Below are 56100 nucleotides of genomic sequence, written 5' to 3'. Positions count from 1 at the left end.
TGCTGGAAAAGATCGCCGACCAGATCCCGAGCATCGAGCGCTACGTTGTGCTCACCGACGCGGAACACATGCCGCAGACCACGCTGAAGAACGCGGTGGCCTATGAAGAGTGGCTGAAGGAAGCCGACGGCGACTTCGCGTGGAAGACCTTCGACGAGAACACCGCGGCGGCGATGTGCTACACGTCTGGTACAACCGGCGATCCGAAGGGGGTGTTGTATTCGCATCGCTCCAACGTGCTGCACGCGCTGATGGCCAACAATCCGGACGCGCTCGGCACTCGCGCCGCCGACACCATGCTGCCGGTCGTGCCTTTGTTCCATGCCAACTCATGGGGCATCGCATTCTCGGCGCCGTCGATGGGCACCAAGCTGGTGATGCCCGGCGCCAAGCTCGACGGCGCCTCCGTCTATGAGCTGCTGTCGACCGAGAAGGTGACGCACACGGCGGGTGTTCCCACGGTGTGGCTGATGCTGCTGCAGCACATGCAGAAGGAGAAGCTGACGCTGCCGGACCTGAAGATGGTGATCTGCGGCGGCTCGGCGATGCCGCGCTCGATGATCAAGGCGTTCGTCGACATGGGCGCCGAGGCGCGCCACGCCTGGGGCATGACCGAGATGAGCCCGCTCGGCACGCTCGCCACGCTGAAGCCGCCGTTCGACAAGACCACCGGCGACGCACGGCTCGACGTGCTGGCGACGCAAGGCTATCCGCCGTTCGGCGTGCAGATGAAGATCACCGACGACGCCGGCAAGGACGTGCCGTGGGACGGCAAGACGTTCGGCCGGCTCAAGGTGTCGGGCCCGGCGATCGCCAAGGCGTATTACCGCGTCGACAAGGAGATCCTCGACGATGCCGGCTTCTTCGACACCGGCGACGTCGCGACCATCGACCAGGACGGCTACATGCGGATCACCGACCGCTCCAAGGACGTGATCAAGTCCGGCGGCGAGTGGATCTCCTCGATCGATCTGGAAAACCTCGCGGTCGGCCATCCCAAGGTGGCGGAAGCCGCGGTGATCGGCGTGTATCACCCGAAATGGGACGAGCGCCCGCTGCTGATCTGCCAGCTCAAGCCCGACGTCACCTGCACCCGCGACGAGATCCTGCAATACATGGACGGCAAGATCGCCAAGTGGTGGATGCCCGACGACATCGTCTTCGTCGACGCCATCCCGCACACGGCCACGGGGAAGATCCTGAAGACGGCCCTGCGCGATCAGTTCAAAACCTACACGCTGCCGGGGGCGGCGGCGTAAGAGCTATCGGCGGGCTCACTGCCTGGGGCACCCTCACCCCACCCCTCTCCCGCAAGCGGGAGAGGGAGCGCGCTGTGCTCTGCTCCCCTCCCCCTTGCGGGGAGGGGTCGGGGGTGGGGGTCCCCAAGCACCGAGCCCGGTGCGCCCTCACCCCCCCCTCTCCCGCAGGCGGGAGAGGGAGCGCGCTGTGCGCGGGGAGAGGTAGTGCGACTATCAGCCCAACACCGGCAACGTCCGTACCTCGTAGCAGCTGCTGATGCTGCGGTTCAGGATCGGGTCGCTGAGTTCGTAGTCGAAGCGGGTGGCGGGGCGGATGCCGCCTTTGGCGGCGAAGGTGCCGCCGAATAGCGCGGCGCCTTCCGGCAGGCCCGACGCGCCGAATTCGCGTTCGATCAGCTCGGCGGGCGGCAGCATGCCGGACAGGGTGCCTTCCTGATACAGCACGCGCTCGCCGCCGATCGTCGCGAAGGAGCGCAGCACGAGCTGGTCCCAATGCGCCGCGACGTCATCGACGGCCCACAGCTCGGGCGCCACCGGCTTGTCGCACATCTGCTTGGAGACGGTGATGTTGTAGGTTTCGACCTTGCGGTCGGTGTGGTCCGAGCCGACGCCGACATAGAGCTTGCCGCCGGAGTTGATCAGCACGAACTCGACCTCGCCGCTGGAATTCTCGTCGCTGACCTCGATCGCGGTGCGCGTCGTCAGCCGGGCGGCGGCGACGCGGTAGTAGATCGGGGTCGAAGCCGGCGGCGCAATGCCGAGTTCTTCGAGTTCCTTGATGTGCTTGTCGCGCGCCACCGGATCGCGGCCGGTCCAGCCGGCGACGATCAGGTCGCCGATCTGGACGGAGCGCGTGGTCTTGCGACCCTGTTCGTGGACGACGAAATCGATGGCAGCGGCATACATGAGCGGGTCTCGCAGGATTGACGGCTGAAGGAGCAGCGTGCGGGGACGCGGAACCGCATCCTCGCACGCTCAGGATGATTGAACTACTCGCCCTTGCGGGTGTCGAGCAACGTCCAGTGCTGATCCTTGGCTTCGATCACGTAGATCGGCTTGATCGCATCGTGATCGCCGCCGAACGAGATCGCCCCTTCGAGCGCCGGGAAATCCTTCAGCTTGCCGAGCGCGTCGCGGATGCCGGTGCGTTCCGCCGCGACCTTGTCGGCGTCGCCGGTGACCGACGCGGTCTTGATCGCTTCGGCCAGCAGATAGACGATGTCGTAGGCCGAGGCGTCCTGCTGGTTTGGTTCCTGCCGGGTCATGCCGGCCGCCGAGGTGCACTTGGCGAACTCCTTGGCGAACGCCTTGGTCCGGTCGTTGAGGTCGGCGAAGAACGTCGTGCCGATGGTCATCAGATTGCCGGCGCCCGCCATGCGCTTCGGCAGGTCGGGATCGGCCACGGTGGTGCCCGCGATCAGCCGCGCCTCGACGCCCTGGCGCTTCAGCTCCTTGGCGAGATTGATGGCGGCTTCCGGCGGCGCGCCGAGGCCGATGATGTCCGGCTTCATCTGGGCGAGCTGCGAGACCTGCGGCGACAGATCGAAGGCGTTGTACTGGAAGTCGACAGCGCCCTTGTTCTCGACGCCGTATTTGGTGAACAGAACCGGCACCACGCCGGTGCCGATCGACTTCGACACGGTGTCGTCGGTGGCGAACGCAGCGGCGCCGGTCTTCATCGGCAGCTTCTTGTCGCGCAGCGTCGCCAGCACCTCGTCGATCACGGTCTTCTCGTCGCGGGTGTTGCGGAACGCGTAGCTGAAGCCCTTGGTGAGGCCGGGCGCCGAGGACGACATCGACATCTGCACGATGCCGAGACGCTCGCCGGCCGGGAACGCGACGCGGACTTCACCGGACGAGAACGGGCCGATCACCGCCAGCGCCTTGTTGTCCTCGGCGAACTGGCGCACCGCGAGCGCGGCCTGCTTGGGGTCACCGCCGGTGTCGAACTTCACCAGCTTGATCTTGTTGCCGCCGACCCCGCCCTTGGCGTTGATCTCATCGACCGCTATATCGACCGCGACCTCGTTGGTGTTGGCGAGGCTGACATAGGGGCCGGTCTTGGCCATCGAGAAGCCGAGTACCAGATCGGCGGCCTGCGCGCCGCCTGCGATGCCGCCGATCAGTCCGAGGGCGACACCGGCCGCCGCAACGCTATACGCTTTCATCAATCCCCTGCTCCTTCTACTCTAGTGAGTGCCCGCCTGCATCAACCGGGATGGTTCGGAAGTCTCCTCGCTGCCGCCGCCGAGATAAGCGTCGAGCAGCCGGCGATCGTTGCGCAGCGCCTCGCACGGACCGGCCACCGCGACCTTGCCGAGTTCGAGCACCGTGGCGCTGTGCGCCACCGACAGCGCCTTGCCGGTGTTCTGCTCGACGAGCACGATCGTCAGCCCTCCGCGGTTCATCTCCTGGATCAGCTCGAACACCTTGGAGACGAACAGCGGCGACAGGCCGAGCGACGGCTCGTCGAGCATCAGCACCTGCGGCCGGGCCACCATCGCGCGGCCGATCGCCACCATCTGCTGCTCGCCACCCGACAGGGTCGCCGCCGCGACGTGACGGCGCTGGCCCAGATTGGGGAACCGCTCGTAGATCGCGTCGATCTCGCTGCGCACCGCGGCGCGGTCGCGGCGCAGATGCGCGCCGAGCAGCAGGTTTTCTTCGACCGTTAGCGACACCAGCACCTGGCGGCCTTCGGGGACCAGCACTAGGCCGCTCGCCAGCCGCGTGTGCGGGCGGGCGCGGGACAGATCGGTGTCGCGGAATTGGATGCGGCCGCGGGCGGCGGGCACGGCGCCCATGATGCCGAGCAGCAGCGTGGTCTTGCCGGCGCCGTTGGCGCCGAGCACGGTGACGATCTCGCCCTCCTCGACGGTGAGCGAAACGCCGTCGAGCGCGGTGACGCCGCCGTAGGCGACGGTGAGATCGGAGACGGAGAGGATCGCGCTCATGCCGCCTGCTCCGCGCCGAGATAGGCGGTGCGCACCACCGAATCGTGCTGCACCACCGACAGCGGGCCCTCGGCGATCTTGCTGCCGAAATTCAGCACCACGACGTGGTCGCAGATGGTGCCGACGAAATGCATGTCGTGCTCGACGATCAGCAGCGTGATGCCTCGCGCCTTCAGCGCTTCGAGATGCGCGGTGAGGGCCTGGGTCTCGACCGGGTTGAGGCCGGCGGCCGGCTCGTCCAGCATCAGCAACGAGGCGCCGGCGAGCGTGGCGCGGACGAGATCGATGCGCTTGCGGATGCCGTAAGGCAGCTCGCTGACCATCGCGTCGGCGTAGGCGCCAAGTCCCATCTCGTCGAGCGCCGCGACGACTTCGCGCCGCCAGCGATGGTTGGGGATCAGCCGGAACGGCGTCAGCAGATTGAGCAGGCCCGCGGCGCGGACATGCTGGCCGACCAGCAGGTTTTCCCACACGGTGAGATGCTGCATCAGCCGGACGTTCTGGAAGCTGCGGGCGATGCCGAGCTTGATGCGGCGACGCGACGCCATATTGGTGATGTCGCGGCCGTCGAACGACACCGTGCCTTGGTCGGGGATGAACACGCCGCTGACCATGTTGAACGCGGTGGTCTTGCCGGCGCCGTTCGGGCCGATCAGTCCGACGGTCTGGCCGCGCGCGACCGAGAAGCTCAGGTCCCGGATGACGTGGAGGCCGCCGAACGATTTCGACACGTTCTGCAGCGCGAGCAGCGGAGCTTCTGCAGTCATGGCTGCACTCCCGCTGGTTTACGCCTGAATAATCGGCCAAGGCGGCGCAGCGACGCCGGCGTCACCAGGCCCTGCGGCCGCACCGCCATGAAGCCGACGATCAGCACCGCGAACAGCACGTAGCGCCACGCCTCACCGGCGCGCAGCAGTTCCGGCACCAGGCTGAAGAACAGAGCGCCGACCAGCGGGCCCCACACCGTCTGGGTGCCGCCGAGCAGCACGTACAGCACCGTGTAGATGCTCAGCTGCACGCTGAAATGCTGCGCCTCGATGAAGCTGAAATGATGCGCATAGAGCCCGCCGCCGATGCCGGCGATCGCCGCGCCGAGCGTGAACGCCGCGACCTGCAGACCCCAGACCTTGAGGCCGAGCAGATCGGCGACCAGGCGGTCGTTCTTGATCGCGGTGAGATACAGCGTAAAGCGGGTCTGCGACAGACCGACCACGAACAGCACGATCGCGGCCGTCACCGAGAACACCGCGACCGGCGACGCATAGGTCGCGACCGGATAGCCGGCGGCGGCGCCGACCACTTCGAGATTGAGGAAGACGGCGGAGATCACCTGGCCGAGCGCGAAGGTGGCGAGCGCGAGATAGATGCCGTGGGTGCGCAGGATCGGCACCGCGACCAACAACGCCAGTCCGCCGGCAGCGAGGCCGCCGGTCGGGATCGCCGCGATCAGCGACCAGCCCATTTCGTTGGTCAGATACGCCGCCGTGTAGGCGCCGATCGCCATGAAGCCGGCGATGCAGAGATTGAGCTGGCCGGCGACCAGCGGCAGATATACCGCATAGGCCGCCATGACGTTGAAGCACAGAATGATCAGGACGCCGGTCTGATAGCCGCTCATCACAGCTTCTCCCGGATCGCCGGCTTGCCGAACAGCCCGTGCGGCCGCAGGATCAGCAGCACCAGCAGCGAGCCGTACACGGCGATGTTGACGGTGTCGGCGCCGAACGCCGAGATCGAGCCGACCTCGATCAGGCCGATGATCAGCCCGCCGATCACCGCGCCCCAGACGCTGCCCATGCCGCCGATGATCATCGCGGCGACGCCCTTGAAGCCGACGCCCTCGCCCATGAACGGCGACACCTGCAGATAGCTCAGCGCGAACATCACGCCGCCGAGCGCGGTGAACAGTGCGGTCAGCACGAAGATCTTCGGTACCAGCCGGCCGACGTCGACGCCGAGCAGCACCGCCGTCGAGCGGCTCTCGGCGATCGCGCGGATCTGCCGGCCGAGATTGGTCTTGCCGAGCATGAACGACAGCCCGACCACCAGCGCGAAGGTGAGCACCAGGCTGATCGCCTGCGCGGCGCCGATGACGAGACCGCCGACACGGAAGTTGAAATCGCCGAGCAGCGACGGAAAGGTCTGCTGATCGGAGCCGACGCCGACCAGCACGAGATTCTCCAGCAGCACCAGGAAGCCGAGCGACGACACCAGCGGCACTTCCGGATCGGCGCCGCGGGTGCGCCGATAGGACAGCTGCTCGACCGCGAGCGACACCAGCGCGGCGGCAGCGAGCGCACCGGCGATGGCGAACGCCCAGTGCCAACCTTGCGTCAGCAGCACCCAGCTCACCATGCCGCCGATCATGAATAGGCCAGGGATGGAGAAGTTGAGGAAGTTGAGGATACCGATCGCCAGCGTGAACGACACCCCCACCAGCACGTAGATCGAGCCGAGCATCAGGCCGTTGATCAACTGCTGCGCGATCATGCCCGATCTCCGCACGCCGCCGCGTGCCGGGCCGCGGCGGCCCGAACGCTGCGGCGATGGCCGCCCAAAGTGCTGATGGTGACGTCCGTCATCGCGCGCCTTAGACCGGGTCGAAGTAGTGCAGTTCGAACAGCACGCAGCCGGTCTCGGACTTGAACGGACCGTGGAATGCGCCCGGCGGACGGCAGGCGTAGGTGAACGGCTTGAAGCTTTCGCCGCCATTGCCGTTCTCGTCGTTGCCGACGGTGAGATCGCCGGAGACGAGGAACACTTCTTCCCAATACTCGTGCACGAACGGCTTGGTGGTGAACTCGCCCGGCTCGAACCGCAGCAGGCGGCTGCGCGAGCCGCGGCGGTTCTCTTCGTCGAGGCCGCCCGACAGGATCTTCTGCTGGATGCCCTTGGGATAGCCGGCCGGGACTTCCCAGCCCGTGCTCATGTCGACGGCACGGAATTCGTCGTGGATTTTGTTGACAGGCATAGTGCGTTCCTTGGTTCAGGCGGCTTGCGAGGTCTTCAGCTCGTCGGCGAGCTCGTAGCTGGACAGCATGTTGCTGACGAGGCCGCCGGCGCTATCCCAATCGTAAGTGCGGAACGAGTGGTTCTTGGTGACGAAGGTCGCGCCCGCGTAGAACATCTCGTATTGCTGATGCCGCGAGGCGAATTCCGAGCCGACCGCGTCCCAGGCCAGCTTGTAGAACTTGACCTTGTCGAGCGCGCCGGCCGCCGGCGACTGCTGGGTCTTCTCGACCAGCGTGGCGATCTCCGGATTGGCGAGATCCTGCACCGAGGACGGCAACATGATCATGCCGCCGCCGGCGAGTTCGCGCAGCGTATTGAGGATCTTGGCGTAGAGCTGCTGGGTCAGCGTCTGTGCCGCGTACAGCGTGTGACGATCCGGCACGTAGTAGCGGCCGTATTTGGTGCCCTTGACTTCCATCGCGGCCACGAAGGCATCGACCATGCCGCCTTCGGCGGCGAGCTGACCGAGCGTCTCGCGGACCTGCGGGAAGCCGAGCACGCCGTTGGTCTCGGCGATCCGCCGCGCCATCCCGATCAGGAAACGGACCTTCACCGAGAGGCGGACCATCGCCTGATAGTTCTGATAGACATGCGCCGGCGTCGCGTGGAACTGCTTCTGGCACATCTCCAGGTTCTTGTAGACGAAGATGCGGTCCCACGGCACCTTGACGTCGTCGAAATACAGCACGGCGTCGTTCTCGTCGAAGCGGCTCGACAGCGGATTGTCGAACACCGATTGCGACGACGCCTCGTAGGACTTGCGCGACAGGATCTGCAAGCCCTTGCTGTTCATCGGGATCGCGAACGACAGCGCGTAGGGCTCGTCGCCCGGCTGCAGCGGCTGAATGCAGGTGACGAACACCTCGTCCGCCATGATGCCGCCGGTCGCCAGCATCTTGGCGCCGCGAACGGTGATGCCCTGGGCGTCCTGATCGACCACGCCGGTGGTGAGGAACGCGTCTTTCTGCTGGGCGGCGCTCTTGGAGCGGTCGGCCTGGGGGTTGATGATGACGTAGGTCAGATACAGATCGCGGTCGCGCGCGTAAGCATAGTAGTCGGCGAGCGCCTTGGCGCGGTCCTTGTCGTAGGCCTCGAACTGATCGAGCCCCATATACATGCCGGCGATGCAGGAGGCGACGTGATCGGGCGCGCGGCCGAGGAAGCCGCCATGCAGCCCGCCCCAGGCTTCGAGCGCGGTGCGGCGCTGGCGCAGTTCGTCGAAGCTCTCCGGCAGTTGCCAGATCCGGTTGGCGCGGCCGCCGGTCGGCGTCGCGAAAGTCATCAGCTCGCGATTGGCGTCGTCCGCGGCAAAGTCGAACAGCTTGCCGACCGACTGGATGGCGTTGCGGAACGCCGGATGCCGCGTGGTGTCGTCGACGCGCTTGCCGTCGATGAACACAGCGCGTCCGTCGCGCAGGCCGGCGATATGTTGTTGTCCTGTCTTCATCGTCACACGCTTCCTTGTGCTGTGCTCGTCCGGGTCAGTAGTGGATCGGCAGCGGCCACATCGGCTCGCTGCCGCCCTGCCGGCTCAGGCTCTGATACTTGCCGCGGAAGAACACCAACGGCTCCTCGTCGTCCCGCGCGCCGAAACGCACCACGCGACCGACGAAAATCACGTGATCGCCGCCGTCGTACTGCGCGTAGGGCGCGCATTCGAAATGCGCGAGCGCGCCCGCCAGCAGCGGCGCTTCGGCATGGCCCAGCGAATGCGCGACGTCGCTCCATTTGTCGGTCGCAGCCTTGGCGAACTGGTTCGACAGCGCCTCCTGGCTGCGGCTCAGGATGTTGACCGCGTAGCCCTCGGCCGCCTGCATCGCTGGCAGGCTGAGCGCGCGGCGATCGACGCTGAACAGCACCAGCGGCGGATCGAGCGACACCGAATTAAACGAACTCATCGTCATGCCGATCGGTACGCCCGCCTCGCCACGCGCCGTGATCACGGCGACGCCGGTCGCGAATTGCGACAACGCCGATCGAAACTCCCGCACACCCTGCGACATCAACTCTCCGCTCGAATTACCTTTGATCCAAAGCTATTATAAAAAGCTAGTCAAGCGCGAATGCGAGGCACTCGCTGAGAAAAGATGCGGCAATGCGGCATGAATTTGGGCACGCCACGGCGCCGCCAACGCCGGAAACGCGGGCTTAACTCAAATGGAAAGAAGCGGAGAAAGGACTGGCGCTCAGCGCCGCCGCGACACTTTGCGCGTGGCCTCCGCCGCCATTGTCGATGGCGCGGTGAGAAAGCTCATCAGCGTCACGGCCTTGTCGCCGCACGCCACCAGCCGCGCCATCATCGAGGCGAGCTGGCGGAATTCCGACGCGCTGAGGCAATCGAACAGCGCGTCGTTGACCGGCGCCTGGATCTCGACGAGCTGCTCGAGCAGCTTGCGTCCTTTCGGCGTCACGGTGAGCAGCACGCGGCGGCGGTCTTCCTGATTGGCGCGCTTGTGGATCAGCCCGGCCTTGACCAGCTTGGAGACTTCGATGGTGACGAAGGCGCCGGACAGATGCAGATGCTCGGCGATGCGGCTGACGCCGACACCCTCCTCGCCCTGCAGATGCGCCACTGAAATTAGCGTCGTATAGGCGATGCCCGAAATCCCGAGGCGATCACCGAAACCGGCGCGGCACTGATCGACACGAGCGCTGAACGCGAGGAAGTCGTGGATGAAGGTGCGGAAAACCTCGTCGTCGCCCCCGGGCATCAGTTCCGACTTCGATACGGTTGCGCGGCGCAAACTCTCGCTCCCCTGGACTCGCGGCGCATCGGCCGGACGATGCTACTTGTCATACAGAAGAGGCTGTTTGTACAGGTTCGTGTCGCGGGACCGCTCCCTGCGCTGAGCGCGGAGCGGACGGCGCGAGCATGAAGCGAGGTCGGGCCCGCGTCTCACCACACGCCGGGCAGCAGACGGAAGCGTGTCGTCGACGCGTAGTCGGCGTAGCCGGGCAATTCCCGGTGCAAGGCTTCGTCTTCGCGCGCAGTGCGCCACACGAACAGCGCGGCAATCAGCAGAGCCGGCAGCAATGCCCAGCCGGAGCCGAGCATCAGCGCGGCGCCAGACATCCCGATCAGCGTGCCCAGATACATCGGGTGGCGCACGACACGATACGGCCCGCTCCGCACCACCGCGTGATCGCGGTCGCTCTGGATCCGGACGGTGCTCTCGGCATGCGTGTTGACCAGGAGCGTTGCGGTGGACAGCGCCGTGCCTGCGACCGACACGACAACGAACACCGCCGCATAGAGCCAGCCGCGCCCCCAATCGAGCCGACCGGCGCCGACGAAGGCCAGCGCCGCGTAGACGGCCGAGCCCGGTGCCGTCCGGGCCAGCCGGCGCGAAGCGCTGGGTGGTGGTGAGGATGGGTCGGTCGACATCGGCGCCTCCGGCGCGAGCACGGCAAGCCGGAGCGCTTGCCCACCCGGCAACGACCGTCGGCGCACCATGAGACAGGCGAGGCGCACGGTCATTGATCGGCGTCGTATCGTGCGGGACTCAGCTGTGCGGCACCCACGCGCCGATGCGGTGCCGGAGCAGTCAAGGCGCCATTCCGACCTTGAAATTCGCGGGCCGCCATGATCTCAACAGAGGCATCGTTCGGGCCCTGATGGAATCAGGCTTGGGCGTTGGATTGTGTTTCGACGCGTATTGTTCACGCGAGCCGATCGTCCGGTCGCTCGACGACGCTCTCGCTCGCGGCGCGGCGTGCTGGTTGCCGCAGCGGTCTCACACCGGCAGAACGGAAGCGATGGCGCGCAGATTTTCCGCTCCCTACCAGATGGAGCCCGTCTCCGGTCTCGCCACCTGGGCGCGCCGGCTCGCGGTGTTCGCCGCAGTGGCCGCCGTGGTCTCGACCCTGGTGGTAAGGTTCGACTTTCTCGAAGTGCGCCCGGCGATGGCGACGTTCTTCGGCGCGCTGGGACTCGCTGGCCTCTCGATCCTGCTGGCGCTGGCCGGCTTCGCGGCGATCTGGCAAACCGGCGCGCGCGGCATGGCGCGCATCCTGCTGGCGCTGTTGATCGACGTTCTGATCCTCGCCTATCCGGCCTATCTCGGCTGGCAATATCGCAGCCTGCCGAAGATCCACGACATCACCACCGACGCGATCGACCCGCCGAAATTCGAAACGCTGGCGCGGCTGCGGGTCGGCGACGACGTCAACACCGCGGTCTATGCCGGTCTGTATTCGGCCGAGCTGCAGCGCTCGGCCTATCCGTCGATCGAGACCGTACAGGTCGATCTGCCGGTGCAGCGCGCCTATGACCTGACGCTGACGATCGTCAATCGCCGCAAATGGCGGGTGGTGGATTCGCGTCCGCCGCAGCCGCCGCGCCGCGAAGGCCATATCGAGGCGGTGGCGCGCACCGCGGTGATGGGCCTGCCGGAAGACCTGGCGATCCGTATCCTGCCGGACGGCGACGGCGCCCGGATCGATATCCGCTCCGCCTCGCGCTACTTCGAAAGCGACCTCGGTAGCAACGCCGCCCGCGTCGCCAAGCTCAGCGAAGACATCAGCAGCGCCGCGGAGAACGCCCCGACGCCGAAACCGGAGCCCGCACCGAAGCAGCCGGCGAAGGGCAAGACGGCGCCGAAGAAGTAAGCGGCGCGCGCGTCGTGATTTGGTCGCCACCTTGCCCCGAGCACAGCGCGCTCCCTCTCCCGCTTGCGGGAGAGGGCTGGGGTGAGGGCGCCCCAGGCAGTGACTCAGCGACTCGCGGAGAGGAGTACCCTCACCCGCCGCGCTACGCGCGTCGACCTCTCCCGCAAGCGGGAGAGGTTGCGCTGTGCCGGCTGCACGGCAGTCCATGACAAATCGCCGTAGTACAGGCTCAGTTACTTCGCCAACCGGTACCTGCCGCCGATCAGCGGATCACCATCGGTGGCGACCACGCCGCGGGTCACGAGGTCTTCGAGGTGGGCGAGGACGGAGTAGCCGGCGGCGCTCATCAGGCGGGGGTCGATGCCGATATAGATGGCGCGGACCATCGTGGGGATGTCTGTCTCGCCCTTGCCCAGCCGGTGCAGGATCGAGGCTTCGCGGGCGACGCGGTGGCGTTTCAGGAAGCGCGAGTAGCGCGGGCCTTCGAGGATCTCGGCGCCGTGGCCGGACAGATACAGTTGCTCGTCGCGCGCGATCAGGCGATCGAGCGAATTCATGTAGTCGACCATCGAGCCGTCCGGTGGCGCCACGATCGAAGTCGACCAGCCCATGATGTGATCGCCGACCAGGATCGCGTCGCGCTCTGTCCACGCAAACGCCATGTGGTTGGCAGTGTGGCCCGGCGTCGCCACCGCTTCGACCGCCCAGCCGTCGCCCTCGATCACGTCGCCGTCGCTAATCGTCACGTCGGGTCTGAAATTGCGGTCGGCGCCGGATTCGGTCGACACCGTCTCGCTCTCGAAATACGGCCGCGAGGCGCGGTGCGGGCCTTCGGCATAGACCGTGGCGCCGGTCGCGGCCTTCAGTCGCGGCGTGCCAGGCGAATGGTCTTTGTGCGTATGGGTGACGAGAATGTGGGTGACGGTCTCGCCCTTCACCGCATCGATCAGCGCCTGCGCGTGCGCCTCGTTGTCCGGACCAGGATCGACGATCGCGACCTTGCCGGTGCCGATGATGTAGCTGACCGTGCCGGTGAAGGTGAAAGGCGACGGATTGTTGCACAACACCCGGCGCAGCCCGGGGCGAATTTCCTCGACGACGCCGGCTTTCAGCGGGAAGTCGCGATTGAACGGAACGTCGTCCGAAGTGTCGCTGGCGTCGCTCATGCGTTTCCCGGTGATGATGTTGTTATTATTTAGAGGAGAGGCTCTCCACCGCAAAGACCTCATACTGAGGAGGCCCGAAGGGCCGTCTCGAAGCATGGGCCGCGGGTGCTTGGAGCCCATCCTTCGAAACGCCTGCCTGACGGCAGGCTCCTCAGGATGAGGAGTGCGCGCGGCGATGCCGCGCACCCGCCTTACGCGAAGGCCTGCAATCCCGTGATGGCACGGCCCAAAATCAACGCGTGGACGTCGTGGGTGCCCTCGTAGGTGTTGACCGTCTCGAGGTTCTGGGCGTGGCGCATCACGTGGTACTCGATCTGGATGCCGTTGCCGCCGTGCATGTCGCGGGCGACGCGGGCGATGTCGAGGGCCTTGCCGCAATTGTTGCGCTTGACCAGCGAGATCATCTCGGGCGCGAACCGGCCCTCGTCCATCAGCCGGCCGACGCGCAGGCTGGCCTGCAGGCCGAGCGAAATCTCAGTCTCCATGTCGGCGAGCTTCTTCTGCACCAGCTGGGTGGCGGCGAGCGGGCGGTTGAACTGCTTGCGGTCGAGCGTGTACTGCCGGGCGCGGTGCATGCAGTCTTCGGCGGCGCCCATCACGCCCCAGGAGATGCCGTAGCGAGCGCGGTTGAGGCAGCCGAACGGGCCCTTGAGGCCGGAGACATTCGGCAACAGGTTTTCTTCCGGCACCACCACGCCGTCCATCACGATCTCGCCGGTGATCGACGCGCGCAGCGACAGCTTGCCGCCGATCTTCGGCGCGCTGAGACCCTTCATGCCCTTCTCGAGGATGAAGCCGCGGATCTGATTGTCGTGCGCGGCGGACTTGGCCCACACCACGAACACGTCGGCGATCGGCGCGTTCGAGATCCACATCTTCGAGCCGGTGAGCCGATAGCCATCGGCGACCTTCTCGGCTTTGGTCTTCATACCGCCCGGATCGGAACCGGCATCCGGCTCGGTCAGGCCGAAGCAGCCGACCCACTCGCCGGAGGCGAGCTTGGGCAGATACTTCTTGCGCTGGGTCTCGTCGCCATAGGCGTAGATCGGATACATCACCAGCGACGACTGCACCGAGTTCATCGAGCGATAGCCGCTATCGACGCGCTCGATCTCGCGCGCCACCAGGCCATACGCCACATAGCTGGCATTGGCACAGCCGTAGTCTTCCGGCAGCGTGATGCCGATCAGGCCGAGCGAGCCCATTTCGTTGAAGATCTCGCGATCGGTCTTCTCTTCGAGATAGGCCTGCGACACGCGCGGCAGCAGCTTGTCCTGCGCGTAGGCCCGCGCGGTGTCGCGGATCATCCGCTCGTCTTCGGTGAGCTGATCTTCCAGCAGCAGCGGGTCGTCCCACTTGAAGCTCGCCGGAACCGGCTTGTCCTTGGTTTGCGCGCGCACGCTCATGGAGTGTCCTTTCAGACGTTTCCGCCGTCTCGGGAGATGTGACTTTTGAGGGTAAGACCTTGATCAGGTGCCTTCAAGGTGCTCGTTGCCGACGATCTCGATGCCGAACCCCGACAGCCCCTTGTAGTCGAGCTGTGACGAGGTGAGATGCCGGATCGAACTGACGCCGAGATCACGCAGGATCTGGGCGCCGACGCCGATTTCGCGCCACTGCTTGTGACGATCCGCCTCGGCGGATTTCGGTTCATCGATCGGTGCGACCGGAACGCCCGCGGCACCGTCGCGCAGATAGATCAGGACGCCGGAACCATTCTTCTTGAAGTGATCGAGCACGGCTTCCATCCGGCGCGAGCCGGTGAAGATGTCCTTGATGATGTTCGGCTTGTGGAACCGCGTCAGCACGTTCCTGCCGTCGCCGACGCCATTGTAGACGCAAGCGAGGTGCGCGATCTCGTCGAACGGCGAGCGGTAGGCATAGCCCTGCATCGGGCCGATCGGGCTCTCCATCGGGAACGTCGCGACGCGCTCGATCAGCTTCTCGCGGGCCTGGCGATGCGCGATCAGGTCGGCGATGGTGACGAGCTTGAGGTTGTACTTCTTGGCGAATTCAACGACCTGAGCGCCTTTGGTGACGGTGCCGTCGTCGTTCATCAATTCGCTGATCACGCCGACCGGCGGCAGGCCGGCGAGCCGGCACAGATCGACCGCGGCCTCGGTATGACCCGAGCGCATCAGCACGCCGCCTTCCCGCGCGATCAGCGGGAAGATGTGACCGGGCCGCGCGAAGTCGGCCGCGCCCGCATTGGGATTGGCGAGCGCGCGGCAGCACGACGCGCGTTCGTCGGCCGAGATCCCGGTGCCGTTGTCGGGCTTGTAGTCGATCGACACCGTGAAGGCGGTGGTGTGGTTGCTGTCGTTGTGCGCCACCATCGGATCGAGCCGCAACCGGCGAGCGTCGTCCGGGGTGATCGGCGCACAGACGATGCCCGAGGTGTGGCGGATGATGAACGCCATCTTCTCGGCCGTGCACAGCGAAGCGGCGACGACGAGATCGCCCTCACCCTCGCGATCATCGTCATCGGTGACGACGACGATTTCGCCGGCGGCAAAGGCTTGCAGAACGTCCTGGATCGGGTGCGCCATGGGTCACTCTCTGGAACAAGTGCAGACCATATGACGCAGCCCGCGCGGCGACGCAACCCGCGCCGCTGCGGGGCCGGTTGCACGTGTCGCACAGCGGAATACGACGGGCGAGGAGCAGCGTTGAACAGGAGCACATTCCCCAACAACGCGGCCGGCTCCCTCGCCCGCTCTTGCGGGGAGAAGTTGGGGTGAGGGGCGACGCGGGAATGAGGTCGGGTCGTGCGGGAAAGTGACGCGCGGCCATGCCGGCGAAAGCGCGGGCTTGCGGAGACGCCCCCTCACCCGACCGCCTCCGCCGGTCGACCGCTCCCCGCGCGTGGGGAGAGATTAGTCAGTGCTCGGAGGCGCTGGATTGCTTCGCGGAGCCTTGTCATCGGCGACGCTTTGCGCCGACCTGCTCGCTCGCAAAGACGGTGACGCGAGGTCTGCCGCGACTAGGCGGGCGTCGCCGCCGCGGCCTTCTTCTTGACGAACTGATCGTACGCTTCAACCGCCTGGGCCGCGTACATCACGCTGGGTCCGGCACCCATGTAGATCGCCATGCCCATCGTCTCCATGATCTCGTCGCGGGTCGCGCCCTGCTTCACCGCGGCTTCGGCGTGGAAGCCGATGCAGCCGTCGCAGCGCGTCGCCACCGAGATCGCCAGCGCGATCAGCTCCTTGGTCTTCGTGTCGAGCGCGTTGGCCTTGAGCGCCGCTTGCGCGATCGCCGAGAAGCCCTTCATCACATCGGGCGCGCCGGTGCGCACTTCGCGCAGCGCCACCGACAATTCGCTCGTCAGATCGATCCAGTTCTTGTGCATGGTTTCACCTGAATGAGAACAACTCCCGGACCGGCCTAGCCGATTCCGGGAGCGGAGACGATATTTCGACGCCTGTGATCAGGATTGTTTGACCGGGCAGGTGCGAATGCCGAACAGCGTGTAGGCCGGGCAGAAGCCGACCGCTGCGGTGAGCAGCGGCACGACGCCGATCCACGCCCAGACCGGGCCGCCGGTCAGCGCCCAATAGATCAGGCCGATGCCGACGACGGCGCGCAGCAGGCGATCGATCATTCCAACATTGGCGGACATTGTGTTTCCCCTCGCTTGGTTGAGTGACGCTGTTGGTCTACGGCGAAGGGGCACAAGCGGTCTGTGACGAAGTCACCGCGCTTGGAAAATTCAGCGTCCGGCGGCAGCCCGCAGCGGCGCGGCGTTGCGCAGTTCGACCCGGCCGCGGCCGAGGCTGACCCAGCCGCGGCGCTCGAACGCCTTGAGCTGCCGGCTGACGACCTCGCGCGCGCTGCCGATCTCGGCCGCGAGTTGCTGATGGGTGATCGACAGTTCGGAGCCGCCGCCGGCCAGCGTCAGCAATCGTGCGGCGAGCCGCGACTCGATCGACCCGAAGGCGACATTCTGGATCACCGCCATCAGGTCCGCCATCCGCGCCGCCTGCGCGCCGAACACGAAGCTGCGAAACTGCGCCGAGCGCGCCATCAGGTCGTTGAATGTCGCGGCCGGCAGCGCCATCGCCTGCACCGGCGTTTCGGTGATCGCGAACGCGCTGTAGGCGTCGGACGCGAGCAGCGCCAGCGTGGTCAGGATGCAGATGCTGCCGGGGCCGAGCCGATACAGCACGATCTCGTTGCCGTCGGCATCGAGCTGATAAACCCGAACGCCGCCGCTGATGACGAGGATGAAGGCGTTACACGGCTCGCCCGGCGCATACACCGTGGTGCCGGCCGGCGCGTTCATCGCCATCGCGCCGGAGGCGAGCGGCGTCCGCTCGCCCTCCGGCATCGTGGCCAGGGCGGGAAACTGCTTCAACCAGTCGGGATCGGGCACGGGTGTTCCATCCGCTGCGTGTCGGATCGATCGTATGATCGACAGGGGACTTCGTCCAATTGATCGGCGTCAATGCCCGCGGCGGCGAACCGCCGCTGCTGCGTGCGGCGCGTAGGACGTGCTAGACCCGCGCCAGCAATCGAACAGGATTGGACGGACCATGGGCCTCGGACTGGGAAACAAGCTGCAGCACTGGCTGGACGGTCAAGGCCTCGGCACCATCATCGCGGCGGTGCTGGCGGTGATCGTGACGCTGTCGCTGATCCTGGTGGTCGGTGGCTATTGGCTGGTGACGCCGTGACCAGCGCCGCTGCGGCGGCGCTGCGGATCCATGGCGGCCGGGTCGATCTCGCGGCGCAAGCCTATCCGCAGGCGCCGCTGCCCTGGATCGACCTGTCGACCGGGATCAACCCGACCGCCTATCCGATCCCGCCGCTGCCGGCGGACACGTTCGCGCGGCTGCCGCTGGCTGCAGAGCTAGACGAGCTCTGCGCGGCCGCCGCGGAGGCCTATGGCCTGCCGCAAGGCGCCCTGATGCTGCCGACGCCGGGAAGCGAGATCGCGATCCGACTGGCGCCGCGGGTACTGACCGACACGCGCGGCGCGCAGGCCGGGATTCTGGCACCGACCTACAGCTCGCACGCTGCCGCATGGCGGGCGGCAGGCGCGCAGGTGCACGAACTCGGCGCCCTGCCCGATGTCGATGCCGCGCTCGACGCGCTGGTGATCGTCAACCCGAACAATCCGGACGGCCGCGCCGTCGGCGCTGGGCCGTTGCTGGCCTTTGCAGAGCGCTGGTGCGCGGCCGGCAAGCGGCTGGTGGTCGACGAAGCCTTCGCCGACGTGCGGCCGGAGCTGTCGCTGCTGCGCGGGCCCGCGCTGCCACGCGGCCTCGTGGTGCTGCGCTCGCTAGGCAAGTTCTTCGGTCTGGCGGGGGTGCGGCTCGGCTTCGTTGCGGTGAATGCCAACGATGCGCCGCCGTGGCGCGATCTGCTCGGCGACTGGGCCGCCTCCGGGCCAGCCTGTGCGATCGCCACCCGCGCGCTGCGCGATGACGCGTGGATCACCGCAATGCGCCGGCGGCTGGCGGCCGATCGACGGCGGCTGGACGCCACGCTGGCGCCAGCAGGACTGACGGCGTGCGGCGGCACCGACCTGTTCGGGCTGTATGAGGACCAATACGGCCGCGATCTGGTCGACGCCTTCGGCCGCGCCGGCGTGCTGATCCGCGGCTTCACCCACAGCCCGAACCGCTATCGCTTCGGCTTGCCGGGCGACGCAGCCGCGTGGAAGCGGCTGGAGCGGGTTTGCGCGACGTTAGCAACAGCGAAGACCGCAAACACCGCCTTAGTTTGACTCGCGGCCCCTCATCATCGTCAGGCCCGGGCTTGTCCCGGCCATGACGGGGATAGGTCGTGCCGCGCGCGAACTAGCCTGGCGTCGTTCAGGCCGCGCGGCGCACCGAGGGCTTGCGGACCGGAGGCGCCGGGGCCCTGGCGACGGCGCCGGAGGCGCGGCGGTCGAAGGCATCGCCGGCGGTGAGCAGCACGAGGCCGGAGAGGCCGGCGGCGGAGCCGATCAGGCCGAGCGTGATCACCAGCGGATAGCCGACCAGATAGATCGAACCGAACAGCAGCACCGCCGCGTTGAACGCGAAGAAGTACTTCGCCTCCGGGGAGCCGTGGACCGCATCCTTGGTCAGCCAGCCGATCACCGGCACATAGTAGAACGCTCGGACCAGGGCTTTCACATCTCTCTCCCGTGCTGTGTTGGCCGGACCGTCGGGCGGAGAAATCGCAAGCGCCTTGCAATCCGAACTGATGATCATCAATCCGCCGCAGCGCAGCAATTGTCAACGCAGAGCGGGATACCTCCGTAATCACCCGGAGGTCAAAAGCCGAGAGCGTGCAGCGGCTTAGGCACCCCCACCCGGACGATCCCCGGGGTCCTCGGGCCTCCCGTGCGTGGTGAACGATGCGTTGCGGCCATGCCGCGCGGCTTATCTTGATACCGCTAGCCTCGTTCGCCGGCCGCCCGACGTTTCGTCACGATCTGCTCGGCCTCCTGCGTCAGCAGACGGCGATCCGGCTTGTTGGTTGCCGACAGCGGAATCACCGCGCGGAATTCAACGAAGCGCGGATGTGCGAAGGCGGGGCCGTTGGCGATCGTGAAGGCCTTCACAGCCGCCTCGTCCACGTCCGCGCCGTCCTGCTTCACCACGAAAGCGAACGGCAACGTGCCCTTGATGTCGTCCGGCACCGGGACGACCGCGGCCTGATGCACGCCCGGCATTCGCTCGATCAGCTTCTCGACCTCGCCGGGCCAGACATTCTCACCGCCGACCACGAACATGTCGTCGGCGCGGCCGAGGAAGTGGAAGAAGCCGTTCTCGTCGCGGCGCATGATGTCGCCGGAGCGATACCAGCCATCCCGCATCACCTCGGCGGTCTTCTCCGGCAGGTTGTTGTAGCCCTCCATCAGCATCGGGTTCCTCATGTAGAGCACGCCCTCGTCCGGCGAGGCGCCCTCGCGCAGTTCGGCGAGCGCCCCATCGGTCGGATAGCCGACCGCGGTGTCGGGACGGGGCAGCCCGTCGGGATGCGCGCCGAACACGCCGGGGCCGGCCTCGGTGGTGCCGTAGGCGTTGCTGATCGCCGCGCCGGGGAAGATGCCCTGCACCTTCTCGACCAGCGCCTTGGTCAGCGGCGCCGAGCCCATCATCACGTTGGTGACGGAGGAGAAGTCGAGCGATCTGATCAGGTCCTGCTCGCGTGCCATCATCGCCAGCATGGTCGGGACTGACGTGAGCCAGGTGACGCGATATTTGGCGATCGCCTGCGCGTAGAGCCGCGCGTCGAACGACGGCAGCAGCACCATCGAGGCGCCGGCATGCAGCGCTGTCTTGGCGCTGATCGTCGCGTTCATGTGGAACATCGGCGCGGCGACGATGTAGCGGTGCTGCGAGCGGTCGCCGGCACGCGCGGCGGTGTCGAGTGCCCACATCTGCGAGGCGTGCGACAGCAGCACGCCCTTCGGCATGCCGGTCGAACCCGATGTGTAAAGGATGGTGGCGACCTCGCGGCCCTGCGGCTCGAAGGACTGGAACGGACCGTAGTCGAGCAGCGCCGCGTAGCCGTCGGGCGCATCGAAGTCGATCCCCAGCACGCCGACCGGCACCATCGCGGCGCGGTCGCGATCGTGAAACACCGCGCGTAGATCGGCATCCTTGACGATGTAGTCGACCGTCTCACGCGCCAGCTTGAAGGAGATCGGCACCGCGACGAGGCCCGCGCGCATAATGCCGAGATACGCGGCGATCATCGGCGCGGAGTTCAGCGCCATGATGCCGACGCGGTCACCCGGCTTCAGCCCCTTGCGCAGCAGCCCGCGCGCCACCGCGTCGCAGGCAGCGTCGAGCGCCGCATAGGTCGTCTCCTCCGGCTGTTCGGGCCGGCTGAGATCGATGATCGCGACCTTGTCGGGATTCTGCGACGGATCGAAACAGCAGCCGAGATTGCGGGACGGCCAGGACATGGGAGAACTCCAGATAGCAATCCAGAAACAAGAGGCCAGAGTTCGTCATGGCCGGGCTTGTCCCGGCCATCTACGCCTTTGTGCGGCCAATTCAGTGAAGGCGTGGATGCCCGGCACAAGGCCGGGCATGACGATGGAGAGGTGCGTGCGGCGACCGGGACGCAGGCCTCGCTGCTGAGCAGGGCCGGGACAAGCCCGGCCCATGACGGGGTATTACTTCTTCACCAGCGGGCAGGCGCTTTCGGACAGCGGGCGGAAGGCCTTGTCGCCCGGGATGGTCTCGAGGATGGTGTAGAAGTCCCACGGCCCCCTGGAGTCCGCCGGCTTCTTCACTTCGGCCAGATACATGTCATGCACCATGCGGCCGTCGATGCGGATCTTGCCGCCCTTGGCGAAGAAGTCGTTGACCGGCGTGTCGCGCATCTTGGCCATCACGGTCTGGGCGTCGAGTGTGCCGACGGCCGCCACCGCCTTGAGATAGTGCATGGTCGAGGAGTAGTCGCCGGCCTGGGTCGAGGTCGGCATCTTGCCGAACTTCTCGTTGAAACGCTTGGCGAAGGCACGGGTTTCGTCGTTGAGATCCCAGTACCAGGCTTCCGTCAGCAGCAGTCCCTGCGCAGCCTGCAGGCCAAGCGCCTTGGTATCGTTCAGGTTGATCGCGAGGCCCACCACCTGCTGCTTGCCATCGCGGCCGATGCCGAACTCAGCAGCGGACTTGATGGAATTGATGGTGTCGGCGCCGCCATTGGCGAGCGCGATCACGTCGGAGCCCGAACTCTGCGCCTGCAGCAGGAAGGACGAGAAGTCGCTGGTGTTGATCGGGTGCTTGATGTCCGAAACCACGGTGCCGCCGGCGGCTTCGACGAACCGGGTCGCGTCACCTGCGAGCTGATGACCGTAGGCGAAGTCGGCTTCCAGGATCGCCCACTTCTTCTTGCCGCGGCTGACGACGGCGTTGGCCGTACCGCGCGCCAGCGCGTAGGTGTCCCAGGTGTAGTGGATGCTGTTCGGCGTGCACTTCTCGTTGGTGATCACCGAGGTCGATGCGCCGTTGACGATGGCGATGCGGTCCTTGGCCTTGGTCAGCTCCATGACGCCGAGCGCGACCGAAGAATTCATCAGGTCGGCGAGCATCACGACGTTCTTCTCGTCGATCCAGCCGCGCGCCAGCGACAGGCCGATGTCGGCCTTGTTCTGATGATCCGCCGACAGCACTTCGATCGGACGGCCCAGCACCTTGCCGCCGAAATCCTCGACAGCCATGTTCACCGCGACCACCGCGCCGGGGCCGGAGATGTCGGCGAACAGGCCCGACATGTCGGTGAGCACGCCGATACGGATCGGCGAATTATCGGCCTGCTGCGCGAAGGCACTGCCGCCGAGGCCCGCCAGGCCGAGCGCCGCGCCGAGAGCAAGCGCGGTGGCGCGCCTGGTGATCATCCGTTGAGTCCTCATCATGCTGTTTTCAATCCCCCGATGCAGTCCGTGTTTCAACTCGTCACCTCGACCGTTCCAGCCCGGATTTTGTTATACATCCACGTAATTCAGCGGCAGCGCGGTGGAGTATTTGATCGTCTCCATCGCGAAGCTCGAACTGACGTCGAACAGTTCGGCGGCGCTGATCAGCCGCTTGTAGACATTGTCGTAGGCCGCGACGTCCGGCACCACGATGCGCAGCAGGTAATCGACCTCGCCGCTCATCCGATAGAACTCGGTGACCTCGGGAATCTTGGCGACCTCGCGCGCGAAGGTCGTCATCCATTTGCTGTGATGCTTGTTGGTCTTCAGCGTGACGAACACCGTCACCGGCACGTTGACCATGTTGGCGTCCAGCAGCGCGACGCGGCGGCGGATGATCTTCTTCTCGATCAGCGCCTGAATGCGCCGCCAGCACGGCGACGTCGACAGTCCCGCCTTCTCGGCCACCGCCGCGACGGGCATCATCGCGTCGTCCTGCAAACAGCCTAGGATTTTGAGATCGATCCGGTCCATCAGCGCACCATCCTTGCCGCGTTGGGTGCGCGGCGTTGCGGATGAATTGCATAAAGCACGTCACATGCCAAACGCGCAGCGCGCGTAGCACCATCGTGCACGAAACAGCAGAGCGGGAGTGAAATCGTCCGGCGCGAACCCGGTTTCGGAGAAACACATTCGCGACCGGGCGTGGTCATCATAGCCGCTGGCCGCCGCTCGCTTCGATGGTTTCGCCGGTGATCCAGCCGCCTTCCTTCGAGGCGAGGAAGGCGACGATCGGGGCGATGTCCTCCGGCCCCGCGACGCGGCCGAGCGCCACACTGTCGCGAACCGCGGCGGCACGCTGTGGATCGGATAGCGGATTGAGATCGGTGGACGTCGCGCCGGGCAACACCGCATTGACGGTGATGCCGCGCGGGCCGAGATGCGCCGCGAGGATGCGGCTCAGCGTCGACAGCGCCGCCTTGGTGGGCGCATAGACCGGCATGGTGGGAAACGACAGCCGCGCCGCCATCGACGAGATGTTGATGATGCGGCCGCCGTCGGCCATCACCGGCAGCAGCTTCTGGATCAGGAAGAACGGCGACTTGAAGTTGATCTGCAGCATGCGATCGAAGTCGGCTTCGGTCACCTGCTCGATGGTCTTGCGATCGTCGATGCCCGCATTGTTGACCAGGATGTCGAGTTGCGGCGGATCACGCCGGGTGCGTAGCTCCGCAATCAGCGTCTCGGCGAGCTGCGTGGCCCCCGCGGGATCGGCCAGATCCGCGGCGATCAGGAAGCCGTCGCCGCCCGCGGCGCGGATCTCGTCGAGTGCCTGCTGCGCCTTTTCGCGTTCGGCACGATAATGCAAGCCGACGACGGCGCCGTCCTGCGCCAGCCGGACAGCGATCGCGCGCCCGAGGCCGCGGCTGGCACCGGTGACGAGAGCGATCCTGTCGGCGAGCGGCTTCATCGCAGGCGGCGCCTTTCCGTCTAGATGGCGTAGGTGGCGCGGCCGATGGCGATCAGCGCGCCCTTCTCATCATGCACGTCGACATCGGCGACCCCGACGGTGCGGCCGAGCCGGCGCACGCGGCCGGTCGAGATCAGCGCGGTGCCGATCGCCGGCCGGAAGTAATCGACCCGGAAGTTGATGGTCGGCAGCCCGCGGCCGACGAACATCACCAGCGCATAGTCGCCGACCGTGTCGATGATCGAGGCGATCGGGCCGCCGTGCCACTGCCCGGTGCCCGGCTCGCGCTCGAACTCCGGCCGCATTGGCGACCGCATCACCACTTCCTGCCCGGCGGCGTCGAGCGACGTCACCGTGAGGCCGAGGAAGGAAATGAACGGCGATGCCCGCAGCATCGCCTCGATCTGGGCGGCGGTGAGCGGCTCGCTCATGGCGTCACCACCACCTTGCCGAACACGGTGCGGTCTTCCAGCATCCGCAGCGCATCCGCCGCCTGCTCGAGCGGAAACGCCTTGTCGACCTTGGCGGTGAGCTTGCCGGACGACAGCAGCGCGAACAGCTTTTCGATGTCGTCGCGCTCCCAGCCATTGGAGCCGCGAATCTGCAGTTCGAACGTCCAGATCACGCGCAGATCCTCGGCCGGGTCGTAGCCCGCGGTCGCGCCGCAGGTCAGAATGCGGCCACCGAGCTTGAGCGTGCGCAGCGACTTCACCCAGGTGTCGCCGCCGGTGAAGTTGACGACGACGTCGACGCCGCCGTTTTCAGACCCGCCGCCGCCGACTCGCGCCGGCCGGCCATGACGCTCGCGCACCACCTTCATGAAATCGTCTTTGGTGTAGAGGATGACCTCGTCGGCGCCGAGCTCCTTGAGGCGCTCGCCCTTCTCCGCCGAGCCCGCGCAGGCGATCACGTAAGCGCCCGCGATCTTGGCGAGCTGCACGCAGCACACGCCGACGCCGCCCGAGGCGCCGAGGATCAGCACCTTCTCGCCGGCCTTCACCTGACCGTTGGTGGTCATCATGCGATGCGCGGTGCCGTAGGCGACCGGCAGTGCCGCCGCCTGCTCGAAGCTGACATTGTCGGGGACGCGCACCAGCTGATGCGCGCGCGCCTTGCACAGCTCGGCGAGGCCACCGTTCATGGTCTCGCCCATCAGCCCGCCCTCGACGCGGTTCAGCGGATCGACCAGCACGCGGTCGCCCGCCTTCCAGCCGTCCACGCCCTCGCCGACCTTGACGATCTCGCCTGCGACATCGAGTCCCATGATCACCGGCAGCGGGATCTTGATGCCCGGCATGCCGCGGCGGGTGAAGATGTCGTGATAGTTGAGCGACGTCGCGCGGACGCGCAGCAGCACGTCGCCGGGGCCGATCTCCGGATCGGGGAAGTTCGAGTCGAACGAGAGCTTGTCGAGCCCCCCGTGCTCCCGCAGGACCATCGCGCGCATTTTCTTGTTTTCTCCTTAGGCTGCGTCGGCGTGGCCGAGCGGGCCGTTGCCAAGTGCGAATTCGACCGCCGCATCGGCATGCAGCAGGGTCGAGTCGAATGCGGGTAAATCAATGTTCTCGGGCTGGATCAAGAGGCCGATCTCGGTACAGCCGAGAATCACGCTATCGGCGCCCGCCGCGCGGCCCCGCGCGATGATCTCCATGTAGCGCTGGCGCGAGGTCTCGCGGATAATTCCGCAGCACAGTTCCGAGAAGATGATGTCGTGCACCGCGGTGCGATCGTCGGCCTCGGGCACGATCGGCGTCAGGCCGTGGCGGCGGCTCATCCGCTCGCGATAGAAGTCGTGCTCCATGGTGTAGCGCGTCGCCAGCAGCAGCGGCTTGCGCGCGCCGGTTGCCTTCAGTTCGTGAGCGCAGATGTCGATAATGTTGAGCAGCGGAATATCGATCGCGCCTTGTACGGCATCGGCAAGCTTGTGCATCGTGTTGGTGCAGATCAGCACGCAATCGGCGCCGGCCGCCTGCAGCTCCCGCGCGATCTTCTGCAGCACGCGGGTGGCGCCGTCCCAGTCACCCGACGTCTGCATCGCCACGATCGATTCGAAATCGACCGAGCGCATCAGGATCTCGGCCGAGTGCAGCCCGCCGCAAAGCGTGCGCACCTGTTCGTTGAGCCGGCGATAATACACCGCCGTGCTTTCCCAGCTCATGCCGCCGATCAGGCCAATCGTCTTCATCGTCCGTCCTCGCAGTCCGGCTGCGATTGCAGCGCGTGTCGTGATCATCTCCTGCGCGTGGCGCATCAACGCCGGCAGGGCGATCATCGATTGTCGGAAAACTGTAACACCGAGCGGCGCGCGTGGAATTTCGTTCTGACGAACCGGAATGTTCCGTTTTGGAATCTGATTTTGATAGCTAGGCTATTCGAGGCATATGATGCCGGATGCGTCCCGTACGACGGTGAGTGATTTCAAATCGCCACACCATCGTGGATTCGGAATGCAGCAGCCCGCAGCACGGAATTAGGAACATCCCGATTCACCGCCCGCAAAACCGCGCTCGCGTTCCCTTCGACAACGCCGTCGGAACGTGTCTATAAAGAACCGCAACCATCCACTCAGGATGGGGAAACGCGATGATCACATCGGGAGGACGATACGATGCAAGTGGCCTATGTGCCCCGCCAGACACCCTACACGCTGTCGCCGGAAGACGAACTGAATGATCTGCGGATGTCGGAAAAGGTCCGGCCGCTGTACGACCACGTCAAGAAGTTCATCGCCGACACCGTCGAGCCGATGCAGCACGAGTTCGATATCGCCGAAGCGAAGAATCCGAACCGCTGGTCGTTCTCGCAGGAGCAGCTCGATCTGCTCGGCAAGGCCAAGGCCAAGGCCAAGGAGGAAGGCCTCTGGAACTTCTTCCTGCCCGACGCCGAGACCGGCGAAGGCTTGAGCAATCTCGACTACGCCTATATCGCGGTCGAACTCGGCAAGGCGCCGCTCGCCTCCGAAGTGATGAACTGCTCGGCGCCCGACACCGGCAACATGGAAGTGCTGGAGCGCGTCGGCACGCCGGCGCAAAAGGAGAAGTGGCTGAAGCCGCTACTCAACGGCGAGATCCGCTCGGCCTATGTGATGACCGAACCGAATGTCGCCTCGTCGGACGCCAAGAACGTCTCGACCTCGGCCGTGCTCGACGGCAACGAGTGGGTCATCAACGGCGAGAAGTACTACATCTCCGGTCTCGGCGATCCGCGCTGCAAGATCATGATCGTGATGGTCAAGACCGATCCGACCGCCGCGCCCAGCAAGCAGCAGTCGCAGATCCTGGTGCCCGTCGACACCCCCGGCGTCGAAGTGCTCGGCCCGATGCACGTGTTCGGCCACGACCACGCGCCGCGCGGCCACATGCACATGCGCTTCAACAATGTGCGCGTGCCGAAGGAGAACATCCTGCTCGGCGAAGGCCGCGGCTTCGAGATCTCGCAGCTGCGCCTCGGCCCGGGCCGCATCCATCACTGCATGCGCACCATCGGCAAGGCCGAGAAGGCGCTCGACTTGATGGTGGCGCGCGGTCTCACCCGCGAAGCCTTCGGCAAGAAGCTCGCTCATCTCGGCGGCAACATGCAGATCATCGCGCAGGCCCGCTGCGAAATCGAAGCGATGCGTCTGATGGTGCTGAAGGCCGCCAAGGCGATGGACGTGCTCGGCAACAAGGAAGCCCGCGTCTGGGTCAGCATGGTCAAGGCCATGGTGCCGGAACGTGCCTGCAAGATCATCGACCAGGCGATCCAGATGCACGGCGCCACCGGCATCTCGCAATGGACCCCGCTGGCCGAGATGTACACCGACGTCCGCCACCTCCGCTTCGCCGACGGTCCGGACGAAGTGCATTGGATGGTCGTCGGACGGCATGAGCTGACGCTGTAAGGTGTTCGCTCTCGCCGATCGGCGAGAGCTCTCCACGCGTACGCCGTCATCCTGAGGCGCCCGTCGGGCCGCGCATCGCGCGGTTCGACGGGCCTCGAAGGATGAGCCGCACGCACCCGTCGCCGCATCCTTCGAGGCTCGCTGCGCTCGCACCTCAGGATGAAGAGTCAGGGGGGCGTCGCATCGTTGATCATGAACGATGCCTTTCCCTTAATCCTTGAACACCACCGTCTTCGAGCCGTTCATGATGACGCGGCCGTCGAGATGCCAGGTGATGGCGCGGGCAAGGACGCGGCGCTCGATTTCGCGGCCCTTGCGCACCAGATCCTCCACCGTGTTGTGATGGCTGATACGCTCGACGTCCTGCTCGATGATCGGCCCCTCGTCGAGATCGGGCGTGACGTAATGTGCGGTGGCGCCGATCAGCTTGACGCCGCGGGCGAACGCCTGGTGATAGGGTCGCGCACCCTTGAAGCCCGGCAGAAACGAGTGGTGGATGTTGATGCAGCGCCCGGCCAGCTTGGCACACAGCCCGTCCGACAGCACCTGCATGTAGCGCGCCAGCACGACGAGATCGGTGTTCGCCGCGCGGATCAGCTCCCAGACCTGCGCCTCCTGCTCCATCTTGGTCGCCTTGGTGACCGGCAGGTAGTGAAACGGGATGCCGTCGAGATCGAGATGCGCGTAGGTCTCCCGCGGATGGTTGGCGATGATTCCGACCACATCCATGTCGATCTCGCCGGTCCGCCAGCGATACAGCAGGTCGGCGAGGCAGTGGTCGAACTTCGACACCAGGATCATGACGCGCTGCTTCTCCTTGAGGCTGCGCATCGTCCAGCTCAGGCCGAGATCGTTGGCGACGGCTTCGAACTCCGCCTTCAGCGCCTCGATGCTGCCGCCGGGCTTGAGGATGGCGAAGCGCATCCGCATGAAGAACAGATGCGTCTCGGCATCGTTGAACTGATGCGCCTCGACGACGTTGCAGCCAGCGTCGAATAACGTCTTGGCGACAGCCGCGACGATGCCCGGCTGATCGCGGCAGGATAGCGACAGCACGACATTGGTGTGGGGCATGGCAGACTCCATGGAGAAGGCGCGGCTCATCCGCGCCGTGTCAGACGTCGAGACAGGCGAAAGGCTTCAACCTCGCTCGGGCACCACCGCGAGGCCGTAAATGGCTGCAGACGCATCGAGCCAATGCAGCAGGCCGCCGACCAGGCTGCGCGCCACCGCAATCGCAACGTCGCCATCGCCGGTTGCCCAGATCGTCACTCCAACGTGGTGAACGCTGGTGACCGCGGCACCGTCGTCGCCCAACGCCGCGCAATCGATCTGGAAGCCTTTTTCCAGTAGGGACGGCAATGCCGGCCCGGACAAATGCAGCACCGCGAGGCCGTCCGACTGCTCGACGACGGAAGCGAGTCCGTCGAGCTGCGCGGCCAGCACCGCGAGGAAACCAGGCTCCGTGCGCTGCGAGACGGCCAGCCATTTGCCGGGGCCGACTCCGATGAAGGCGACGCGCTCGCCGCTGACGCGCTTCGGCGCATCCTGCAGGGTGACGCCGTAGTCGACCTGCACACGCGCTGCCAGATCGGCGAACCGCCCTTTGCGCGCCATCACGGCCGCGATGCCGCGGCGTTCGATCGGCGTCGCAATGACGCCGGCGCCGCTGCCGCGTGGTGCGAACGCCCGCCAGGGGCTCTGATACATCAGCTCAGCCACGCAGCCGCCCTCCGTCCGGATCGACAAACACTGGCGACACGATCTCGGCTTCGTAGTCTTCGCTGCGGATCGGATCATAGACGCGGATGCGTTCGCCGATCCGCTCCGGGCCGCGCACCAGCAGGGCCAGCGCAATCCAGTGGCCCAGCGACGGGCTGAACGCCGACGAGGTGACGTAACCCTGATCGGTCTCCGGCGACGGCGTCACGCCCGGCGTGAACAAATGCGCGCCGTTGCGCAGCCGCGTCGCGCGATCGACCGGACGCAGGCCGATCAGCGTCGGCCGCTGCGGATCGGTCAGCGCCGGCCGCCCGGCCATCACCCGGCCGACAAAGTCCTTCTTGGTCGACATCATCCGGCCCATGCCGAGATCGCGCGCGACGGTCTGGCCGCTGAGTTCGTTGCCCGCGGCGTGGCCCTTCTCGATCCGCATCACGCCGAGCGCCTCGGTGCCGTACGGCACCACACCGAGGCCGTCACCGGCTTGCATCAGCGCGCGCATCAGCGCATCGCCGTAGCCGGCCGGCACTGCGATCTCATAGGCGAGTTCGCCGGAGAACGAGATCCGAAACAGTCGCGCCGGGACGTTGCCGAGACGGAATTCCCCGCAAGCCATATAGGGAAACGCCGCATCGGACAGATCTGCGGCGGCGCCGAACAGCTTCTGCAGCAGCGCCCGCGAGTTTGGACCGGCAACCGAAACCTGCGCCCATTGCTCGGTGACCGAGACCATCTGCACGTCGAGTTCGGGCCACAGCACCTGATGGCAGAATTCCAGATGCTGCATCACCTTCACGGCGTTCGCCGTGGTGGTCGACATCACGTAATGATCGTCGGCGAGCCGCGCGGTGGTGCCGTCGTCCATCACGAAGCCGTCCTCGCGCAGCATCACGCCGTAGCGCACCTTGCCGACCGGCAGCGTCGAGAAGGTGTTGATGTAAACGCGATCGAGGAAAGTGCCGACGTCGGCGCCGCACAGCGCGATCTTGCCGAGCGTCGAGACGTCGCAGATCCCGACCGCGCTGCGCACGGCGTTGACTTCGCGTACCACGCTTTGCAGCCAATCGGTTTCGCCGGGCTTAGCGAACCACTGCGCGCGCAGCCACTGCCCGGTCTCGACGAAGCTGGCGCCCTGCTCGGTCGCCCAGTCATGACTTGCGGTGAGCCGCGTCGGCTTGAAATGCTTGCCCGTAGACAGCCCGCCGAACGCGGCGATCGCCACCGGCACCTGCGGCGGCCGCGCGCGCGTGGTGCCGGTCGCCGCGATATCGCGGCCGGTCAGCGCCGCCATCATCGCCAGGCCGTTGACGTTCGAGGTCTTGCCCTGGTCGGTCGCCATGCCGAGCGTGGTGTAGCGCTTGAGATGCTCGACCGAGCGAAAACCTTCGCGGGCCGAGATCGCAATGTCGTCGGCGGTGACGTCGTTCTGCAGATCGACGAACGCCTTGCGGCGCGCCCCGGCGACCTGCCAGAGCGGTGACACCGCGAACGCTTCGTCGCTGGCGCGATAAGGCGTCTGCGCACTGCTAGCATGGCCCATACGCGTGGCCGCCTCGACGCCCCAGCGTGCGCCATCCTCCAGCGCCTGCGCCAGCGTGAAGCGACCGGCAGCAGCCCCTGCGAGCGTCATGCCCTTTGGAACACCGGAGGCGACGAACGCCGCAACATCGTCTCGCCACTCGCCCTTGCCGCCGAGATGGGTGGCGAGTGCGATGTTCGGATTCCAGCCGCCCGAGACGGTCAGCAGATCGGCCTCGCATGTATGGCGCCTGCCGTCCGCGGCAGCGACCTCGACGGCCTTCAGCCGCTGACCGCCGATCGCATCGGTGACGCTGGCGCCGAGATGCACCGGCACGTTCCCGGCCAGCGCACGCACGGCCGGAGCGACTTCGCGGCGCGGATCGACCACTGCGGCGATGCCGACACCGGCGCGCGTCAGGTCGGCGACGCTGCGCCAGCCGTCGTCGCTCGAGGTAAACACCACCGCGCGCTGGCCCGGCGCGGCGGCGAAGCGGTTAACGTAGGTCCGCGCCGCGGAGGCCAGCATCACGCCGGGGCGATCGTTGCCGCCGAACACGATCGGCCGCTCGATCGCGCCGGTCGCGAGCAGCGTCTCGCGCGGCACGATCTTCCACAGCCGCTGCCGCGGCGTGAACGCCGGCGGCACCGGCAGATGATCAGCGACGCGTTCGAGCACGCCGACTTCGTCGTCATAAATTCCGAACACGCTGGCGCGGCGCAGGATGCGGACGTTGCTCAGCGATGCAAGCTCGGCCTCAGCCTGCTGCGCCCACAGTGCGCCCGGCGTGCCGTCGATCTCGCAGACCTCGGACAACAACCGGCCGCCGAGCGCAAAATCGTCCTCGACCAGGATCACGCGCGCGCCGGCACGGCCGGCCGCGAGCGCAGCCGCGAGACCCGCGGGGCCTGCACCGATGATCAGCAGATCGCAGAACGCCGTCGCCTTCTCATAAGCGTCAGGATCCGGTTCGCCGCTGAGGCTGCCGAGGCCGGCGGAGCGCCGGATCGCCGGCTCGTACAATTTCTCCCAGAACGACGCCGGCCACATGAAGGTCTTGTAGTAGAAGCCGGCGACGATCAGCGGCGAGGCGAGCTGATGCACCGCGCGCAGGTCGAACGCGAGCGACGGCCAGCGGTTCTGGCTGTGCGCTTCAAGCCCGTCATACAGCTCGATCGTGGTCGCCTTGGTGTTCGGCTCACGCCGCGCGCCACTGCGCAGTTCCACCAGCGCGTTCGGTTCTTCGGGCCCGGCGGTAAAGATGCCGCGCGGACGATGATATTTGAAAGAGCGACCGACCAGCCGCGTGCCGCCGGCGACCAGCGCCGAGGCCAGCGTATCGCCGGCAAAGCCCGTCATCGATTTGCCGTCGAAGCTGAAGCGCAGCGGCTTGCTACGGTCGATCAGGCCACCACTGAGGCGTGCTGGCGCGCTCATGACCGCGGCTCCTTCGCGGCCAGCGCGACGTCGAGGATCTCGTGCGTCGACGGATTGCGCGTCACCACCAGCCAGCTGCGGCAGCCTGAGCCATGATACCAGAGGCCGCGATGCGGCCCGGCCGGATTATCGCGCAAATAGACATAGTCGAAGAACGCGGCTTCGACCGCTGCCGGCTCGCCGGCCGGATCGGGCCGTTGCGGCGCCGCATCACCTATGTAGCTGAACTCGGACACATCGCGCGAACCGCAATAGGGGCAGGGAATTCTCATGGCGCCCTCAATGCAGATTCGGTTGGGCGCCCTGGCCCTTTTCGTCGATCACCGCGCCGCGCGCGAAGCGATCGAGCCGCAGCTCGGTGGCGGCGGGATGCGGCTCGTCGCGGGCGATCAGATGCGCGAACACCAGGCCGGAACCCGGCGTTGCTTTGAAGCCGCCATAGTTCCAGCCGGCGTTGAGATAGAGATTTTGCGTCGGCGTACGGTCGATGATCGGCGAGCCATCCATCGACATGTCGCACAGACCCGCCCATGTCCGCAGGATGCGGGCGCGGCCGATCGCCGGCATCAGCGCCATGCCGCCCTCGCAGATATCCTCGACGGTCGGCAAATTGCCGCGCTGCGCATAGGAGTTGTAGCCGTCGAGATCGCCGCCGAACACCAGCCCGCCCTTGTCGGACTGGCTGATGTAGAAATGTCCGGCGCCGAAAGTGATGACGCCGGGGATGATCGGCTTCAGCCCTTCCGACACCATCGCCTGCAGCACGAAGGATTCGATCGGCAGCCGCATCCCCGCCATCGCGGCGACCTTCGAGCTGCTGCCCGCGACCGCGATGCCGACTTTGCCCGCCGCGATCGGACCACGCGTGGTCTCGACCCCGGTGACGCGGCCGCCCGCCATGGTGATGCCGGTGACTTCGCAATTCTGCACGATATCGACGCCGCGGTCGGATGCGCCGCGAGCGAAGCCCCAGGCGACCGCGTCGTGCCGCGCGGTGCCACCGCGCGCCTGCAACAGGCCGCCTTGAATCGGAAACCGCGCCTGATCGTAGTTCAGAAACGGATACAACTTGCGGACGCCCTCGCGATCGAGCAGTTCGGCGTCGACGCCGTGAAGTCGCATCGCGTTGCCGCGGCGAACATAGGCGTCGCGCTGGGCGTCGGAATGATACAGGTTCAGCACGCCGCGCTGGCTGACCATGGCGTTGTAGTTGAAGTCCTGCTCCAGCCCCTCCCACAGCTTCATCGACAGCTCGTAGAGCGGGATGTTGCCGGGCAACAGATAGTTGGAGCGGATGATGGTGGTGTTGCGGCCCATATTGCCGCCGCCGATCCAGCCCTTTTCCAGCACCGCGACATTGCGCACGCCGTAGCGGCTGGCGAGATAGTAAGCGGTTGACAGACCATGACCGCCGCCGCCGATGATAACGACGTCGTAGGCCGGCTTCGGCGCGGCGTCGCGCCAGGTCGGCTGCCAGCCGGAATGGCCTTTGAGCGTGTTGGCGAGCAGCGAGAACAGCGAATAGCGCATGGGCGATCCTTCGCCGTCACTGTGGCGCAGGGCGTAAACCGGCACTAGACTGACAGCGCCATCTCCTTGCCCAGAAGCGCCATTGCCCCTTACCTCGCCCGACACCACCCGCCCCACTCGCGTCGGCTTCCTGCTGATCGACGGCTTCGCGCTGATGTCGTTCGCCTCGGCGGTCGAGCCGCTGCGCGCCGCCAACGCGATTTCGGGGCGGCCGCTGTATCAATGGTTTCACGTCTCGATCGACGGCGAGCCGATCGGCGCGTCGAGCGGCCTGTCGATCACGCCGGATTGTTCGATCGCAGACGCGCAGCCGTTCGACATCGTGATGGTCTGTGCCGGCGGCAACCCGACCAAATTCTCCGATCGGCGGACGATGGTTTGGCTGCGCGCGCTGGCGCGGCGCGGCGTGGCGATCGGCGGCATCTCTGGCGGGCCGTATGTTCTGGCGCGCGCCGAGGTGCTGGACGGCTATCGCTGCACGATTCACTGGGAGCACGCGCCCGCCTTCGCCGAGGCATTCGCGCATCTCGACCTGACCCGCAACCTGTTCGAGATCGATCGCGAGCGGCTGACTTGCGGCGGCGGTGTGGCCGGCCTCGACATGATGCAGGCGCTGATCCGCCGCGACCATGGGCCGGAGCTGGCGTCCAAGGTCAGCGACTGGTTTCTGCAAACCAACGTCCGACTCGGCGATTCCAGCCAGCGCCAGGCGGCGCGCGACCGTGGCCGGCTCGGCCATCCCGGCGTCGCCGCGGCGATCGAGCTGATGGAGCGCCGGCTGCGCGAACCCGCGAGCCGTAGCGACATCGCCCGGGCCGCAAAGGTGTCGCTACGCCAGCTCGAGCGGCTGTTCGCCACGCAACTCGGCACCAGCATCGAGCGGCACTACCTGAGGATCCGCCTGCAGCGCGCGCGGATCCTACTCCGGCAGACTTCCCTGCCGGTAACGCAGATCGGCACCGATTGCGGCTTTATCAGCCCGGCACACTTCTCCCGCGTCTACAGACAGCGCTACGGGCGCACGCCGTCAGCCGACCGTAACCTCTGAGGCGACGCCACGGCGCATCGCCTGGTCGCGCGCGGCGAGCTGCTGCTGCGCCTGCGCCTTCTGCTCCGCCGACATGCCGCGCACCAGCTCTTCCAGCTCGGCCATCGCCAGGCCGACACCATGCCGGCTCGCCAGCGTCAGCCAGACGAACGCCTCGACCGGATCGACCTTGGTGCCGAGCCCCTTGGCGTAGCAGTAGCCGAGCCGGGCCTGCGACGGGTAATGCCCACCCTCCGCGGCGCGCTGATACCAGGTCACCGCCTCGGCGAGGTTCGGCGCAACCCCCATGCCCTTGGTCAACACCACCGCGTAATTGAACTGCCCGAGCGCGTCGCCCGTTTCGGCGGCACGCAGGAACCAGGCCGCGCCGTTCGCCGGATCGGCCGCAACGCCCTCGCCCTTGGCGTACATCGCCCCGACATTATTGGCGGCGAGCGGATTGCCGTGCTCGGCCGAGCGCAGATAGTAGGCGAAGGCCCGCGACACGTCCCGCTCGACACCGAGCCCGTTGGCATACAGCGCGCCGAGCCACGCCTCCGCCTCGGCATCGCCCTGTTCCGCCAGCGGCTCCCAGATCGTCTTCGCCCGCTCGAAGTCCTTGTCGAGATACGCGCGCTCGCCGTCCTGGACCTGCATGACTCTCTCCTCTCTGAAGTAACGCCCCGCTATTCCCTCGTCGTCATGGCCGGGCTCGTCCCGGCCATCCACGTCTTTTCACTGTCCACCGCCGCAAGGCGTGGATGCCCGGCACAAGGCCGGGCATGACGCGTTGTTAGCACAACTCACACCGGATAGACCGCATTCGCGGACAGTCACTACGGCTTCGTATGCTCCGCCTTCTTGTACAAATACACGCAGTCGAAATCCTCCGACTGCGGTGTGTCGCGATCGCCCGCGGTGCCGAGATGGCCGACGAAATAGTCCTTCACGGTGCGGGCGGCGCGATTGGTCAGAAGCTGCTTGTAGAGCCACGGGTCCTCGGCGTCGCGGACGCCGTGCTGGTCCATCAGCGCGCGTTTCGGCTCGTCCGCGAGGCCGACGTACCAGTTCGCAAACGTCGGATCGAACTCCTTGATGTAGGCCAGGAACTCGTACTTCACCTGCTGCACGCTGAACACCATGGTCAGCGCCCCAGCCGCGCCTGCATCAGCGGCGCGTTCCAGTACACCGGATGCTGCGCGGCGATGCGGTCGATCAGATGCTGGTTGAATTTCCAGGCGGCGCGTGACGTCTCGGTAATCTCGGCCACCGCCGGTCGCGAGAATTCCTCGTGTTTCACCACCGCGACGGCAGCCGCACGATCGACCAGCGCAAGCAGGCTGTCGCACGCCGCATCGGCCGATTGCTCATGGGTAAACACCGACAGCCGTAGCAGCGCCTGATCGAAGCCGGTCGGTTGCAGCACGATGGCGAGCGCGGCGCGGCGCGACTTGATGATGACCAGATTTGGAAAGTGCCATTCGGCCGAGACGTAATTGCTGGCGCCGCCGCCGTCGGCATGCGACCGCGCGGTGTCGACCAGCGCCGCGCCGGCAAGCTTCCAGTTGGCGTGAACCTCGCGCCATTGCCCCGCGACACGCAACGCGTTGCGCTCGATCGCGCCTTCCACCGGCGGCAGTTCCGCGGCGGCGCCCCGCGCCGGATCGACGTTGACATAGAGGAACGGCCCCAGCCGTTTGATGCTGATCGGCAGCAGCCGGTCCGGATTGACACCGAGATACTGCCCGGCCTGCGGCGTCATCTCGCCCGACAGCACTGCGCCTTCGATTACGCCGCGGTCGCGGCTGTGGCCGCAGGAGGTGTAGGAGCATTTGGTCTTGCGCCCGGTGCGGCACTGTGCTGGGACCTGACGGCAGCCGCCGTGCTGGGCCTTGTTGAACCGTCCGATCAGCCCGCCTGCGGCCAGCCGCTGGACGTGGATGGCGTGATTGCCGACCGTGTAGGGCAGCAGATCGCCGGAGTCCGGAATCTCGGCGGCCGTCCCGACACAGACCCAGTCGCGCGTCCAGACCTTTTCATTCTCCAGTTCCTGAAACACCAGCGACGAATAGGCTTGGCGGAGCAGCGTGGTGGCGACGCCGAAGCGCGTCCGGCACGATGCGTAAAGATCGGCGCGCAGGAAATCGATGCCGCCGTCGACGAAGCCAAGGTCTGGATGTGCAAGCATGGCCGCCTCGCAAGATGAGAAAGGCGCCCGCCTCGCGGCGGACGCCTTGGTCTATTACTTCCGCGCCTTGTTCATCGGCTGATCGTAGTCGGCACGGCCGCGATGTACGATCGCTTCGGGGCTCGGCGTTGGCAGCGGGCCGTCCTGCATGAAGCGGTTCAGCACATTGCCGACTAGCTTGGAGATGTTGTTGTCGCCGTTGTTCCAGGGCAGCGCGCCGCAGAACGCGATCGACGAGAACGCGAACGAGGCGCCGCCGTTCGGCGTCTCGTGATAGGCGATGTCGGAGCGGACCCGCGGATGCTGGGTGCCGTCGAGGCCCTGCTGGTTGAAGCCGTAGTCTTCCATCACCAGCAGATAGCCTTCGGTGTGGCGGCCGGCCGAGGTCGCGACCACGAGCGTGTGCGGCGGGCTGCCCAGCATGGTGTCGACGATATCGAGTTCGGTGCCGGCGGCACCACCGCCGACGAGGCCGAAATTGCCGAGCTTCTCGTCGTAATCGATGCCCTCGAACGCCCACGCCACGCGGGCGTCGTTGCTCTCCGGCGTACGCGAATAGTAGGTCGAGATGTCGAAGCCTTCCGACGACATGCCGGTGCCGGCGATGGTGTGCAGATAGCGGCCGCGGAACCGCCACATGCCGCCGAGTTCGCCCGTGCCTTGATGATAGTATTCGCCGGGATCGGCACGCCAGGTGCGGATACCGGATTCGCAACGCCGCATCTCGGTGACCACGCCGCGGCCGCGATCGTTGTAGGCCGGGTGATAGGAGTGGACCCAGTACCAGCCGTCGGCGCCCATATACATGAAGCGGCCGCCGCGCTGCATGTAGTTGTGCAGCGCATCGAGCTGCGGGCCACTGTTGTGCTCCGGGTGCGAGCCGGAGATCACGACGTTGTAGTTTTCCAACCGGGCAAGGCCGTCATAGGTGACGTCCTCGTCGGTGATGACATCGTATTCGTAGCCCATCTTCTCGAGCCAGTAGATCATGTGCAGGTCGGCTGGGTATTGCCACGGCGCCTGCGCCAGGAAGTGATCGTATTTCGGCCGGATGCTCAGGATCGGGCGCAGCCGCGACGACAGACACAGGCCACTGCCGTCGGTGTGGGTGTCGTAAATCGAGCCGCCGTATTCGCGGTGCTCCGACAGGAACATGTTCTGCTGCTGCATGATCGGCACGCGATACACCAGCAGCTCCGCGCCGCCGGCGTTGTTGGCGAGATGCTCGTTGGCATAGGCCATGTAGCTGATCGTCGGCACCATGAAGGCGATCTTGGACTGCTCCTGACCGACGCGTGGCACCACCCAGAACGGGATGTAGTCCTCGTCGCCGTCCTTCGAGGTCAGCTTCGCCGCGTAGAACTTGCTGCTGGTGCCTTCGGGGACGGTCCACTCGAAGCTGGTCTGCCAGCGTGCGTCGTCGATGTCGTCGTCGTGGAAGTGGATCGCGCCGTATTGCTCGGGCGCCGACTTCCAATCGAACACCTGACCCTGCCAGTTGTAGCCGGTCATCGCCCGGGTCGGGCAATTGACGATGGTGAGGTCGAAGAGATACGGGCCCTTGTCCTTGCCAATGATGGTGTTGATGCCGTCGGAGAATTCCCAGGCGGCGACGATGGTCTCGGACAGTTTGCCGGTCGGGCCGGAGTTGCGGCGTTCGGACAGGCCCGGCTGCGCGCCCTGCTTCATCGTCTCGATCTCGAGCCGGGTCAGCGCCTTGCTGGAAATCCGCGGGCTGTCGATCTTGCCATTATAATGGCCCTTGATCAGGATGCCGGGCGGCACCGAGGCCTTGGCGACCGGCGCATCCGTGATGCTACCGCAATAGCCCGCGACCACGGTCGGCGTGCCAGGCGTATAGGCGAGCTTGGTGGCAAGCTTTTTGGTGACCGGCGGGATTTCCGGATCGAGCGCGTAGACCACCTGTGGCTCGTGATACAGCGTCGCCTCGCCGGTCGCGGCGTCGAAGCTGGCGGCGACGAAGTGCCAGGCGTGGTCGCGCACCGGCGCGCCGGTGGTGATGACCTGATCGTTAATTCGGAGTTCGATGCAGCCGTCTTCGTTGAGGAACAGGCCGTAGCCCTTGCCGTCGAGCCACTTGGTCACCAGGCCCTGGGCGCCGTGCTTCCAGTATTTCGGATGCGTCTTCGGCGTGGTCGGCCAGATCCAGCATTGCAGCGTAACGCTTTCAACCTGGAACTGCGGCTTGTCGACGATGAAACCGTAGGAGCCCGAATAGATCTCCTGTTTCGCACCCTTGTAGGTGCCGTTGAAGTCCGCCTTGATCGGCTCCTCGATGAAGCCGGGGCCGCGCGGATTGGTGTCGCCGTGGATCATCTTGACGAGTTCGGCCTGATACTCGGCGGGGCCGTCGCAATTGACGAAGAACTTGATGGTGTTGCCGGGGTGCACGCTGAACTTGTCGGCGTATCCGGTAATCTTCATCCAACTCATGGCAGCTTCCTCGAAGGGGTGCGAGCGCCTGACGGCGGTGTGCGAAGGATCAGGTGACGGTCCAGAAATCGTCGCGGCGCTTCCAGCCTTCGCGGAAGTGCTCGGGGAAGCCGTCGGTCTCGGCGAATTCGTCGAGCCGCATCACGAAGATGTCGTGCTGCGGGTCCTGCTCGTTATCGTAGACCTTGTCGGTGACGAACTCCGGCGGCACGCCGCGGATGCCGCTGAGCCGCGCGATCCGCCACTCTTTCTCGACCTTGGTGCAGACAACCACGAGCTTGCCCTTGGCGGGCGCGGCGCGCATCCGCAGCAGCACACGGTTGAGCTGGAAGTCTTCATGGATGCCGCCGGTGACCGTCGTCGTGTCGCCCGGCGTGGCGCATTTCAGCACGCTGTTGCCGGCGACGCCCTTCATCGAGTCGATGCACTCCTTGTGCACCTTCATCATCCGCTCGGCGTCGGCGGTGTTCTTGCGAGGAATGGGAATCATCGTAATCCTCCTGTGTGCGGTTGTTGCTTGATCAGATCGTCAGATGCTTGTGGATCAGCGCGTCGTCGAGATCGCCGATCGCGCCGGTGGCGACGACGCGGCCATTGTCGATCATCAGGAAATCATCGCCGAGCCGGCGCGCGACCTTGATGTGCTGCTCGGTAAGCAGCAGCGTGATGCCGAGCTCCTTGTTCAGCATCATCAGGGTTTCGCCGATCTCGTGGACGATGTTGGGCTGAATGCCTTCGGTCGGCTCGTCCAGCAGCAACACCTTGGGATCGACTGCGAGCGCGCGCGCGATCGCGAGCTGCTGCTTCTGGCCCCCGGAGAGCAGCCCGGCGCGACGGTCGAGATTGGCTTTCAGATATGGAAACAGCCGCAGGCAGATCTCCGGGATCTGGCCGTCGCTGTCCGGCCGCGCGAAGGTGCCGAGCAGGATGTTCTCGCGCACGGTGAATTCCGACAGGATGCCGCGGCCCTGCGGCACATAGCCGATGCCGAGCTTGGCGCGATCGTAGGTCTGCGCCGCGCTGATGTCCGCGCCATTGATGGCGATCGCGCCGGTGGAACGATCGGTCAGCCCCATGATGGTGCGCATCAAGGTGGTCTTGCCGACGCCGTTGCGGCCGAGCACGCACAGGCACTTGCCCTCCTCGAGACCGAACGAGAACTGCTTCAGGATCGGCGTCTTGCCGTAATACGAAGTGACGTTGTCCATCGCGAGCAGCATGATCAGGCCTCCGCGTCGCCGAGATAGACTTCGCGGACGCGCGCATTCGCCTCGATCTCCGCGATCGGCCCGTGCGCCAGCAGGGTGCCCATGTGCATCACGGTGACGACGTCGGCGATCTCGCGCACGAACGCCATGTCGTGCTCGACCACCACCAGCGTGTTGGTCGCCTTCAGGCCCTTGAAGATCTGCACCGTCTTCTCGATCTCGGCCTCGGTCATGCCGGCGACCGGCTCGTCGAGCAGCAGCAGCCGCGGGTCCTGCATCAGCACCATGCCGATCTCGAGCCACTGGGTCTCGCCGTGAGAGAGAATGCCGGCCTCGGTGCCGAGGCGCTCAGACAGGCCCGCGAGCGCCGCCACCTCGTCGAGCTTCTGCGCGAAGCCGGACGAGCGAAACCGGAACATGTTCTTGATGGGGCTGGTGCTCTTGCTGTAGGCGACTTCGAGATTCTGCCGCACGGTGAGATCGCGAAACACCGCGGGCACCTGAAATTTGCGGCCGATACCACGGCGCGCGATCTCGTGCTCGTCGAGCCCGGTGATGTCGTCGTTGCAGAACAGAATCTGCCCGGAGGTCGGCTTCTGTCGCCCGGTGATCAGGTCCATCGTGGTGGTCTTGCCGGCGCCGTTCGGCCCGACCAGGCAGCACAGCGTCGCCTCGACGATCTCGATGCTGAAATCGTTGATCACCTTCGTGGTATCGAAGCTCTTGCTGAGATTTCGGATTTCGAGAAAGCTCATCGTCGCCCCCTCATTCGCCGGGTTGCGGAACGAGGCGCGACGCAGCGACCCCGTTGCCGTCGTCACGATCGTGCCGCCGCGACAGCTTGCCGAGCGCGCTCTCGACCAGGCCGGCAAGCCCCTTCGGCAGGAAGCGCACCACCAGGATGAAGAAGCCGCCGAGCACCAGCAGCCAGGTGTTGAGGAAGGTGTCGCCGAGATAGCTCTGCGCGCCCTGGATCAGGAACGCGCCGACGATTGCGCCGAGCAGCGACAGCCGCCCGCCGATGCCGGCCCAGATCACCATCGACAGGCTGAAGGTGGTGTCGAACTGCGACGGCGAGACGTACTGCGTCAGCATCACCCAGCAGCAGCCGGCGACCGCGGCGATGAAGCCGGCAATGGTGTAGACCAGCGTCTCGTAGCCGGCGACGTTGTAGCCGAGAAACCGCACCCGCTCCGCATCGCCGCGCACCGCCTGCACCACCAGGCCGAAGCGGCTCAGCGTCATCAGCTTGGCGGCGATCGTCGCGACCGCCAGCAACACCAGCACGGTCCAGTAGGCCGCCGGGCTGTACGGATCGACGACGATGTCCCCGAGCTTAAGCGGCGACGGCGGCGTGATTCCGTTGGCGCCGTTGGTATAGGGCTGGACGTCGAGGATCAGCGTGTACCACGCGCTCAGCATCGCCAGCGTCATAATGGCGAAGAATGGGCCGGAAACGCGGGCGCGAAACATCAGGCCGCCGAAGATGGCGCAGAACAGCGTCGGCACGATCAGCGACAGGATGATGCCGAGCGTGGTGTTGCGGAACGGCTCCCAGAACATCGGCAGATGATCGAGGCTGTTGTTGAGCATGAACGGCGGCAGCGGGTTGGCCGCGTCCTGCGTCTGCATCTGCATGGTCATCGCCATGCCGTAGGCAGCGAGCCCGAACGGAATGCCCTGCCCCAGATTGAGGATGCCGCCGAAGCCCCAGCACAGGCTGATCGACAGCGCCAGCAGCCCGAACACCCCATAGGTGGCGAACTGGTTCAGCAGGAAGGAGTCGCTGACTAGCATCGGCACCACCGCGAGCGCCGCGAAGAACACCGCATAGGCCAGCCACTGCGCCTTGACGTTGTGATAGATGTTCATTGTCGCCTCGCTGATCGCTCGAAGGGGCTAACGTCGCTTGGCCGATGGTGCGAACAGGCCCTGCGGTCGAATACGCAGGAACACGACGATCAGCACGTACAGAACGAAACGGGCGAAGGTGTCGTTGGTGAAATAGGCGAAGATCGACTGCAGCTCGCCCGTCGCTCCGCCGGCGATCACGCTGCCGGCCAGCGTGCCGCCGCCGACCACGACCACCAGAAATGCCTGGACTACGTAGCCGGTGCCCATTGTCGGCAGCACGATGTTGAGGACGCCGAACAGCGAGCCGGCGATGCCGGCCAGCCCGGCGCCGATCGCGAAGGTCAGCATGTAGACGCGGTCGGAGTTGATGCCGAACGACGCCGCCATCTCCTTGTCCTGCATCACGGCGCGGACCTGCACGCCAAACCGGGTGCGGTAGAACAGCGCCCACAGCGCCACCACCAGCGCGATGGTGATGCCGAGCACGATGACGCGAAAGGCGGAGATGTTGACGAAGCCGAGCTGGAAATTGCTGGTGAAGATCGGCGGCACCGCGAGATATTTTGGATCGCTGCCGAAGATCAGCCGCACGCCCTGCATCAGCACCAGCGACACGCCGAAGGTCGCCAGCAGCGTGTCGAGCGGGCGCTTGTAGAGATAGCGGATCAGCCCGCGTTCCAGGATCAGCCCGACCAAAGCGACGATCACGAATGCTGCCGGCACGCACAGGAAGAATGGCAGTCCGAAATAGTTCTGCAGCATGTAGGAGCTGTAGGCGCCGAGCATGATGAACTCGCCATGCGCCATGTTGATGACGCCGGCAGTGCCGTAGATGATGGTCAGGCCGAGCGCCGCGATCAGCCAGATGCTGGCGATCGAGACGCCGAGGATCAGCGCGTTGATGAAGGCGTTCCAGTCGAACGAGCCAAAGAACGATCCAACGGCCATTTTCGCTCCAGGTCATGCGGCAGGGTTCGGCGAAGGCGGGATCGCCGTCGCGCGTTGTCGGAGGAAGCGGTGAGAGCAGGCAGAGCCCGGTCGTCCCCGCTATCAGCGCGGATCGAACGCTGGCTGACCGTCGTCAGATCACGCTCTTGCGTAGCTTGCCGTCCGGTCCCTTAAGGCCGTCGGCGGTGCATTTGCCGATGTCCGGATAGATCGAGTACGGGTCCGGGGCGACCTGCTCCTCGGCGGCCTTGACGATCTTGAAGCTGCCGTCGGCCTGGCACTGGCCGATCTTTGGCTTCAGCCAGGTGTTGAAGTTCTGATCGTCGATCCAGATCAGCCCCTCGGGCGAGATGTTGTCCTCGACCTTCACGCCGCCGGAGTGATCGCGGATCGCGCGGGGCGTGACACCTTCAACGCCGACCGCCGCGATGGTCTTCTCGAGCCCGGCCTTGAACACATAGGCGGAGAGATAGGTCTCCTCCATGTTGTAATGGGTGGTGCCGTTCTTGCCGTACTTGCTCTTGAGGAACCCCTCGACGAATTTGTGGTTGGTCGGGTTGTCCAGCGCCTGGAAATACGGGGCAGAGAGGAAGTGGCCGGCACCGAATTCGTTGCCCATCGCGCGCGTCTCGATCTCACCGGTGGTGAGCGAGGCGATCGGCATCGAGTCGACCTTGAAGCCTTCCTGCTTGAACTGCTTGTGGAACGCGATGTCGGACGCACCCACCACGGTCGAAAAGATGAAATTCGGCTTGGCGTCGCGGATCTTGTTCAGCACCGGGCCGAATTCGGAGCTGCCGAGCGGGATGTACTCTTCGCCGAGCAACTCGCCGCCGGCCTTCTCCAGCCAGATCTTGGCGTTCTTGTTGGATTCCTTCGGCCACACGTAGTTGGAGCCGACGAAGAACACCTTCTTGCCGAACTGCTGGACCATGTAGGGAATGAGGTCCTTGGAATGCTGGTTCGCCAACGGGCCGGTGCAGATGGTGTTCTGCGTGCATTCGGCGCCTTCGTAGCAGGTCGGATAGTAGAGTAGATGATCCTGCGCCATCACGGTCGGCAGGATCGCCTTGCGGCTCGCCGAAGTGTAGCAGCCGAAGATCGACACCACCTTGTTGCGCAGGATCAGTTCCTTGGTCTTCTCGGAATAGACCTTGAAATCCGACTTGGCGTCGACGATCACCGGCTCGATCGGCATGCCGGCGATGCCGCCGGCCTTGTTGATCTCGTCGATCGCGTATTGCATCACCAGGGTGGAGTCTTCCTCGGGCACGGCGAGGCCACCGGACAGCGAGAACAGCAACCCGACCTTGATCGGCTCACCTTTCTTGATCCACGACTGGGCGCCCCACGCCTGGTCGATTGTCCGCACGAAAGCGTAGGGAGCCGCGATAGCCGCACCCGCCCCGAGCGCAGTAGTTTTCAGAAATGATCGCCGACTAGTTCGCATTCGATCCCCTCCAGGAGGTGTTTTCTCACCACGAAATCTAGTTTCCGGACGATATCGAAGGGCGATCCATTCTCAAGAGTTAACTTTATGCACTGAGAGTCAACACTTTCGGCGGGCTTCGATGAATGCCGCGCCATGGTGTCGGCGCAGAGAACGAGCGTTCTGCTGATGCGCAGTGAATTAGCAAGGAACTGATAAGTCGGAAGGCACTCGCGCTTCGTGCTTATGCAGATGAACCGATTTCACCATTCGCGCGGCGAGCAGCGCTTGCTGGCGAGCGCAGGCGCGATTTGTCCGACGTTCCGTTAAAGCTGTCGCGAGAGTTCGCTCAAATCCGCCTCGTCCCGCTTCTCCGCCCGGGATTGATCGGTTGAAACCGCGCCTGCGTGCGGGATATTGATGAACCAACAGCCTCGTTTGATAAGGAATTTCCCCGCAATGAAGAAGAGCGAAGCCAAGCCGGCCGAGCCGGGCCGCGGCTCACCCGACTATCGCACCGGGTCGAGCGCGCCGCAGGACGGCGAGCGCAGCCTCGAGCGTGCCCTCGGCGCCAAGATCCGCGCGATCCGCCGTGAGCGGGACCTCTCGGTCTCGGACCTCTCCGGCGCCTCGAAGATCTCGGCCGGCATGTTGTCGAAGATCGAAAACGGCCAGATTTCGCCGTCTTTATCGACGTTGCAGTCCATCGCCGGCGCCCTGAACGTGCCGCTCAGCCTGCTGTTCGCCGCTTCGGAGCAACGGCGCGACTGCTCCTTCGTGCGCGCCAAACAGGGCGTGGCGATCGAGCGCCGAGGCTCGAAGGCCGGCCACCACTATCAGCTGCTCGGCCACGTCATCGGCGGCGACGTCGTGGTCGAGCCCTATCTCATCTCGCTGCAGGAAGGCGCCACCACCTACACCGCCTTCCAGCACGCTGGCATGGAGTTCATCTACATGCTGACAGGAGAGGTGATCTATCGCCACGGCGACAATTCCTATCGGCTGCGCCCCGGTGACTCCATGCTGTTCGATTCAGGCGCCCTTCACGGCCCGGAAACGTTGGTGAAACTGCCGATGACCTATTTGTCGATCATCGTTTATCCGCGAAGCTGACGGCCGTCTTGGTGAACGTCGGCCGCCGCGCCCGGCTTCAGGGGAAGACGGCAAGCCGCCTTGGCGACTCTATCCGGGGCGCGGGGAACAAAGCCTGCGCCACCAATTCGGGCGGACTGGCTAATTTCTTATCAGGAAACTTACGTTCTCCAGAGTTGACGAACTGATTTGTCCGTGAATATGCTGACTCCAACAACGGAGTCAGCGCATGTGCGGAATCGTCGGACTTTTCCTCAAGAACAGGGCGCTCGAGCCGCAACTCGGCGCGATGCTGTCGAAAATGCTGGTGACGATGTCGGCGCGCGGCCCGGACAGCGCCGGCGTCGCGGTGTACGGCGCCGGCAGCACCGATGAGGTCAAGCTGACGTTGCGCGCCGAGGACGTCGGCGCCACCGACGCGCTGGCGCAAGAATTTTCGGCCGCGCTGGGGCGCCCGGTCGATCTCACCGTTCGCGCTAACCACATCGTGGCGCGGCTGCCGCGCGACGCCGAAGCCAAGGCGCTGCAATGGGTCAAGGCCAACGCCGGCAAGGTGCAGCTCGTCAGCGTCGGCACCCATATGGAGATCTACAAAGACGTCGGCCTGCCGGAGCACGTCGTCAACGAATTCGCGCTGCCGTCGATGAGCGGCAGCCACGGCATCGGCCACACCCGCATGGCGACCGAGTCGGCGGTGACCATCAACGGCGCGCATCCGTTCTCGACCGGCGAGGATCAGTGCCTGGTGCACAACGGCTCGCTGTCCAACCACAACAGCATCCGCCGGACGCTGGTACGCGAGGGCATGAGCTTCGCGACGCAGAACGACTCGGAGGTCGCCGCCGGCTACCTGACCTGGCGGATGAATCAGGGCGACAGCCTGAAGCAGTCGCTGACCTCCAGCCTGAAGGATCTCGACGGCTTCTTCACTTTCGTGGTGGGCACCCGCGACGGCTTCGCCGTGCTGCGCGATCCGATCGCCTGCAAGCCCGCCATCATGGCCGAATCCGACGACTACGTCGCGTTCGGCTCCGAATATCGCGCGCTGTCGGTGCTGCCCGCGATCGAGAAGGCCCGGGTGTTCGAGCCCGAGCCCGCCACCGTCTATGCCTGGGAACGTTCGTAATGCCGACCTGTGACCTCGCCGTCAGCTCCGTGCGCGAGCTGAACGCAGCGCTCCATCGCCTCACGCCGGACACCAACCAGACCGCGTGGGAAATCGACAACCCGCAAGGCAAGCACGCCATCGGCGCCGGCCTCAACGTGCCGATCGAAGTCGATATCAAGGGCCATGTCGGCTACTACTGCGCCGGCATGAACAAATACGCCAGCGTGCGGATTCACGGCAATGCCGGCACCGGCGTCGCCGAGAACATGATGTCCGGCACCGTGCATGTGATGGGCGACGCCAGCCAATCCGCCGGCGCCACCGGCCGCGGCGGCCTCTTGATCATCGACGGCGACGCCTCGGCGCGCTGCGGCATTTCGATGAAGGGCATCGACATTCTGGTCAAAGGTTCGATCGGCTCGATGAGCGCCTTCATGGCGCAGGCCGGCAACCTCGTGGTGCTGGGCAATGCCGGCGAAGCGCTGGGCGACTCGATCTACGAAGCGACGATCTTCGTCCGCGGTCAGGTCAAGAGCCTCGGCGCCGACTGCATCGAAAAGCCGATGGAAGAAACCGACCGCGAGCGGCTCGCCGCGCTACTCGGCCGCGCCGGGCTCGACGACGCCAAGGTCGACGACTTCCGGATGTATGGATCCGCGCGCACACTCTACCACTTCCACGTCGACAACGCCGCCTCCTACTGACGGGGACTTTTGATGTCTGCATCTCCTCCACGCACGACCCCGCGGGTTTCGGCGACGTTCGATCCCTACACCATCTCCGAAATCCAGCGCGCCGCGGCGACCGGCATCTACGACATCCGCGGCGGCGGATCGAAGCGGCGGCTGCCGCATTTCGATGACCTGCTGTTTCTCGGCGCCTCGATGTCGCGCTATCCGCTCGAAGGCTATCGCGAGAAGTGCGGCACCGGCGTCGTGCTCGGCAGCCGCTTCGCCAAGAAGCCGATCGAACTGAAGATCCCCGTCACCATCGCCGGCATGAGCTTCGGCTCGCTGTCGGGCGCCGCGAAGGAAGCGCTGGGCCGCGGCGCCACGCTGGCCGGCACCAGTACCACCACCGGCGACGGCGGCATGACCGAAGAAGAGCGCGGTCACTCGCAGACGCTGATCTATCAGTACCTGCCGTCGCGCTACGGCATGAACCCGGACGATCTGCGCCGCGCCGATGCGATCGAGATCGTGATCGGCCAGGGCGCCAAGCCCGGCGGCGGCGGCATGCTGCTCGGCCAGAAGATCTCCGAACGCGTCGGCCACATGCGCACGCTGCCGGCCGGCATCGATCAGCGCTCGGCCTCGCGCCATCCGGACTGGACCGGCCCCGACGATCTCGAAATCAAGATCGAGGAGTTGCGCGAGATCACCGACTGGGAGAAGCCGATCTATGTGAAGGTCGGCGCCTCCAGGCCGTATTACGACACGGCGCTGGCGGTGAAGTCCGGCGCCGACGTGATCGTGATCGACGGCATGCAGGGCGGCACCGCCGCCACTCAGGAAGTGTTCATCGAGAACGTCGGCATCCCGACGCTCGCGGCGATCCGCCCGGCGGTCGAGGCGCTGCAGGATCTCGGCATGCACCGCAAGGTGCAGCTGATCGTCTCCGGCGGTATCCGCAACGGCGCCGACATCGCCAAGGCGCTCGCGCTCGGCGCCGACGCGGTGGCGATCGGCACCGCCGCGCTGATCGCGCTCGGCGACAACAGCCCGGCTCTGGAAAAGGATTACGAAGCACTCGGCACCCATGCGGGCGCCTATGACGACTGGCACGAGGGCCGCGACCCGGCCGGCATCACCACACAGGACCCCGAGCTGGCGCGCCGGCTCGACCCGATCCTCGCCGGCCGGCGCCTCGCGAACTATCTGTCGGTGCTGACGCTGGAGACGCAGACAATCGCGCGTGCCTGCGGCAAGAGCCACGTTCACAATCTCGAGCCCGAAGACCTCGTCGCCCTGACGGTCGAAGCGGCTGCGATCGCGCGCGTGCCGCTGGTCGGCACCGACTGGATTCCCGGACAACGTTACTGACGAAGCCTCCCAGCTCAGGATCAAGAGGACTCCATGACCGTCGACCTCGTAGCGGCCGCCAAAGAGAAGAACATCAAGTACTTTCTGATATCCTTCACGGACCTGCTCGGCACCCAGCGCTCCAAGCTGGTGCCGGCAGAAGCGATCGCCACGATGGCCAAGAACGGCGCAGGCTTCGCCGGCTTCGCGACCTGGCTGGACATGACTCCCGCGGACCCCGATCTGTTCGCCATTCCCGATCCCGACAGCCTGATCCAGCTGCCGTGGAAGCCGGAAGTCGGCTGGCTTGCCGCAGATCTGTGGATGAACGGCAAGCCGGTCGACCAGGCGCCGCGCAACCTGCTGAAGAAGCTCAAGGCGAAAGCCGCCGAGAAAGGACTTCAGCTAAAAAGCGGCGTCGAATGTGAGTTCTTCCTGATCGCCGCGGACGGCCAGAGCATCAAGGACGGCGCCGACCGTCAACCCAAGCCCTGCTACGATCAATCGGCCCTGATGCGGCGCTTCGACGTCGTCCGCGAAATCAGCGACGGCATGCTGCAACTCGGCTGGCGCCCCTATCAGACCGACCACGAGGACGCCAACGGCCAGTTCGAGATGAACTGGGACTACGACGACGCACTGGTGACCGCCGATCGCCACGCCTTCTTCAAATACATGGTCAAGTCGATCGCCGAAAAGCACGACATGCGCGCGACCTTCATGCCCAAGCCGTTCTCCAATCTCACCGGCAACGGCTGCCACGTCCACGTCTCGCTGTGGAAGGACGGCAAGAACGCGTTCGAGGATGAAGAGGGCGAACTCGGCGTCTCGCCGCTCGGCTATTACTTCATCGGTGGCATCATCCATTCGGCCGATGCGCTCGCCTCGATCCTCAATCCCACGGTGAACTCTTACAAGCGCATCAACGCGCCGCGCACCACGTCGGGCGCGACCTGGTCACCCAACACCGTGACCTATTCGGGCAACAACCGCACCCACATGATCCGAATCCCCGAAGCGGGACGGTTCGAACTGCGCCTCGCCGACGGCGCCGCCAATCCCTACGCGATGCAGGCCGCCATCCTCGCTGCCGGCCTCGACGGCATCGAGCGTCAGCGCGACCCTGGCAAGCGGCTCGACATCAACATGTATCAGGACGGCCACACGATCGCCGACGCCAAGCGGCTGCCGCTGAACCTGCTCGACGCGCTGCGCGCGCTGGAGGCGTCCGAGCTGCTCAAGACCAGCCTCGGCGAGTACGTGCCCGCCTATCTGAAGCTGAAGCACCAGGAATGGAACGACTTCTCGCGCCACCTCACCGACTGGGAACGCGACATGACGCTGGACTGCTGACGATCTGACGGTCGGCATCGAATACTCGTCCGCCACGTGAATAACGCCGTCATGCCCGGGCTTGTCCCGGGCATCCACGTCTTTGCAGCCAACGTTGAGAAAAGGCGTGGATGGCCGGGACAAGCCCGGCCATGACGACGCGGCGACGGGAGGTCACCGTTCAACGATGCGGCTTGCCAGCAGCTAGGCGGCGCCGCATCGCGTAGTCCGATCGCATAGCCCTACGCCGCCGCCGCCGCTTCCACGCCGCGCTGCCGTTTACGGAACTCGACCGGGGTTTCGCCGACCAGACTCTTGAAGCCGCGCGAGAATGCGCTGGTCTCGCTGTAGCCGAGCTGCAGCGCGATCGATGTCACCGGCACGCTGGTCTCGATCAGCATGCAGCGGGCGATGTCGGAGCGGACGCGATTGCGGATATCCAGATAGTTGGCGCCGTGATCGGCGAGCTTGCGCTGGAACGAGCGCGTGCTCATGCCGAAGTCACCGGCGGCGACCTCGATGTCGGTCGAGACCGAGCGGCACAGCGACGCCGCGATCCAGGCCTCGACCCCGCGCACCAGATCGAGCAGCTTGGCACGCCGCTGCATCGCTTCGGCGAGATCGACGCGTAGCCGCGCGTGGCGGTTGCGATCGGCCCACGGCACCGGCGCCTCCAGCAGCCGGGCGGAGAACAGCAACGCATTGTCGCGACGGCCGAACCGCAGCGGGCAGTCGAAATGCTGCTGATAGAACGGCAGATCGTCGCCCGCGTTGTGTTCGAACTCGACGCCGATCGGGCGCCAGGACCGGCCGAGCAGGCCCTTCAACATCGAGTATTCGATCGCCAGGGAGAAACCGGCATCCTGCTCGCGAAACCGGATCGCCGGATCCTGGATCGCGTAGGACAGCCGCGCGAAGCCGTCGCTCACCGACAAGGTTGTGTGCGTATTCGTCTGCACGCAGGCAAAGAAGCGATTGAAGCTCTCCAGCGCATCGCCGACGGTCTGCGCGCTGTGCACCAGATCGCTGATCGGTCCGAGTGCAGCGAGCCGAAAATCCTTGCCGAGCTCCAGACCGAGCGTGCGGTTGCCGCTTTCATGCGCAGCCGCCTCGAGCATCGAGGTGAACGCGGCCAGCGGCAGCATCTCGGCGGAATCGTCGAGCTTCGCCCGCGGAATGCCCGCACGCGCGTTGATTCCGGTCGATTCCGGCCGAAGCCGGACCAACGCGGACAGAAGTTCCTGCACGGCGCCTGCCGTGATGGTTCCCGATGAAGACATCTCCGACGACTCCAGAGGAAGACGAAGGATCACTAAGCAAGAACTACACCAACGCCGTTTTCGGTCGCCGGCGTCGTGCCCGGCGGAGCGAGGCAAGTCGAGAAGCACAAGAAACAAGAAGCACGGATACGTGCGTGATGCGGCAACGCACAATTCTCCGGACCCGGCGGCGCGAGTAGCTCGGCACTACGCATACGCGTGATCTCCGCTCAGCGTCGCCGAGATTGGCGGCTAGTGTCAATCCTGCTCCCCGCCCGCCGATGCAGCATGGCGGCGAACAGCGTGCTCCACGCACGACACAACAATCAAGGGAAGCAACACCATGAGCCTCGCGGAAGACACCACCTGCTGTCACACCACCTCCGCCGCGCCCATCCCGTCCGTCCTGCACCCGTTGCAGCCGCTCACTCCCGACGAAATCACCCGCGCCGCCGCGATCGTCCAAACCGACCCGCCCTACGGCTCGGCGACGCGGTTCGAGACCATCGAACTGCTGGAGCCGGAAAAGAGCGTCGTTCGCGCGTTCAAGCCCGGCATGCCGATCGCCCGCAGTGCTCGCGTCAATGTCTTCAGCGCCGACAAGATCGGCGTGACACGGCTGTCCGTCTCGCTCGACAGCGGCAAGATCCTTTCGCGCCAGGAGTTTCCGACCGCGCGGCCGATGATCCAGCTCGAGCAATTCCTCGCCATCGAGGGCTACGTCCGCGCCCATCCCGACTTCATCGCCGGCTGCGCGAAGCGCGGCATTACCGACATGACCACGGTCTGCGTCGATCCATGGTCGGCCGGCAATTTCTCGATCCCCGGCGAGGACGGCCGGCACCTGTGCCACGTGTTCGCCTGGCAGCGGCTGCGCGAAAACGAGAACTTCTACGCGCATCCGATCGAGGGCCTCAACGCGGTGATCGACCTTAAGACCTGGGAGGTGATCCGCGTCGACGATTACGGCGTGATCCCGATCCCGACCATCGAGGCCAATTACGAGCGCCAGTTCGTCGAGAAACCGCGCGCGCCGCTGAAGCCGATCAACGTCACCCAGCCCGAGGGCGTCAGCTTCAAGATCGAGGGCCGGCATCTGGTCTGGGACAAGTGGTCGTTGGTGGTCGGCTTCAATGCCCGCGAGGCGCTGACGCTGCACGACATCAAGTATGATGGCCGTTCGGTGGCGCATCGCGCCTCGCTGGTCGAGATGGTTGTCCCCTATGGCAGCCCGGACAACGGCCATTTCCGCAAGAACGTGTTCGACGTCGGCGAATACGGCATCGGCAAGCTGGCCAATTCGCTCAGCCTCGGCTGCGACTGCCTCGGCGCGATCGAGTATCTCGACGTCCACCTCAACACCATGACCGGCGATGTGCTGACGATCGAGAAGGCGATCTGCATCCACGAGGAGGATTCCGGCCTGTTGTGGAAGCACTGGGACTTCCGCACCGACCGCGCCGAAGTCCGCCGCGCCCGCAAGCTGGTGGTGTCGACGATCTGCACCGTCGGCAACTACGAATACGCCCTGTACTGGTACTTCCACATCGACGGCGCGATCGAATTCGAGATGAAGGCGACCGGCATCATCAACACCGCCGCCTGCATTCCGGGCAAGCCGGGCAAATACGCCCGCGAGGTGCTGCCCGGCGTGGTCGGCCACATCCACCAACACATCTTCTGCGCCCGCCTCGACATGGAGGTCGACGGCGCGCAGAACAGCGTCGTCGAGTGCAACACCTATGCGGAGCCGGCCGGCCCGGAGAATCCCTACGGCAACGCGTTCTACGAGGCCGAGACCGTGCTCGACACCGAGAGCAAGGCGGCACGTCGCGCCGATGCGTCCTCGCATCGCTACTGGAAGGTCGTCAACCCGAACAAGCTCAACTACGCCGGCACGCCGGTCGGCTACAAGCTCGACGCAATGAACTGCGTCACGCCGTTCGTCAGCCCGGCGTCGCCGTCCGGCACGCGGGCGGCATTCACCCAGAACCACGTCTGGGTGACGGCGTTCGATCCCGAGGAGCGCTTCCCCGCCGGCGACTACATGAACCATTCGGACGGCAGCGGCGGCTTGCCGGCCTTCATCAAGCAGGACCGGCCGATCCAGAACACCGACATCGTGCTGTGGCACGTGTTCGGCCTGCACCATCCGGTGCGGCTGGAGGACTTCCCGGTGCAGCCGTGCATCTCCACCGGCTTCAAGCTGGTGCCGCACGGCTTCTTCGACGGCAACCCGTGCATCGACCTGCCGCCCGAAGTGAACGCCGCCAGCTGCTGCGCCAACGCGACCAAGGCGTGAGGGCATTAATTGCGGCGCTTGAGTGAGCGCGACAAATGCCAAGGTCGTCATGCCCGGCCTTGTGCCGGGCATCCACGCCTTCGGACTGTGATGCGAAGTAACGCGTGGATGGCCGGGACGAGCCCGGCCATGACGGTGCAAATCACATCCGTCAATTGCTAACGCGGCTTCAGTCGGATGCGGTGAGCGACACAAGATGATCACCACCGGACTCCCTTTTATCGGCGGCGCTGTGCTCGGACTCGCCGGCAGCCTGCATTGCGCCGGGCTGTGTGGTGGCATCGCGTCGTCGCTGCTGCTGGCGACATCCTCACCGGACGCAGCCGCATCCGGCAGGGCCGCGACGCTGCTGCGGATCCAGCTCGGCCGCGCGCTCAGCTACACGCTGTTCGGTGCGGCCGTGGGCGCCGGCGGCGCGGCCTTCGGCGGACTGGTGACGCTCGCCGGCTTTCAGCCCGCGATGCGGATCGCCGCCGCCTGCGCGTTGGCGTGGACGGGTCTGTCGGTCGCCGGCCTCGTGCCCGGCTTCAGGGTCATCGACCGTGTTCTGGCTGTCGCATCGACGATGCGCGGGCGTTCGACGATACGGCGGCTCTCGCTGCCGCCGTCCTTCGCACTCGGCATCGCCTGGGGCTTCGCGCCCTGCGGCATGGTCTATGCGGCGCTGCTCAATGCGATGCTCAGCGGATCGTCCGTGGCGGGCGCCGAGTTCATGGCCGGCTTCGGCCTGGCGACGATTCCCGCCGTCGCCGCCGCGGCGTTCGGCGTCACGACGCTGGCAGGCGCACGGGTCTCGCGGCGCGACTTCCGCAGCGCGCTCGGCGCCGCGCTGGTCGCGCTCGGTGCCGCGAGCATGATCGAGCCGGCGATGACGCTGACCACCCTCTGCCTCGGCTGACGACTCGATCAGTCGGCTGGCAGCGCCTTCAACACCGCGTCGCACGCTGACACCACTATGTCGGCGTGGTCGCGCGTGAAACACAGCGGCGGACGGATCTTCAGCGTGCTGCCGAACGGGCCGGCGGCGCCGATCAGGATGCCGTGCTCGCGCAGGCCGTTGATCACCGCGGTCGCGATCTCGGGCGCCGGCGTTTTCGTTTCGCGATCGCGGACCAGTTCGAGGCCGATGAACAGGCCCGATCCGCGCACGTCGCCGATCTGAATGTGGCGATTGCCGATCTCCCGCAACCCGTCCATCAGATAGCCGCCGACGCGGCTGGCGTTGTCCATCAGGCCTTCGTCGCGGATCACGTCGAGCACCGCGAGGCCCGCGGCCGCGGCCACCGGATTGCCGCCGAACGTATTGAAGTACTTGGTTGCAGCGGTGAAGCGATCGATCAGCTCCGGCCGCGTCGCGACGCCGCCCATCGGAAAGCCGTTGCCCATCGGCTTGCCCATGGTGACGATATCCGGCTCCACACCGTGCCGCGCGAAGCCCCAGAACGCCGTGCCGGTCCGGCCGAAGCCGGGCTGCACCTCGTCGGCGATGAACAGGCCGCCATGCGCATGCACCACGTCGACCGCCGCCGCGAGGAAGCCCGGCGGATCGGCATAGACGCCGTCGCTGGAAAAGATCGTATCGACCAGCAGCCCCGCGAAGCCAATTCCAGCGCGCTGCAGATCGGCGATCGCCTGTTCGATGCTGCGCGCAAAGCGCGCGCCGATGTCGTCGCCCGGATCGCGAAACGATTCCGGCGCCGGCACCACGCGCACATGCGCCGGTGGCTGCCGCCCGGGCCACGACGAGGGCGACACGTCGCTCACCGCCGTAGTGTTGCCGTGATACGCGCTCTCCGTGACGACGAAGCCGCAGCCGCCGGTCGCCGCACCGGCGATCCGGAGCGCCAGATCGTTGGCCTCGCTGCCGGTGCAGGTCAGCACCAGCTGACTGATCGGTTCCGGAAACGTCGCGAGCAGACGCTCGGCGTAGCTGTCGACGACGTCGTTCAAGTA

General features: G+C 65.8%; 55 protein-coding genes (2 of these 55 only partly in view). 13 read left to right on the top strand and 42 right to left on the bottom strand.

Going from position 1 to position 56100, the window contains the following annotated elements:
• A protein-coding gene (locus ACFFJ6_RS03370; RefSeq protein ID WP_378384352.1) for a fatty-acid--CoA ligase crosses the window boundary here: on the top strand, positions 1-1259 show its 3' portion. 370 nt of this gene lie to the left of the window's left edge; 1259 of the gene's 1629 nt are visible here — the last part of the coding sequence; the start codon falls outside the window, past its left edge; it ends in the stop codon at positions 1257-1259.
• A 213-nt stretch (positions 1260-1472) separates the two neighbouring features.
• Here ACFFJ6_RS03370 and ACFFJ6_RS03365 read toward each other — a convergent pair whose 3' ends face one another.
• From ACFFJ6_RS03365 to ACFFJ6_RS03315, 11 genes are all read right to left on the bottom strand, one after another.
• Complete coding sequence (locus tag ACFFJ6_RS03365; RefSeq protein WP_378384350.1) at positions 1473-2165, bottom strand: DUF2848 domain-containing protein; 693 nt, start codon at positions 2163-2165, stop codon at positions 1473-1475.
• An 83-nt stretch (positions 2166-2248) separates the two neighbouring features.
• Positions 2249-3427 carry an ABC transporter substrate-binding protein gene (locus tag ACFFJ6_RS03360; RefSeq protein WP_378384348.1) on the bottom strand — a complete coding sequence of 393 codons (1179 nt, stop codon included), beginning with the start codon at positions 3425-3427 and terminating at the stop codon, positions 2249-2251.
• Positions 3428-3448: 21 nt separating this feature from the next.
• Positions 3449-4213, bottom strand: a complete 765-nt coding sequence (locus tag ACFFJ6_RS03355; protein WP_378384346.1) for an ABC transporter ATP-binding protein — start codon at positions 4211-4213, stop codon at positions 3449-3451.
• A complete protein-coding gene (locus ACFFJ6_RS03350; protein WP_378384344.1) occupies positions 4210-4980 on the bottom strand; it encodes an ABC transporter ATP-binding protein in 771 nt (256 codons plus the stop codon). Before ACFFJ6_RS03350 ends, ACFFJ6_RS03355 begins: the two co-directional genes overlap by 4 nt.
• Positions 4977-5831, bottom strand: coding sequence for a branched-chain amino acid ABC transporter permease (locus tag ACFFJ6_RS03345; RefSeq protein ID WP_378384342.1), 855 nt, complete (start codon positions 5829-5831; stop codon positions 4977-4979). The genes ACFFJ6_RS03350 and ACFFJ6_RS03345 overlap by 4 nt, the downstream gene beginning before the upstream one ends.
• Entirely contained in the window at positions 5831-6703 is an 873-nt protein-coding gene (locus ACFFJ6_RS03340; RefSeq protein ID WP_378384340.1) for a branched-chain amino acid ABC transporter permease, read from the bottom strand. The genes ACFFJ6_RS03345 and ACFFJ6_RS03340 overlap by 1 nt, the downstream gene beginning before the upstream one ends.
• Positions 6704-6803: 100 nt before the next feature.
• The gene (locus ACFFJ6_RS03335; RefSeq protein ID WP_054163648.1) at positions 6804-7184 is read right to left on the bottom strand and encodes a cupin domain-containing protein; all 381 of its coding nucleotides are present in this window, start codon (positions 7182-7184) and stop codon (positions 6804-6806) included.
• A gap of 15 nt (positions 7185-7199) precedes the next feature.
• The gene (locus tag ACFFJ6_RS03330; RefSeq protein ID WP_378384338.1) at positions 7200-8672 is read right to left on the bottom strand and encodes a 4-hydroxyphenylacetate 3-hydroxylase family protein; all 1473 of its coding nucleotides are present in this window, start codon (positions 8670-8672) and stop codon (positions 7200-7202) included.
• A gap of 34 nt (positions 8673-8706) precedes the next feature.
• The gene (locus tag ACFFJ6_RS03325; protein ID WP_378384336.1) at positions 8707-9228 is read right to left on the bottom strand and encodes a flavin reductase family protein; all 522 of its coding nucleotides are present in this window, start codon (positions 9226-9228) and stop codon (positions 8707-8709) included.
• Positions 9229-9411: 183 nt separating this feature from the next.
• Positions 9412-9969 carry a MarR family winged helix-turn-helix transcriptional regulator gene (locus tag ACFFJ6_RS03320; RefSeq protein ID WP_378384334.1) on the bottom strand — a complete coding sequence of 186 codons (558 nt, stop codon included), beginning with the start codon at positions 9967-9969 and terminating at the stop codon, positions 9412-9414.
• A 152-nt stretch (positions 9970-10121) separates the two neighbouring features.
• Positions 10122-10703: a methyltransferase family protein gene (locus ACFFJ6_RS03315; RefSeq protein ID WP_378384332.1), complete on the bottom strand. Its 582-nt coding sequence runs from the start codon at positions 10701-10703 to the stop codon at positions 10122-10124.
• A gap of 278 nt (positions 10704-10981) precedes the next feature.
• Between ACFFJ6_RS03315 and ACFFJ6_RS03310 the strand changes: the two genes are divergently transcribed.
• Positions 10982-11833 carry a DUF1499 domain-containing protein gene (locus tag ACFFJ6_RS03310; RefSeq protein WP_378384330.1) on the top strand — a complete coding sequence of 284 codons (852 nt, stop codon included), beginning with the start codon at positions 10982-10984 and terminating at the stop codon, positions 11831-11833.
• Between the two features lie 233 nt (positions 11834-12066).
• Here the strand turns inward: ACFFJ6_RS03310 and ACFFJ6_RS03305 are convergent, their stop codons facing one another.
• The 6 genes from ACFFJ6_RS03305 to ACFFJ6_RS03280 all read right to left on the bottom strand — a co-directional run bounded on the left by ACFFJ6_RS03305 (position 12067) and on the right by ACFFJ6_RS03280 (position 17329).
• Positions 12067-12999, bottom strand: coding sequence for an MBL fold metallo-hydrolase (locus ACFFJ6_RS03305; protein ID WP_378384328.1), 933 nt, complete (start codon positions 12997-12999; stop codon positions 12067-12069).
• Positions 13000-13190: 191 nt separating this feature from the next.
• The gene (locus tag ACFFJ6_RS03300; protein WP_378384326.1) at positions 13191-14405 is read right to left on the bottom strand and encodes an acyl-CoA dehydrogenase; all 1215 of its coding nucleotides are present in this window, start codon (positions 14403-14405) and stop codon (positions 13191-13193) included.
• 63 nt (positions 14406-14468) lie between these two features.
• The gene (ribB, locus tag ACFFJ6_RS03295; protein ID WP_378384324.1) at positions 14469-15548 is read right to left on the bottom strand and encodes a 3,4-dihydroxy-2-butanone-4-phosphate synthase; all 1080 of its coding nucleotides are present in this window, start codon (positions 15546-15548) and stop codon (positions 14469-14471) included.
• Between the two features lie 434 nt (positions 15549-15982).
• On the bottom strand, positions 15983-16351 hold the full coding sequence (locus tag ACFFJ6_RS03290; RefSeq protein ID WP_378384322.1) for a carboxymuconolactone decarboxylase family protein: 369 nt from the start codon (positions 16349-16351) through the stop codon (positions 15983-15985).
• Positions 16352-16429: 78 nt separating this feature from the next.
• Positions 16430-16621 (bottom strand): YgaP family membrane protein, encoded by a 192-nt coding sequence (locus ACFFJ6_RS03285; protein ID WP_378384320.1) that lies wholly within the window; start codon positions 16619-16621, stop codon positions 16430-16432.
• Positions 16622-16711: 90 nt separating this feature from the next.
• Positions 16712-17329, bottom strand: coding sequence for a Crp/Fnr family transcriptional regulator (locus tag ACFFJ6_RS03280; protein WP_378385718.1), 618 nt, complete (start codon positions 17327-17329; stop codon positions 16712-16714).
• 205 nt (positions 17330-17534) lie between these two features.
• Here ACFFJ6_RS03280 and ACFFJ6_RS03275 point away from each other — a divergent pair, with 205 nt between their 5' ends.
• Complete coding sequence (locus tag ACFFJ6_RS03275; RefSeq protein WP_378384318.1) at positions 17535-17675, top strand: hypothetical protein; 141 nt, start codon at positions 17535-17537, stop codon at positions 17673-17675.
• A complete protein-coding gene (gene cobD / locus ACFFJ6_RS03270) occupies positions 17672-18730 on the top strand; it encodes a threonine-phosphate decarboxylase CobD (RefSeq protein WP_378384316.1) in 1059 nt (352 codons plus the stop codon). The genes ACFFJ6_RS03275 and cobD overlap by 4 nt, the downstream gene beginning before the upstream one ends.
• A gap of 88 nt (positions 18731-18818) precedes the next feature.
• Here cobD and ACFFJ6_RS03265 read toward each other — a convergent pair whose 3' ends face one another.
• The 8 genes from ACFFJ6_RS03265 to ACFFJ6_RS03230 form a co-directional block, all read right to left on the bottom strand.
• Positions 18819-19124 (bottom strand): hypothetical protein, encoded by a 306-nt coding sequence (locus ACFFJ6_RS03265; protein WP_378384314.1) that lies wholly within the window; start codon positions 19122-19124, stop codon positions 18819-18821.
• 263 nt (positions 19125-19387) lie between these two features.
• Positions 19388-20908, bottom strand: a complete 1521-nt coding sequence (locus ACFFJ6_RS03260) for a class I adenylate-forming enzyme family protein (RefSeq protein ID WP_378384312.1) — start codon at positions 20906-20908, stop codon at positions 19388-19390.
• A gap of 213 nt (positions 20909-21121) precedes the next feature.
• A complete protein-coding gene (locus tag ACFFJ6_RS03255) occupies positions 21122-22348 on the bottom strand; it encodes an ABC transporter substrate-binding protein (RefSeq protein WP_378384310.1) in 1227 nt (408 codons plus the stop codon).
• 87 nt (positions 22349-22435) lie between these two features.
• Positions 22436-22900: an Lrp/AsnC family transcriptional regulator gene (locus tag ACFFJ6_RS03250; protein WP_378384308.1), complete on the bottom strand. Its 465-nt coding sequence runs from the start codon at positions 22898-22900 to the stop codon at positions 22436-22438.
• Between the two features lie 178 nt (positions 22901-23078).
• The gene (locus ACFFJ6_RS03245) at positions 23079-23837 is read right to left on the bottom strand and encodes an SDR family NAD(P)-dependent oxidoreductase (protein ID WP_378384306.1); all 759 of its coding nucleotides are present in this window, start codon (positions 23835-23837) and stop codon (positions 23079-23081) included.
• 20 nt (positions 23838-23857) lie between these two features.
• Entirely contained in the window at positions 23858-24268 is a 411-nt protein-coding gene (locus tag ACFFJ6_RS03240) for a PaaI family thioesterase (RefSeq protein ID WP_378384304.1), read from the bottom strand.
• Positions 24265-25284, bottom strand: a complete 1020-nt coding sequence (locus ACFFJ6_RS03235; protein WP_378384302.1) for a zinc-binding dehydrogenase — start codon at positions 25282-25284, stop codon at positions 24265-24267. Before ACFFJ6_RS03235 ends, ACFFJ6_RS03240 begins: the two co-directional genes overlap by 4 nt.
• Positions 25285-25299: 15 nt before the next feature.
• Positions 25300-26022: an aspartate/glutamate racemase family protein gene (locus ACFFJ6_RS03230; protein WP_378384300.1), complete on the bottom strand. Its 723-nt coding sequence runs from the start codon at positions 26020-26022 to the stop codon at positions 25300-25302.
• A gap of 423 nt (positions 26023-26445) precedes the next feature.
• Between ACFFJ6_RS03230 and ACFFJ6_RS03225 the strand changes: the two genes are divergently transcribed.
• Positions 26446-27717 carry an acyl-CoA dehydrogenase family protein gene (locus ACFFJ6_RS03225; RefSeq protein ID WP_378384298.1) on the top strand — a complete coding sequence of 424 codons (1272 nt, stop codon included), beginning with the start codon at positions 26446-26448 and terminating at the stop codon, positions 27715-27717.
• Between the two features lie 210 nt (positions 27718-27927).
• Here the strand turns inward: ACFFJ6_RS03225 and purU are convergent, their stop codons facing one another.
• From purU to ACFFJ6_RS03200, 5 genes are all read right to left on the bottom strand, one after another.
• Positions 27928-28791: a formyltetrahydrofolate deformylase gene (gene purU, locus ACFFJ6_RS03220; RefSeq protein ID WP_378384296.1), complete on the bottom strand. Its 864-nt coding sequence runs from the start codon at positions 28789-28791 to the stop codon at positions 27928-27930.
• A 66-nt stretch (positions 28792-28857) separates the two neighbouring features.
• Entirely contained in the window at positions 28858-29439 is a 582-nt protein-coding gene (locus tag ACFFJ6_RS03215) for a sarcosine oxidase subunit gamma (RefSeq protein WP_378384294.1), read from the bottom strand.
• On the bottom strand, positions 29432-32395 hold the full coding sequence (locus ACFFJ6_RS03210) for a sarcosine oxidase subunit alpha family protein (protein ID WP_378384292.1): 2964 nt from the start codon (positions 32393-32395) through the stop codon (positions 29432-29434). The genes ACFFJ6_RS03215 and ACFFJ6_RS03210 overlap by 8 nt, the downstream gene beginning before the upstream one ends.
• A complete protein-coding gene (locus ACFFJ6_RS03205; RefSeq protein ID WP_378384290.1) occupies positions 32392-32667 on the bottom strand; it encodes a sarcosine oxidase subunit delta in 276 nt (91 codons plus the stop codon). The genes ACFFJ6_RS03210 and ACFFJ6_RS03205 overlap by 4 nt, the downstream gene beginning before the upstream one ends.
• Before the next feature lie 7 nt (positions 32668-32674).
• Positions 32675-33925, bottom strand: a complete 1251-nt coding sequence (locus ACFFJ6_RS03200) for a sarcosine oxidase subunit beta family protein (RefSeq protein WP_378384288.1) — start codon at positions 33923-33925, stop codon at positions 32675-32677.
• An 82-nt stretch (positions 33926-34007) separates the two neighbouring features.
• Here ACFFJ6_RS03200 and ACFFJ6_RS03195 point away from each other — a divergent pair, with 82 nt between their 5' ends.
• Positions 34008-34973, top strand: a complete 966-nt coding sequence (locus tag ACFFJ6_RS03195) for a GlxA family transcriptional regulator (RefSeq protein ID WP_378384286.1) — start codon at positions 34008-34010, stop codon at positions 34971-34973.
• On the opposite strand, the gene ACFFJ6_RS03190 is transcribed toward ACFFJ6_RS03195, so the two are convergent.
• The 10 genes from ACFFJ6_RS03190 to ACFFJ6_RS03145 form a co-directional block, all read right to left on the bottom strand.
• Positions 34953-35609 carry a tetratricopeptide repeat protein gene (locus ACFFJ6_RS03190; protein WP_378384284.1) on the bottom strand — a complete coding sequence of 219 codons (657 nt, stop codon included), beginning with the start codon at positions 35607-35609 and terminating at the stop codon, positions 34953-34955. The two genes, ACFFJ6_RS03195 and ACFFJ6_RS03190, sit on opposite strands and share 21 nt — an antisense overlap.
• 179 nt (positions 35610-35788) lie before the next feature.
• Positions 35789-36094 (bottom strand): hypothetical protein, encoded by a 306-nt coding sequence (locus ACFFJ6_RS03185; protein WP_378384282.1) that lies wholly within the window; start codon positions 36092-36094, stop codon positions 35789-35791.
• A 2-nt stretch (positions 36095-36096) separates the two neighbouring features.
• Complete coding sequence (locus ACFFJ6_RS03180; protein ID WP_378384280.1) at positions 36097-37140, bottom strand: hypothetical protein; 1044 nt, start codon at positions 37138-37140, stop codon at positions 36097-36099.
• Between the two features lie 54 nt (positions 37141-37194).
• Positions 37195-39594 carry a N,N-dimethylformamidase beta subunit family domain-containing protein gene (locus ACFFJ6_RS03175; RefSeq protein ID WP_378384278.1) on the bottom strand — a complete coding sequence of 800 codons (2400 nt, stop codon included), beginning with the start codon at positions 39592-39594 and terminating at the stop codon, positions 37195-37197.
• 49 nt (positions 39595-39643) lie between these two features.
• Positions 39644-40084 (bottom strand): N,N-dimethylformamidase alpha subunit family protein, encoded by a 441-nt coding sequence (locus ACFFJ6_RS03170; protein ID WP_378384276.1) that lies wholly within the window; start codon positions 40082-40084, stop codon positions 39644-39646.
• A 31-nt stretch (positions 40085-40115) separates the two neighbouring features.
• Positions 40116-40814: an urea ABC transporter ATP-binding subunit UrtE gene (gene urtE / locus ACFFJ6_RS03165; RefSeq protein WP_378384274.1), complete on the bottom strand. Its 699-nt coding sequence runs from the start codon at positions 40812-40814 to the stop codon at positions 40116-40118.
• A gap of 2 nt (positions 40815-40816) precedes the next feature.
• Positions 40817-41557 (bottom strand): urea ABC transporter ATP-binding protein UrtD, encoded by a 741-nt coding sequence (gene urtD / locus ACFFJ6_RS03160; RefSeq protein ID WP_378384272.1) that lies wholly within the window; start codon positions 41555-41557, stop codon positions 40817-40819.
• 10 nt (positions 41558-41567) lie between these two features.
• The gene (gene urtC, locus ACFFJ6_RS03155) at positions 41568-42674 is read right to left on the bottom strand and encodes an urea ABC transporter permease subunit UrtC (protein WP_378384270.1); all 1107 of its coding nucleotides are present in this window, start codon (positions 42672-42674) and stop codon (positions 41568-41570) included.
• Between the two features lie 27 nt (positions 42675-42701).
• Positions 42702-43604: an urea ABC transporter permease subunit UrtB gene (gene urtB, locus ACFFJ6_RS03150; RefSeq protein ID WP_378384266.1), complete on the bottom strand. Its 903-nt coding sequence runs from the start codon at positions 43602-43604 to the stop codon at positions 42702-42704.
• A 133-nt stretch (positions 43605-43737) separates the two neighbouring features.
• A complete protein-coding gene (locus ACFFJ6_RS03145; protein ID WP_378384263.1) occupies positions 43738-45054 on the bottom strand; it encodes a transporter substrate-binding domain-containing protein in 1317 nt (438 codons plus the stop codon).
• Positions 45055-45492: 438 nt separating this feature from the next.
• Here ACFFJ6_RS03145 and ACFFJ6_RS03140 point away from each other — a divergent pair, with 438 nt between their 5' ends.
• The 5 genes from ACFFJ6_RS03140 to glnT all read left to right on the top strand — a co-directional run bounded on the left by ACFFJ6_RS03140 (position 45493) and on the right by glnT (position 50607).
• Entirely contained in the window at positions 45493-46146 is a 654-nt protein-coding gene (locus ACFFJ6_RS03140; protein WP_378384261.1) for a helix-turn-helix domain-containing protein, read from the top strand.
• A gap of 208 nt (positions 46147-46354) precedes the next feature.
• The gene (locus ACFFJ6_RS03135) at positions 46355-47251 is read left to right on the top strand and encodes a class II glutamine amidotransferase (RefSeq protein ID WP_378384258.1); all 897 of its coding nucleotides are present in this window, start codon (positions 46355-46357) and stop codon (positions 47249-47251) included.
• Positions 47251-47937, top strand: coding sequence for a GltB/FmdC/FwdC-like GXGXG domain-containing protein (locus ACFFJ6_RS03130; protein ID WP_378384255.1), 687 nt, complete (start codon positions 47251-47253; stop codon positions 47935-47937). The genes ACFFJ6_RS03135 and ACFFJ6_RS03130 overlap by 1 nt, the downstream gene beginning before the upstream one ends.
• Positions 47938-47949: 12 nt before the next feature.
• The gene (locus tag ACFFJ6_RS03125) at positions 47950-49275 is read left to right on the top strand and encodes an FMN-binding glutamate synthase family protein (protein ID WP_378384252.1); all 1326 of its coding nucleotides are present in this window, start codon (positions 47950-47952) and stop codon (positions 49273-49275) included.
• A gap of 33 nt (positions 49276-49308) precedes the next feature.
• Complete coding sequence (gene glnT / locus ACFFJ6_RS03120) at positions 49309-50607, top strand: type III glutamate--ammonia ligase (protein ID WP_378384250.1); 1299 nt, start codon at positions 49309-49311, stop codon at positions 50605-50607.
• A gap of 221 nt (positions 50608-50828) precedes the next feature.
• Here glnT and qhpR read toward each other — a convergent pair whose 3' ends face one another.
• Positions 50829-51866, bottom strand: coding sequence for an AraC-like transcriptional regulator QhpR (gene qhpR, locus ACFFJ6_RS03115; RefSeq protein WP_378384247.1), 1038 nt, complete (start codon positions 51864-51866; stop codon positions 50829-50831).
• 322 nt (positions 51867-52188) lie between these two features.
• Here qhpR and ACFFJ6_RS03110 point away from each other — a divergent pair, with 322 nt between their 5' ends.
• Positions 52189-54147 carry a primary-amine oxidase gene (locus tag ACFFJ6_RS03110; RefSeq protein WP_378384245.1) on the top strand — a complete coding sequence of 653 codons (1959 nt, stop codon included), beginning with the start codon at positions 52189-52191 and terminating at the stop codon, positions 54145-54147.
• A 196-nt stretch (positions 54148-54343) separates the two neighbouring features.
• Positions 54344-55045 carry a sulfite exporter TauE/SafE family protein gene (locus ACFFJ6_RS03105; RefSeq protein WP_378384242.1) on the top strand — a complete coding sequence of 234 codons (702 nt, stop codon included), beginning with the start codon at positions 54344-54346 and terminating at the stop codon, positions 55043-55045.
• 8 nt (positions 55046-55053) lie between these two features.
• Here ACFFJ6_RS03105 and ACFFJ6_RS03100 read toward each other — a convergent pair whose 3' ends face one another.
• A protein-coding gene (locus ACFFJ6_RS03100) for an aspartate aminotransferase family protein (RefSeq protein WP_378384240.1) crosses the window boundary here: on the bottom strand, positions 55054-56100 show its 3' portion. 333 nt of this gene lie beyond the right edge of the window; 1047 of the gene's 1380 nt are visible here — the last part of the coding sequence; its start codon lies beyond the right edge, outside the window; the stop codon is at positions 55054-55056.

The organism is Rhodopseudomonas telluris, from assembly GCF_042432815.1.
GTDB classification, from domain to species: Bacteria; Pseudomonadota; Alphaproteobacteria; order Rhizobiales; family Xanthobacteraceae; genus Rhodopseudomonas; species Rhodopseudomonas telluris.
This window is presented reverse-complemented; position numbering and strand designations above follow the sequence as displayed.

Coding starts and splice junctions, on each gene's coding strand:
- urtB (WP_378384266.1), bottom strand. CDS start 43,604: ATGGCCGTTGGATCGTTCTTTGGCTCGTTCGACTGGAACGCCTTCATC.
- ACFFJ6_RS03330 (WP_378384338.1), bottom strand. CDS start 8,672: ATGAAGACAGGACAACAACATATCGCCGGCCTGCGCGACGGACGCGCT.
- ACFFJ6_RS03325 (WP_378384336.1), bottom strand. CDS start 9,228: ATGTCGCAGGGTGTGCGGGAGTTTCGATCGGCGTTGTCGCAATTCGCG.
- purU (WP_378384296.1), bottom strand. CDS start 28,791: ATGCCCCACACCAATGTCGTGCTGTCGCTATCCTGCCGCGATCAGCCG.
- ACFFJ6_RS03300 (WP_378384326.1), bottom strand. CDS start 14,405: ATGAGCGTGCGCGCGCAAACCAAGGACAAGCCGGTTCCGGCGAGCTTC.
- ACFFJ6_RS03230 (WP_378384300.1), bottom strand. CDS start 26,022: ATGAAGACGATTGGCCTGATCGGCGGCATGAGCTGGGAAAGCACGGCG.
- ACFFJ6_RS03305 (WP_378384328.1), bottom strand. CDS start 12,999: ATGAGCGACGCCAGCGACACTTCGGACGACGTTCCGTTCAATCGCGAC.
- urtD (WP_378384272.1), bottom strand. CDS start 41,557: ATGAGCTTTCTCGAAATCCGAAATCTCAGCAAGAGCTTCGATACCACG.
- ACFFJ6_RS03225 (WP_378384298.1), top strand. CDS start 26,446: ATGCAAGTGGCCTATGTGCCCCGCCAGACACCCTACACGCTGTCGCCG.
- ACFFJ6_RS03280 (WP_378385718.1), bottom strand. CDS start 17,329: ATGCCGGAGGGCGAGCGGACGCCGCTCGCCTCCGGCGCGATGGCGATG.
- ACFFJ6_RS03365 (WP_378384350.1), bottom strand. CDS start 2,165: ATGTATGCCGCTGCCATCGATTTCGTCGTCCACGAACAGGGTCGCAAG.
- ACFFJ6_RS03275 (WP_378384318.1), top strand. CDS start 17,535: ATGGGCCTCGGACTGGGAAACAAGCTGCAGCACTGGCTGGACGGTCAA.
- ACFFJ6_RS03335 (WP_054163648.1), bottom strand. CDS start 7,184: ATGCCTGTCAACAAAATCCACGACGAATTCCGTGCCGTCGACATGAGC.
- ACFFJ6_RS03360 (WP_378384348.1), bottom strand. CDS start 3,427: ATGAAAGCGTATAGCGTTGCGGCGGCCGGTGTCGCCCTCGGACTGATC.
- ACFFJ6_RS03210 (WP_378384292.1), bottom strand. CDS start 32,395: ATGAGCGCGCCAGCACGCCTCAGTGGTGGCCTGATCGACCGTAGCAAG.
- ACFFJ6_RS03250 (WP_378384308.1), bottom strand. CDS start 22,900: ATGGACCGGATCGATCTCAAAATCCTAGGCTGTTTGCAGGACGACGCG.
- qhpR (WP_378384247.1), bottom strand. CDS start 51,866: ATGTCTTCATCGGGAACCATCACGGCAGGCGCCGTGCAGGAACTTCTG.
- ACFFJ6_RS03340 (WP_378384340.1), bottom strand. CDS start 6,703: ATGATCGCGCAGCAGTTGATCAACGGCCTGATGCTCGGCTCGATCTAC.
- ACFFJ6_RS03175 (WP_378384278.1), bottom strand. CDS start 39,594: ATGAGTTGGATGAAGATTACCGGATACGCCGACAAGTTCAGCGTGCAC.
- ACFFJ6_RS03245 (WP_378384306.1), bottom strand. CDS start 23,837: ATGAAGCCGCTCGCCGACAGGATCGCTCTCGTCACCGGTGCCAGCCGC.
- ACFFJ6_RS03200 (WP_378384288.1), bottom strand. CDS start 33,925: ATGCGCTATTCGCTGTTCTCGCTGCTCGCCAACACGCTCAAAGGCCAT.
- ACFFJ6_RS03310 (WP_378384330.1), top strand. CDS start 10,982: ATGGCGCGCAGATTTTCCGCTCCCTACCAGATGGAGCCCGTCTCCGGT.
- ACFFJ6_RS03285 (WP_378384320.1), bottom strand. CDS start 16,621: ATGTCCGCCAATGTTGGAATGATCGATCGCCTGCTGCGCGCCGTCGTC.
- ACFFJ6_RS03290 (WP_378384322.1), bottom strand. CDS start 16,351: ATGCACAAGAACTGGATCGATCTGACGAGCGAATTGTCGGTGGCGCTG.
- ACFFJ6_RS03315 (WP_378384332.1), bottom strand. CDS start 10,703: ATGACCGTGCGCCTCGCCTGTCTCATGGTGCGCCGACGGTCGTTGCCG.
- ACFFJ6_RS03180 (WP_378384280.1), bottom strand. CDS start 37,140: ATGCTTGCACATCCAGACCTTGGCTTCGTCGACGGCGGCATCGATTTC.
- ACFFJ6_RS03105 (WP_378384242.1), top strand. CDS start 54,344: ATGATCACCACCGGACTCCCTTTTATCGGCGGCGCTGTGCTCGGACTC.
- ACFFJ6_RS03235 (WP_378384302.1), bottom strand. CDS start 25,284: ATGCGCGCGATGGTCCTGCGGGAGCACGGGGGGCTCGACAAGCTCTCG.
- urtE (WP_378384274.1), bottom strand. CDS start 40,814: ATGCTGCTCGCGATGGACAACGTCACTTCGTATTACGGCAAGACGCCG.
- ACFFJ6_RS03140 (WP_378384261.1), top strand. CDS start 45,493: ATGAAGAAGAGCGAAGCCAAGCCGGCCGAGCCGGGCCGCGGCTCACCC.
- ACFFJ6_RS03110 (WP_378384245.1), top strand. CDS start 52,189: ATGAGCCTCGCGGAAGACACCACCTGCTGTCACACCACCTCCGCCGCG.
- ACFFJ6_RS03145 (WP_378384263.1), bottom strand. CDS start 45,054: ATGCGAACTAGTCGGCGATCATTTCTGAAAACTACTGCGCTCGGGGCG.
- ACFFJ6_RS03130 (WP_378384255.1), top strand. CDS start 47,251: ATGCCGACCTGTGACCTCGCCGTCAGCTCCGTGCGCGAGCTGAACGCA.
- ACFFJ6_RS03185 (WP_378384282.1), bottom strand. CDS start 36,094: ATGGTGTTCAGCGTGCAGCAGGTGAAGTACGAGTTCCTGGCCTACATC.
- ACFFJ6_RS03125 (WP_378384252.1), top strand. CDS start 47,950: ATGTCTGCATCTCCTCCACGCACGACCCCGCGGGTTTCGGCGACGTTC.
- ACFFJ6_RS03205 (WP_378384290.1), bottom strand. CDS start 32,667: ATGAGAATTCCCTGCCCCTATTGCGGTTCGCGCGATGTGTCCGAGTTC.
- ACFFJ6_RS03350 (WP_378384344.1), bottom strand. CDS start 4,980: ATGACTGCAGAAGCTCCGCTGCTCGCGCTGCAGAACGTGTCGAAATCG.
- ACFFJ6_RS03260 (WP_378384312.1), bottom strand. CDS start 20,908: ATGTCCTGGCCGTCCCGCAATCTCGGCTGCTGTTTCGATCCGTCGCAG.
- ACFFJ6_RS03240 (WP_378384304.1), bottom strand. CDS start 24,268: ATGAGCGAGCCGCTCACCGCCGCCCAGATCGAGGCGATGCTGCGGGCA.
- ACFFJ6_RS03345 (WP_378384342.1), bottom strand. CDS start 5,831: ATGAGCGGCTATCAGACCGGCGTCCTGATCATTCTGTGCTTCAACGTC.
- ACFFJ6_RS03255 (WP_378384310.1), bottom strand. CDS start 22,348: ATGATCACCAGGCGCGCCACCGCGCTTGCTCTCGGCGCGGCGCTCGGC.
- ACFFJ6_RS03355 (WP_378384346.1), bottom strand. CDS start 4,213: ATGAGCGCGATCCTCTCCGTCTCCGATCTCACCGTCGCCTACGGCGGC.
- urtC (WP_378384270.1), bottom strand. CDS start 42,674: ATGAACATCTATCACAACGTCAAGGCGCAGTGGCTGGCCTATGCGGTG.
- ACFFJ6_RS03170 (WP_378384276.1), bottom strand. CDS start 40,084: ATGATTCCCATTCCTCGCAAGAACACCGCCGACGCCGAGCGGATGATG.
- ACFFJ6_RS03190 (WP_378384284.1), bottom strand. CDS start 35,609: ATGCAGGTCCAGGACGGCGAGCGCGCGTATCTCGACAAGGACTTCGAG.
- glnT (WP_378384250.1), top strand. CDS start 49,309: ATGACCGTCGACCTCGTAGCGGCCGCCAAAGAGAAGAACATCAAGTAC.
- ACFFJ6_RS03135 (WP_378384258.1), top strand. CDS start 46,355: ATGTGCGGAATCGTCGGACTTTTCCTCAAGAACAGGGCGCTCGAGCCG.
- ribB (WP_378384324.1), bottom strand. CDS start 15,548: ATGGCGCACCCGATCCAGGACGTTCTGCAAGCCTTTGCCGCCGGCGAA.